This window comes from Bacillus sp. RO2 (assembly GCF_012911845.1).
Taxonomy (GTDB): Bacteria; Bacillota; Bacilli; order Bacillales; family Bacillaceae_I; genus Sutcliffiella_A.
In genome coordinates, this window is the sequence record NZ_JAAXCU010000019.1 from 1 (window position 1) to 57,671 (window position 57,671).

Genomic DNA, 57,671 nt, shown 5'->3' on the forward strand with positions numbered 1-57,671 from the left:
AGAGCGGATGAGATTTTGGAGTTAAGTGGATATGGAGTGGGTGAGTAGACAGAGCTGCGGGGTATTGCTGTTCTTTACGCCCAAAATGTTGAAATGAAAAGGAAAACGGTAAGAGAGAGAGGTTCTCTATGCCCGAAATGTTGAAATGAAAAGGAAAACGGTAAGAGAGAGAGGTTCTCTACGCACGAAACGATGTAATGAAAAGGAAAACGGTAAGAGAGAGGGCGTCTCTACGCCCGAAACGTTGTAATGAAAAGGAAAATGGTAAGAGAGAGAGGTTCTCTACGCCCGAAACGTTGTAATGAAAAGGAAAACGGTAAGAGAGAGAGGTTCTCTACGCCCGAAATGTTGCAATGAAAAGGAAAACGGTAAGAGAGAGGGCGTCTCTAGACCCGAAAAGATCAAATGTATGTCAATATGGTAATAGATGGAGTGGATTATAATGGGCGATTTAATTTTTCAACTAGTAGTTTTTGGACTTTTAATACTAGGTAGTCTTTCCTTCACACTTTTCATCAAAAGGCTGCTGGTTAATGCATCTTACAAGAATCAACGATTAAAAAATATAGAACAAAAGCTAGACACTATCATAGAGAAATTGGAGAAAGAACATTCATCTAATTGAACCATATCAAATGTTGTTTAAAGGAGAGCCACACTATGAAAATAAGACAACTCACATCTGCTGATGCGGAAGTCTATAGAACCATTAGATTAGAAGCATTGAAAAATAAACCAGAAGCATTCAGCTCAAGTTACGAAGACGAAGTAGAGTTTACTGTTGAAAAATATAGAGGTAGATTTGACAATGACCACACTTACACCTTTGGAGCTTTTGAGGGAAATAATTTGGTCGGTACGGTGACTTTGGTATGTGAAACGAAAAAGAAAATCAAACATAGAGCTACTATAGTAGCCATGTACGTCAAGCCTGATCAACGAAAATTAGGTGTAGGAAAAGCACTTATGAATGTAGCAATAAACAAGGCAAAAGTATTAAAGGATATTGAACAAATCTATCTCGCCGTGACAGCGATCAATGAACCTGCAAAGCGTTTATACACATCCTTAGGGTTTGTTACATATGGAGTAGATAGACACGGATTGAAGATAAATGATACCTATTTTGACGAGGAATTGATGATGCTGGGACTTTAACTTTTTTTAAAAGGGAATTTGATTGTGGGAGAAATAAGGGGGGAGCTAATGAGAGTTTTTCTTTTAATATGTCTGTTTGTTCTTTCAGGATGTGAAATTGAAACAGAAAAAGTGATAGTGGTAGAGGAAGAAGAATTAGTTCTGAAAAATGATGTCATTGATATTTTTACAGTCAATGGACAAGAGTTTAAAATCCACCCGTGGTATGGATACTATGTTGAATATTTGAAGGAGGACTTTAGCTCAGCTGACGCAAGAAGTGACCATTTCCAGAAGATTGTTGGAAACCCTTTGAGTAATGAAGTGTTGGGATATGATTATGGTTACCAAAATAACATATATTTGAAGCCCCCCTCATAATATCAACAAATTAAAAGACTATGTTCTGCAATTGGATGAACGTCATAAAGAAATATTGGAAATAATTAAAGAAGCTTTGACAGATTCAACCTCACTACTTCCAGGTGGTAATTATCAGATATATGTGGCTCCAGTTAATTCTGACGTGAATATGGAAGAGTTTCATGGGGTTACAGGATTTGCGGAAAAGAATGCAATGATTCTTATGCTGGATCCATATAATATGACAGAGAAAAGCATTAAAGAGCTTATTGCCCATGAATATCATCACTTAGTATACATGGAAATCTCTGAAGATTATAACACACGCACGGCTCATCTTTTAGAAAAAGTTGTTATGGAAGGGAAAGCCGAAACTTTCACCAAAATGCTCTATCCCGATTACGACGTTCACTGGATAGAGCCATTAAGTAATGATGAAAGAGATAGAGTGTGGAGCTACATGGATGAGAATAAATACTCCGTTAGGGAGGAGGATTACAGTGTGCTCTATAATGGTAGCATTTCCAAAGAGCTTCCTAGTTGGTCCAACTATAGAATGGGCCATCAAATAATGCAGGAGTATTTAAAGAAAAATCCTGATTTATCCATAGAAGAATGGACTGTTCTAAAAGCGGTAGAGATTATAGACGGATTAGAATTTGGGAGTAGAGAATACTAGAATAATAAAATTAATAGAACTTGTCTTACCAAGAGATAAGTTCTATTTTTATTTTAAATCAAAAATAATTTATTGATTATCAATAAATTATTTGATATCATACTGTTAATTAATGTAAAAGTAATGGGTGTAAAGGGGATGAGAAATTGAAAAAAGTATCATTGATCACCACAATTATGTTGTTAATTTTATCAGGATGTAATCAATACAAGAGTGCCGTTATTCCAGCTGAAGGGACTTTTCATTTGGATCTAATCAATAACACCGATATTGATATTTACGGGTATGAAGTCAGCTATTCACAAGATGGAACACACAGAGGGGGAAGTGGAGGCGGTGGGTATGCCGATAATTCAAAGATAAAGAAGGGGGATACGTTTACGTTCGACTTTAATCAGGTCAATTTTCTCCCGGACAAAGAGGTTAGCTTTGTGATCACTGTATTTACCGGAAAGCATCAAACGGAAAAAGTAACGTTAAATCCCCCTGTTTCGACCATGATTTCAAATTTAGAAAGTACCTACTATGTAGAGATTATTGGAGAAAATAAGGAAGAGTTAACAGTAAACTAAAAGATCATCGGATGTAGGAATTGGAAAATATTATGGAACTAAATCAGTATTCATTTCGTATAGGTATTGAATGTGATTTTTCAAAAGAAAGTAGATGGAAAAATGAACACTAATAAGAGATTTAGTTTCCGAAAATCAATTAAATATATATCCTTATCATTGGTTAGTTTGGTAGTTCTTTGGATTGCCTTTCATCAAGTTATGGTACTTTTCGAAAAGAACAAGTACGAAGCTACTGGGCACCTGGTGGAAGTGGATGGTAATAAGATGCATGTGCATGTGGAAGGCGAAGGGCCTAAAACTATCCTCCTACTTCCTGGATTGGGGACGTCAGCGCCAGTGCTGGATTTTGAGCCGCTAATGAATGAGTTGAGCAAGAGTAATAGAGTCGTAGTCGTGGATCCGTTTGGCTATGGATGGAGCGAGAAGACTGATAAAGATAGAACAGTAGAAAATGTGGTGGAAGAAGTTAGGGCGGCGTTGCAGGAAGCGGAAATCGAAGGCCCATATATTTTGATGCCACATTCTATTGGCGGAATTTACAGCATGTACTATGCAAATACATATCCAGGAGAAGTGGAGGCTATTGTTGGGATTGATCCAACACTTCCGGCTGCGGTTGATTATTTTGATGTGCCTGTTCCGACTATGCCACGTTTCTTCAGGGCTGTAGCTCCGAGTGGTATTGCCAGGATAGTGGTAGCGGCAAATGAAGAGAGTTTTTTACCTTTGGCAGATGAGGGGACATACTCAAATAATAATTTGGAGCTAACGAAAACTCTGACTGTCTGGAATGGCTATAACAAGAATATCATGATGGAAGCAAATGAAATTAGTAATAATATCGCCAAAACGATAAACCTGGCTTTTCCGGCTGATATCCCGGTAATGATTTTTACACCTAAGGACGAAAAAGTAAATCCTGCTGGAAGATCTACGATGACCTTTTATGAAGAGCAATTAGAAAATGTAGTAAAAAATAAAATTGTGCCACTTGAAGGCCATCATTATTTACATTGGACAAATGCGAAAGAGATGAGTGAACATGTTGGGGAATTTATTGGCGGAAGTTAAGGAAATGGGGGTTTTACCATGGCCCAACAGATAAAGTGGCTAGTAGTAGGATCAATAGCAATCGGCGTAGTATTCTCTCTTTATACTATTAATTTGTTTAAAGAAACCCGTGGATATGCTCAGTATCACTCTCAATCCTTGATGAATGATACTTCCAGGCTGATTGGGAGTTTTCAAAGGAAAGAAGAAGTCCTTCAGCAAATTCTCCAAACAAAAACTTTGAAACAAGCTCAAGTAGATCTAATTCGTGAAGACACTTATATTCTTATAAACTATTATGAAGACTATAATCGTTTGGCTATGAATTTGAATCGGTATGAAAATAAAGGATATTCCATCGTAGAGGCGGCCTTTGTAACGGAAGCAGTCTTTAACCGTAAGATAGCGGAAATTCAAGGGACAGATCAAGCGAAGATAAAACTGGACAATGAGTTTCTTGAAAAAGTAGAGTTTCTTGTTGCCTTCAATCAGCGCTGCTTGAAAACTTTGGGAAAACATGTAAGGGGATTCGTAATCCTAGATACTTCTATGGAAACTACGGATGAACGGGAAGAACTAAGCAAAACCGGGATAAAAGAAGACTTTTGGGTGGAAATCTTGAAACGCTTGGATAGGGAAGCTTTTGAAAAGCAAAGGGATTTAGAGATGTTGTTGTAATTAGAAATGGGAATTATTAAAACGTTTGGGAAGCAATTAGACCAAGCGTTTTTTGTCTACAAGTCTTTCCGTGAATAAAAGAGGAATCATCATTTTGCAACCTTTGACATAATTAAACGTCTTATGAAGTGGAGGTGTTGGAATGAAAAGGTATTTGATTGTTCTTTTTATATTTATCTTAGTAATTTTTGTAGGCTGCTCTAGTAATATAAGTGGTGACGAAAACTTAGCGGAAGAAACGTACGCTATGAGTGGGGAAAGCAATGAAGATACAACAAAAGGAAATGACCAAAAGCAAGTAAATGTGGAGAAACGAACAGAAGCTGGCTACATAACGATAAATGTATTGGAAACACGAGAGGAAATTGAAAAATTGGAATCATTTTTTGAAGATAAACAATGGGCTGAGGATATAGAGGTGCAAATGGCGACTCCGCCTGAATACCGATTTACGTTGAATGGTTCTACTTTTGCCGTTTGGATTACGCCTTTAGGCGACGAGCTTGAACTTATTCGTGAAGGGGAAGCTGTGTATATAAAACTGGGAAATCAACACTCATCAATTTTGTTTGAATTATTAACAGGGGAAGTGTTTATTAGTGAATGATATGTATCAAGAACTAACAAAACGCGTTGTATAAGTACTTTTACCCATATATTTCCGTCTGTTAATTGTCTGCAGCTATTGAAAGAGAGGAGTTTGTCCTTATTTACAGATAATTCTATAAACTTTATTCTATTTATGTAGGGTCACTAAATATCTGAAATGAGGAGGAAATTATGATGAAGATCAATAAAACGGTACTAGCGTTATCTTTAACAGGAGTTATGACAATCGGGACGTTAACAACAGGAACGCTTCCAACAAGTGCGGTCGGAAATGGTCCTAACTATAACGGCAATGAGTCTATCCAAACCTCCATCCTTACTACATATGATGAGTTGGTAGAATACTTACTAAAACAAGAAGCAAGACAACAGGCGATGGAGCTTGAGGTTATTGGGGAAACAGTGAAAGGCCGAGATATTTACATGGCCAAATACATTAAAAACGAGGACAATCCAACCATTCTGTTTTTAACACAGCAGCATGGAAATGAGCAGTTGACAACAGAGGGTGCGATGGAATTCATCAAACATCTTGGCACCGGGAAAAATCAATCGGTACTAGATCATGTCAATATCCTGGTTATACCGATGCTGAATGCAGACGGTGCGATGGGTGATGTGAACTTTTCTACAGATAATTACATTGCAGACGGTGACCGTCATTTGACGCGGGCAAATGCTAATAACTTTGATTTAAATCGTGAGCATGACAAAGCCGTAGATGCGATGCAGCCTGAAGCACGGGCACTTCATACAAATGTGTTGGAGAAGTATGAGATTGATTACTTGATTGATTTACATCATCAAGGGACACAAAGTGAACGTGATGGGAAGCTTGTTTCCGGGTCTATTTTACACCCGACAAGCCCTAATGTTGACCCGGCTGTAGTGGAGCAGTCCAAGCAGTTGGGTGCAGTGGTGTTCCATGAGATTGAGTCAAAAGGTTGGGGGCATCTTGGCAAGTATTATGGTGGAAATACAGACAATATTGGTCGAAATGGGATTGCTTCGAGATATGATATCGCGACTTTATTGTTTGAAATGAGAGGAATGTCCGACCACACGAATCCAACAGCGATTCTTGGACAAAAGAGTAATGGATACTTGATCAAACAGACGGTAAATACGCTTGATTCCACAGTTCAAGCCATTGCTGATGGCTCTATTAATACTGTTGATACTAGCTTTTGGGAGACTCTGCCTTTCCAGAACAGTAGACAAGGTGAGGAAAGCGACGAATAAAAAAAGGAAAAGCCCGGGGCAATTTGTAGATGTGCTCCGAGCTTTCTTTTTTACAACCCCGCCGAAAGATGAATCTCCCCTTCAGGCAATTCATTCCCACTCTGAGGTTCCAATGTAATCGCGATGGTATCCCAATCTTCCGTTGTCGTCTCTGCAATGTTATGGAACACATACCCTTTTCCTTGATCATCTATGGTGAAGTCTCCTGCCGGTATTGGTGCGCCGTCCTTCAATAGCCACACCTGATACACTTCGTTCCCGGTGAGTTCAGGTAAGTCCTGTGTCTGAATCATGACATATAGTGCCTGATCCTGTTGGAAAAGTGCTGCGAACCCGCTGCCTACAGCATCTGATGGCTGCAAAGTTACTACGTTATCAGGTTGTTTCAGTTCTTCAGCAGCCAAGTCACTGTCTTCACCGTTTTGCATCATCAAGTAGCCGTTTCCAATTAATGAAAGCAACAACGATGCGGCAAGCAACGTGGTTAGCCAAGGTTTTTTGGAAGCTGTATTTTTAATAAGAGGTGTTTCAATGACTTCTTTTTTGGAAGCAATCGGAGTAACAATGGCTTTATCTGGTTTAACGTCTGCTGCAAATACATTATCCAAAATTCGCTTCTTCATTTCCGGCGGGGGTGAGGCCTGCTCTGACACAAGGGCAACATCTCCTAACAGATCTTGAAGTTCCATTAATTCTTCCTGACATTCGGGACAGGTAGCTAAGTGCTGTTCAAACTCTTCTTTTTCTGTCTGTGCTAGGTGACCATTGAAATAGTCCAACACTAACTCACATTTCTGACTCATATACTCCCCCTCCTATCTGCAAGCAACGGTTTCAACTTCTTAAGAGCCAACCTAATCCTTCCTTTTACTGTCCCAAGCGGTATGCCGGTCAACTCAGCTATTTTCTGTTGGGTATAGCCTTTGAAATACATATAATGAACCATCTTCCTTTGGTCATCTGATAAAGTGGAGACCGCTTCTCTGATGACTATTTGTTCTTCTTTCCACTCTGTCTCTTTTTCGGTGGAGTCGTTAGATTGTAAGAATGGCTCCACATCTTCTAACGGGGCGCTTTGCGTTCGTTGCTGCTTGCGAATAATATCTAAGGCTTTATTACGGGCGATGGTGAACAGCCAAGATCGAAACTTTCCTTTTGACTCGTCGTAGATCCCTGTACCTTGCCATATTTTAATAAATACATCCTGCATTGCTTCTTCAGCTATTTCATGGTCATTCGTTATTTTCAATAAAAAAGAATACAAGATCTTTTCGTACCTGTCGTACAGTTCTTCCAGAGCGGTTTTATCTTTTTTCCTTATCCGCTCATACAGAAGAGAGTCCTTATTCTGCATAGGTTTTCTCCTTTTTTATGTGGTTATTTTTATTATATCTTTTTTTGTCTGATTAAAAGAAGAAATAAGGCTTTCCTATTTTCCTAACGTTGAAAAATGGAGTTTGGATCAGTGATTTACAGTAAAGAACCATTTGGAAAATTTGCTCGCTTGACTCTACCTCTTTCGTATCGTACTTTAGTATATATTGCAGTTTTAGATACACCGGAGGAATGGCTAAATGCGTGTGAAGAAAGTCTTGAATAACAATGTGTTGATTGCTGCCCACCCCGAGTACAATGAAGTGATTCTGACCGGGAAGGGAATCGGTTTTGGGAAACGTACTGGAGAAGATATTTCCGTTGAGAGTGCGGAGAAGTTCTTTGTGCTTCGTGACCAGGAAGAACAGCAACAATACAAGCAGCTACTTAATTATGTTGATGAGTCGTTCATCGGTTTGATGAATGAATGTATAGAGCGAATTGAAAAACGTTTTGAAGTCCGGTTGAATGAACATATCCATGTCGGATTAACAGACCATCTTTATTTTGCCGTGAAAAGAATTCAACAGGGGCTTGATATAAAAAATCCATTTTTGACGGAGACAGAGCTTGCCTACCCAAAAGAATATACAGTAGCACTTGAAATTGTGGAGTGGTTGAATGAAAAGCTTGGAATCTCGGTTCCAGTGGGAGAGGTAGGTTTCATTACTTTACACATTCACAGTGCCTTGACCAACCGGGAATTGTCTGAGATCAACAAGCATACCCAGCTGATTAGCAGAATGGTGGATGTCATTGAAGAATCTTTAAAAATCTCCGTTGACCGGACCGATGTGAACTATTTGAGGCTTATTCGTCATTTTCATGCGTCCATTGAAAGGGTGCAAAAAGACGAGAACCGTCCAGAAAATCAAGAAGCGCTCGCAAAAGTGTTGCAAGCTGAATATCCAGTATGCTACAATCTAGCATGGAAATTGATTAAAATTATGCAGCAGAACTTACACAAGCCAGTCCCAGATGCTGAGGCAGTATACTTGACCCTACATTTGCAAAGGCTTGCAAAACAATAAATAATCTAGAACACTTTTTTCACGTGTTACTGGTCATGCAGGCATGAGCGAAAGAAAGCGTAAACGAAGAAAACGGTAGAAGTCTATCTACCTTTCCTTCGTATACCTTTTCTTTTCACTCATGCCTTTTTGTTGTGTACGTGGATTTCCCCTGTTGATTGAAGTGCAGGATGTGAGACTCCTTAGGAGATAGCGGTAGCTTGAGACCCCACAGGCGAAGCCGAGGAGGCTCAAGCACCGCCCCTAGGAAAGCGAACATCCGGAACGAAAATCAACAGGGAGTTAACAGAAATCCTTGGGTTTTAAAATGCATATAAAAATATCTAGGAGGAACACATATGTTCAAGAAATCATTCGGTTTACTGCAACGTATCGGGAAAGCCCTCATGCTTCCTGTCGCATTGCTTCCAGCAGCAGGAATCCTGCTCGCGTTCGGTAATGCCATGCAAAATCCAAACTTAACAAGTCGTCTTGGCTTTCTAGAGGCAGACTCACTCGTGCTACTGGCACAAATCATGGAACAGGCGGGAAGTATCGTATTCTCTAACCTGCCACTGCTCTTTGCTATCGGGGTAGCCATTGGACTTGCTGGAGGAGACGGTGTTGCCGGTCTTGCAGCAATGATCGGTTACTTAATTATGAACGTTACGATGAGTGTAATCAGTGGAGTAACTGCTGAGCAGGTCGGATCTGACCCTGCACTTGCCAATGTTTTAGGGATCCCAACCCTTCAAACCGGTGTATTCGGGGGTATCATAGCAGGGGTGCTCGGTGCCTATATGTACAATAAGTTTTACAATATCGAATTGCCATCTTACTTAGGATTCTTTGCTGGTAAGCGTTTCGTTCCGATTGTAACGGCAGCTTCCGCACTTGTACTAGGGGTAGTTATGAACTTCGTATGGCCATTCGCGCAAGAGGGACTAAATACCTTCTCTTACTTTATGACAGAATCAAATCGTACGTTGGCAGCATTTATTTTCGGTGTCATTGAACGTGGACTGATTCCATTTGGCTTGCATCATATTTTCTATTCTCCATTCTGGTTCGAGTTTGGTTCTTACACGAACGCGGCAGGAGAATTGGTTCGTGGGGACCAACGCATTTTCATGGAGCAGGTAAAAGACGGTGCCGAGCTTACAGCAGGAACGTTCATGACAGGTAAATTCCCATTCATGATGTTTGGTCTTCCAGCAGCTGCTCTAGCAATCTATCACTGTGCACGTCCTGAAAACAAGAAATTTGTTGCAGGTATCATGGGTTCCGCTGCATTGACATCTTTCTTAACAGGTATCACAGAACCGCTTGAGTTCAGTTTCCTATTCGTAGCACCAGTATTATTCGCAATTCACGCAGTGTTTGCAGGACTTTCTTTCATGGTCATGCATATTTTAGATGTGAAAATCGGGATGACGTTCTCTGGTGGTGTCATTGACTATATTCTATTTGGTATCCTTCCAAATGCGACGGCATGGTGGTTGGTGATTCCTGTTGGTCTAGTATTCTCGGTTATCTATTACTTCGGATTCCGTTTTGCAATCAAGAAGTTTAACTTAATGACTCCAGGTCGTGAGGAAAAAACAGAGGAAACGGAAGCTGGTTCTGGTTCCGTTGATGAACTGCCATTAGGTGTACTAGAAGCACTTGGCGGAAGAGAAAACCTTACAAACCTGGACGCATGTATCACTCGTCTTCGTGTAAGTGTGAAAGATGTAGAACAAGTAGATAAAGAGCGACTGAAAAAATTAGGTGCAGCAGGCGTTATGCAAATCGACCGCAACATTCAAGCAATTTTCGGACCTCGTTCTGAAACAATCAAAGGACAGATTCAAGATATCTTGAGCGGGAAAACGCCAGTGAAGCAGGAAGTGGCGGCAACTTCTGAAGATAATTCCGTAGATGCTGTTGCAGTATCTACTTCAGAAAAGTTTGAGGTTGTAATGCCGATGACAGGTAAACTACTACCTATTTCTGAAGTTCCTGATAAGATTTTCTCACAAAAGATGATGGGTGACGGTTTTGCCATCGAACCAACTGAGGGTAAAGTGGTATCACCTGTTGCAGGGAAGATCGTAAACTTGTTCCCGACAAAACATGCAATCGGAATTGAAACGGCTGATGGCCGCGAAGTGCTTGTGCATGTCGGAATCGACACAGTCAACCTAAAAGGAAAAGGCTTTGAAAGTTTAGTAGAACAAGGCGACACAGTTGAGCAAGGACAAGCGTTACTGAACGTAGACCTTCGCATTGTTTCAGAAGAAGCGACATCCATTATTACACCGATCATTTTTACGAACTTGGCTGCTGGAGAAGCAGTTGAGATTAAGAATGGTAATGTAAGAGTTGGAGAAAAGGGTCGCGTAGAGATTCGATAGGAGTTAAAAGAAAACCGCCTGGCGTGTGAGTACGCTTGGCGGTTTTTCTATATCTTGAAGTGGTCTCGGGGCATAACCCTTAGAAAAGTTACTATAACCATGGAAATTGTCATAATACCTCATTTATAGCGAACTTTTCCTAAACTTTAAATAAATTAAATCTTACTCAACCATCCATTTTCCATGGCTATCTTCAAAGCTTCTGCACGAGATTCAACATTAAGTTTGACGAATAATTTAGAAAGGTAGTTTTCTACAGTACGCTGTGTGACAGATAGTTCTACTGCAATGGCTTTGTTCGTACAGCCTTGAGCAATAAGACTTAGGATCACTTTTTCTTTATCGCTTAATGTCTGCTGTCTGTCTTGCAGTGAATGATGCATTTGGGATTGGACGAAATCAAGAAAATCGTTAGGTAGAAGGATCTCCCTACGAAGAACTGCATGAATTGTCTGAATGACTTGTTCTTTTGTTGCGGTTTTGGATAAGATGCCATCTATTTTTCTTTTCAAAATCAGCTCATAGTAATCAGCTAGTTCATAACCTGTATATAGAATCACCAGCGCTTCGGGTTCTCGCTGTTTAATAGATTCTGCAAGTTGTATGCCATTTACCTGTTTCATATTAATGTCTATCAAAAAGAGATGAAAGGAATCATTTTCGAGTCTTTTTTCCACAACTATCGGATCTTGTTCTGTTTCTATATGAAGGTTTTCGAGCTCTTGCAAAAGCGTCATCGTGCCGTCAAGGACGACTGGATGATCGTCCACAATCAGTAGTTTAATCACTGGTATCACTGCTTTCTATCATTCGAATCTTTATTCGCATACCTTGCCCGGGGGCGGAATTTATATTCATTTCTCCGTTGAATGCCCTTACTCGTTCCCTCATTCCACTGATGCCCATTGAATCAGTAGACTTAAAAACCTCGTTTGGTTCGCAACCTGCTCCATTATCTAGATAAATTAATTCAAAGCCCTTTTCTCCGACAGGATGTATACGAAGTTCTACTTCAGAGGCTTTTGCATGCTTGATAGCATTGTTTAACAGCTCTTGTATCAGACGATAAATCATCAGATAGAGCATAGGATCTTTGAATTGCGGAATATCAAGATGAGCATTCAACATGAAGTCAGCCCGCATTTTTATTTTCTGGAGAAACTTTTTGAGTGCTGCCTGTAGTCCAAAAGTATCTAAAAGAGGCGGGCTGAGATTCTCGCAATATTCCCGCAGGTCCATAGAAGCATCAAGTAACTGCTGCCTGATGGTGGCCAATTTCTCGACCTCTACTTCCATTCGGCTAGTAATGAGTAAGTCTAGTTCTCTTGCCAGGTGCAGCTGTTCTTGCAGAATGGTATCATGAAGTTCTTGTGCCAAGATGGCCTTTTCCTTTTCGAGAATCTGCCAAAGTAGCTTGTCAAGCCATGGGAGCCGGTGGCTGTTTGCTGACTTCATCAGTTGTAGCTCCTCCACGAGCTCTTCAACTAATTTAAGATTACTATAAAAGCTATGGAAATAAAGTGACAGTAATTCCAGCCACAACAGCTCTTCTTTTCTTAATAAAACACTCTGTAATCCATTACCGATTGTCAGGACAATCTTTTCAACTGCTGTTTCATGGAGCAACATTTGATATTTTTTTCCGTACCTTCTGATTTCTCCAAGGGTATACTTGTTGTATCCATCACTGTTCTTATCAGAGGGAAACACTTTTATATCGAGGAATGACACTTCCAGCTTTTCGACTATTTTTCTTTCATATTTTTGAAAGAGTTCCTGCTGGTTTCTTGCCTGGCCAAGGTCATGGATGGACAAATATAGTCCGTGGATATAATCACCATTAGTCGAAAACAAAATCTTACGTTGTCTGAAATCAATCTGTTCTTTCAGATAGAATACAGCAATTAATATAATTACCAGAAACACAAATATGCGGGCACAGTCTATGAAAGTTAAATGGTCACCATTCCAAATATAGTAGATTCCTGCTGTAATTACGACACCTGTACCAAGTGATAGCATAGAATAATATCGAAACCGAGTCATATGGTACTGAATATCAAACAGCCTGTCTGCTAAATGGATGTATATAAAAGAAAACGGAATGAACAGTAGAAAAAGGGCGCTGATATCTGCTGACAGTATATGTTGTTCAGTAAAAATTTCCGGTAAAGCATATAAAAGAATAAAGGGGAGTATTGGTAGAATGAGCCCCCATAATATAAATAGAAGTTTAGGTGATTTTGATTTCAAATATCCCTTGATTAAAACATAAAAAACATTTAGGGAAAGGATTAGAAAGAAGCTTAAAATAATATCAGATGTTAACTTGAAATAATAAGAATTAAAACTCGTCATCATACTTAAAAGAAAAACAATAAAAGGTAATACGTACAATACAATAATTTTCCTCCCCCATTCCCACTCCATTCTTAAATAAGCAAAGTACTCTTTTAAGAAGTGAAGGAGAAATATGAGGCATAAGACAAGGAAAGTTCCATTTACATATAACCCGATCGTGTCCAATCGGCTTGAGGCTCCAGCACTGATATAAGCCAAAGAGACAGAGAGCAGAAACAGTATTAGCAGGATATTCAAACTGTTTGATTGTTGCTTCAAGGAAAGGTACAAGGCAAGTCCAAGTGACAGGATGAAGTAAAGGGAAGGAAGCAAAATGTGCGTTATCAATTGCTCAGGCAGATCCATGTGTGAAACTTCCACATTATTAACACCACCACTTGGTTTCAACAGACTTATATTGTTTGCAGCCCTAATACTCTTATCTTCTTTAATACTGGATGATTCATCTATTGGGTTATTGTCTATTCCCAGGATGATATCTCCTGATTCAATGTTATGTGCTTTCGCCCACTCCTTATATAAAGGATCATCAACAACCCAATATTCACCTGCTTTTTGAATCTCCATGCTGATAAATGGAGTACTTACTGCTACATAAAGCAAATAGATTCCTAGGATGCTATACAAAAAGATAAAAAGTATTAAATATTTGCTTGTATTCGATTTCATCTCCAGTAGCGGTTTTCCAATACGACAGCTTCTTCATAGGCACGAAGGATTGCTCGCTCTTGTTCCGTGTCGATTCCTACTAAACAAAGTTTACGTTCTTTCAATAACTCCACAATGTACTTATTCTGTTCTAAAAAAGCGATCATTTTTATCATGTTATTTCCTCATTTCATTATCGATAATAGTTTGGTTTTCAATTCATAAGTTAATGGAACGCGGTTCATAGTTTGTTCTGCTTTTCTCTGATAATCATGTATGAAAAATAGGGCATATCGTATGGAGCCGCTTTCTGTGAGTGCATGTTGAACCTTGTCTCTATCTAAGGAGATGGAGTTCTCTTTTTCATAGAATTGCCTAATTTGTCTAGATATTTCATTTTCTAATGCTAAGAGAAAAATGACTGGCAGGGTAAATTTTCTGTTTAGTATATCATTTTTCTTTCCCCAGCACTTTAGGTCGGAAATGTCATTTTTTAGTTGATGAATGACACCGATACACCGCCCATAGCGCTCCACAGGTGCAATTGATTTTCCTGTAGCCAAGGCCGCTCCAATAAGGCAACTCATAGCGGTAAGGGACCCGGATTTTCTTTCAATCATTTGAAGATAGGAAGATTCATCAACAGCAAGGTTCAGTAAATCCCTCTGCTGTCCATCAATACTTTGTAAAGCGTGTTTTTCCATTATTCTCCCTGCTAGATTTGAATGTGTAAACGAGCTCTCCCGAATTATTTTCGTAGACACTATCAACATGGCCAAAGCGCTATTGATTCCTAATGCAGGGTATGTTGCCCAGCTATGGCTACTGTCCCCGTCTTGAATATCATCGATCATATCAAAACATAACACCAACAACTCGATAGCTGCTGCTACCTTGAATATCTCTTCATCAAAATCTCCGGCGAATGCTTCATAATGAAGGATACAAAGCTCTGCAAACGGAAGGGTATCGTCTTCTTTTTCCTTAATAAAGGAAAGCATCATACTGCTAAAATCATCGTCGATCTCTTTTTCGCTTTTCAATAATGCAACGAGCGCTTGTTTAACATTAGTAACTACATGATTCAATTATGGTCACTTCCCATTATTCGACAATTCCTTTACATAACTTATTATCTATGAAACTGTGCAAATATGGAAGTCCGAAAAATTCTTTTCGGTTCTACGGCTTTTAGTTTTCGGAAAACCGAAATGGAAATTTCGGGAAAGTAAGTGGTACGATAGATTTACTCGAGGAAAGCCATCACAATATTGTGAGATTACTTAGGAGGATATAATGAAAAAAGCACTTTTATCTATTGCTTTATGCGGCGGACTTCTTGGTATGTCTGCGGTGGCTCCTGCTTTAACGGCAGATGCAGCTACTAAATCAGCAACCGGAACGAGTTTTACAAAGGCTTGGTCAAAAAGCGTAAATACCGGTGACGGTGCAGGGGTATTAACGTATGGATATAACACAGCATGGATCAATGAAGACTTTGCTCATGCGTACCATGCATCTAAAACTCATTTTGCTTCCATTTCCAACGGAAACGGTTCTCATGTGAGCTCAAGTGTTGGTTCAGGTAAAACGGCGAAAGTGGAAGTAAGACATGCTGGTTCTACCGTAACATATACTATCCACTATTAATCTTTCATTACCAATTATTTTAAAGAACACCTATAGTCGACATATAGGTGTTTTTTAAAATGAATGGACATTATATATAAATAGACACAGGGGGTAAATAAATGAAAAAGAAAGCTATAGTTATATTCTCTATTCTGGCAGGTATAGTTATTTTTTATAGTTTGGCATGGTATATAAATAATGAAATGGTGTTCAATAAATACGAAGAAGGGTTTGAGGAAATTCCACTTAGTCATACAAAAGTAAAAATGCTTGATGAACATACATTGTCAGTGAAAAAAGCAGATTTTGGAACATTCACTGGTAATCTCAGCATAACGAATAAGGATGATACGGTATCTATTATCATTTGGCCATCTCTTTTTGGAATGGAAAGTGGAATCATGATTACAGAAGAAGGGACGTCCTATCAGATTCTTGTTGATGAGGACTTCCAGATTATCGATGAAACAGATGTAACTGGTAGAGAGCTTATGGAAAGACATAAAGAAGAATTAGAGAAGCAACAGGAAATCGCGAATCAGACGTGGGATATTTTTTAAGGGAATGGCAGAATCATGAAAAAAATAAAATATTTGATGGCGTTTTTATTTTTATCAATTGCCAGTATTTTTGTTGGTGAATTCTATATTTACTATTTAGATAACTTTGAAGAGGATTTCTATCATACTGAATTCTACAAGCCTTTTGATAGTAGTAATGAGGAGATGACAGAAGAACTCCTGAATGCCGCTGAAGAAAATGAGATTATGCTTTTTACAGTGGAAAGGAATGTCATCTCGACAATAAAGAGCGAGATGACCATTTACGGGGTGGAGTCAGTCAAAGAGGAGCTCGAGAACCGCGGAATTCAGTTTAGGAATAATCAAAGCCTTCTCTTAGGTGACATGAATGTCAGCTATAGGGACTTCTCCTCTTTTTACCACAAGGAAAGTGGGCATGTCTACTATCTAGAAGGTGAAAAAGAAAATATTGTTTTATTCAAGCAGCAGCTGGTCGATCAATACGGCGGAGGGTTCCCAAGAATGGGGGCATCAACCAATGCAGAAGGAATCGTATTTGTATTCTTTAGCATCTGCCTTCTGCTGATTCTATTCTTGAGTTATTATGAGATTCAATTATTGAAAAAAGAGTTTTCCGTTCGTGTGTTGATGGGAGCTGATAGTACAAGTCTGATAGGTAAGCTGGTTATGGCGGATCTATTGATCATCACGTTCCTCTACTTCATCAGTTTCAGGCTGACGAGCGAGCTTCATCACTCTTTATTTCATGGTAATGTTCAAATCGCAGGATTGTGTCTTTTCTTGGTGTTCAACAGTTTATTATATGCAATCCTGTGGAAGGGAAACTTCAGAAAGACACTCTCATCTGCTGGAGGAAAAAGTGTACTTGCAATCAACTATGGTTTAAAGATTGTCATGAGTGTCCTGTGTATCTTGTCCATTACCGCCATGGCTACATTTATTGACCAGGGGCTCAATTATTACAAGCAAAAAGGGCTCATTTCCACTTTTGAAGATTACTCTTACGTTCAATTGAATTACCGGGATGTAAGTAAATTTGAGGAAAGTGCTGCAATCCGGGAGGAATTTCATGAGATATTTGCCGAAAAGTCTGCAGATATGACGAATCTTCAAGGGTCTGTGATAGGCCAGACGGACTTCAACTATCCTGTTCTACGAATAAATGAAGGTGCCCTTAAACAGCTACCTGAAGCTTTTATCAAGAATTTAGAGGAGGATTTCGTCCACTTTTTGATTCCAGTTGATTTAAAGGACAGGAACGTTCCGATTGATGGAATTAAAGGTGTGTACAGTTTGTACGAACCTTCTCATCCACCATTTAAAATAACGTACTATGAGGATGATTTAAAGGTTCTTAGTGCAAAGGATATGTTTTATCCTTTCAAAACAAGGCTGGAATCTAACCCGATTATGCTAGTAAACAGTGCTACATCTGCGGAGGATGTTAGTAATGAATATGCGCAAATCAGGACATATGTTGCCTATGACGTTATGTATAATATCACAGACAAAGAGTACAAAAAGTTCCTTGCTGACAACGAAATGGAAGACGAGCTTGTAGTAAAGACCAATGTTAAGGATCTGTATGAGTACAATTGGAAAATTATTGAACGCGGCATGTATATATCATTCATTCTTCTTGGATTGGTACTTGCAATGAACATATTTATTGTGGCAACGATTCTCAAGGTCGAATACACATTTAACGCGAAAGAGTTATTATTAATGAAAATATTCGGAAGATCTCTATTTGAGCGCAACAGAAAGATTATTATTCTATCCATAGGGACAAGCGTCATAAGCGCATTAATAGCGATTGTCATCAGCTTTTATATTAATACTTCTCTTACAGGCTACTTGATTATGGGCAGTGTCCTTATTATACTGCTGGATTGCATGATATTGTACATTAATATCACCCGTCTGGACCAAAAGAGCCTTGTAAAAGTTTTGAAAGGCGGGATTGTATGATTCAAGTAAAGCAACTTACAAAAAGATTTGGCAGCCGCACCCTGTTTCATAACTTAACCTTTACCGTGGAGAAAGGTGAATTTGCCATCATATCTGGTAAAAGTGGGTGTGGAAAGACTACTTTATTAAACATCATCGGGGGAATAGAAGAAGCAGACGAAGGAAGCGTATTGGTTAATGATATAGAAATAACCAAGAAGTTTGATAAAAAAAGCTATTACGGCGAAACGGTGTCTTTCATCTTTCAAAATTTTGCCCTGATTGAAAATAAAACCGTCAAACAAAATTTTGATATCATCGGTAAGAAAAACAGATCAGGTATTAGCTATGATGAGGCGCTTGCTAAGGTAGGTCTACCGGATAAATTAAACGAAAGAATATATACTCTTTCAGGTGGCGAGCAACAGCGCATTGCCCTAGCCAGAACCTACTTGAAAAAAGCTGATATAATTTTAGCTGATGAACCAACAGGTTCTTTGGACAGGGGGAATGCTAATCGAATTATGAACATTTTGAAGGATTTAAATGAAGACGGAAAAACAGTTATCATCGTGACACATGACGAGATGATAAAAGAGCAAGCACCGAGATTAATTGAGATACGATAGCTGGTTATGGATAAAGAGACAGATGCCTGTGCTCCTACTTAAGATTCATAGGCATCTTTTTTATATCTTTAACAGACGGAAACTGGACATTTGCTTTAATAGATTTCATAATTCCGTCTCTTTAAATTAAATGTATTTTCCTATTTGGGTGGGCAAACTAACTCTCTTTCTTGCAGTCAGAGCTTTTGCCTAAATATTTCTTTCAGAATCACTATTCTCTAAAATATTTAAAAACAAAAAACCTGCCTCCGCAATAGAAGTCAGGCCTTAATTCTTTCAAGTTCAAGAACAACTATCTCATCATGATCCATGCTCTTCACATCATCTTGAAAAATCAGTCGCGTGTGGAAACGATAGCTTATATGTTCAGTTGAAGGTTCTAATGGAATTGGAAGCTGATAGCAAAATGGATACTCTGCTTTATCATTTGCATCCATGCTTTTGGACATGAGAATCGTCGTAACAGCATCCACTGTTTCAACTGTATCCCCTTGAAATTCCTTTACAAGGTCACATTCTAATCTTTTTATGTGTTGCCTAGCCCAACCGCCTTCAACGTAAAAGGTGCCAGTCACACTTTCACCAGGATTTAACTCCATATTATTCAAAACTAAATCTACATGGGGAGAACCTATATTTAAGTAGCTCATTACTTTTTTTATCATATAACTTTAACCTCCGGAAAGAGTAATAACTTAATGTTCGTATATTTAAAGATACGAACAGCTAGAACAAAAGGTTTCACCTATTTTTTCTTATGTAAAAAATACATACCCATTTTACACAATCAAAAGCCCTCATCCATACAAAGAATGAGGGCTTCCAATATATCAAAATAACCAAAGTCCAACTAATGTCGCTACAATCAGTCCTATTATCACTGGCAAAAAGCTCCGTCTCACAAGCTCCATTACAGGAACCTTTGCAAAACCGGCAACAGCTACAAGGGAAGACCAGGCAATCAATGTTCCTCCGCCAACCCAGACAGAACCCATCTGTCCTATTGCTGCAAGTGTGGCAGCTTCCACTCCAACACTTTCACCAAGGGCTCCAGAAAGCGCTCCAACAAGAGGAAGTCCCGAGAAGCCAGAACCATCTAACCCTGTTATCATTCCGATCAGCAGTATTACAAATCCTGCGATAAATGAACTTTCAGGGATATATGACTGACCGGCAAGTATGAGGTCAAACAGGAAGGAGGGTGTCTCCTCAGAAGGAGTGCCCAGGATTCTAGAAGCAAGTTCCCCACTACCAATAAAGAAGAATCCAGCAATCGGAATAACTGGCCCCATCGCCTTAAAGGCAAACAAGAAACCTTTGACCATATTGTCACTGACAGTTTGAAGGGAGGTACGGGCGTTAAGGAAGAATGACGCTCCAATTAATAGAATGAGCGAAGCCCCACCTATAAGGGCCGCGCCAGCTCCACCCTCTAGAGAAGGAATGACATCGGAAAACTTGGCCAGAACCATATAGATGATGATAGCCAGAAACGTTCCTGGAACTAAGACAGCAAACAGTGTGCTATATTTGCTTGTTGTCACAGGTCCGCTTTCTGTCACACCCTCCGTGTCACCACTCTGGTTATCTACATTGTTCCATTTTATTAAATGCTCATTTGCCGGTCGTACAATAAGCTTGCGTATAGAAATATAAGCAAGTGTGATAGCAACTGCTCCTGTAACAAGGGATAAGATGAAACCGCGATCGGCAACCGTAGCAATATCCACAGTAGCAGCGGTGGCTGTTAAGGCTGGGGCAATTTGAATAATGTAGTCCGATGATAACGCCATGCCTTGACCGGCAAGGGAAATGGCGATTGCTGCCCCAATGGGTGGAAGCCCCGCTCTAATGGCAACAGGAATTAAGAGTGCACCCACAAGGGGTACCGCTGGAGTAGGCCAGAAAAATAGGGAAATCGCATAGGTAACAAACACAATGACCCAAAACGAGACATGCCCGTTTTTCATCACCCGCTGAAAAGGAGTAATCATTTGTTCATCAGTACCTAATGATTTAAGGGAAAGTAAAAGTGCCGTCATGATGGCAATAATCAGGAAGATATTAAAAAGCTCTCCTGCTGCAACCAAGCTGGCGTTAAATATGGTTTGAAGACCGAAAATGAATGACCCACTGAAAATCCACCCCACTAAAAAAGTTACCAGGATGGCAGGAACCACTACATTTTTCCTGAACAACATTGTAACGATGATAATTAGTGTACCAAGTAAATACATCCAATGTGCTGCAGTCAATTCCATCTGTACCAAACTCCCCTCCAAGGCGAACAAGCCCAAGATGTAAAATATAAATTTCTGTATGGTAGCCTATGTTAAAAGGTGGTCTTTGGTGAAGATCGTGAAAACTACATTATCAACATGGGATTTTTTTGATTACTAGACAGAGGTTTATTCACCTACATTGAGGAATAGAGTATAGAGAGGTGATAACGTTGAAGAGGGATGAATATAAAAAGTATGACGGACTAGGACTGGCAGAATTGGTGAAAAACAAGGAAGTCAAGCCTACTGAACTGTTAGAAATGGCGGTCAGTGAAATTGAGACACAAAATCCCCAGCTGAATGCGGTTATCCATACGATGTACGAACAGGCAAGGACTGCCGCGGGGAAGGCAGTTACAGGGCAGTTTGCAGGGGTTCCAATCTTATTAAAAGATATAGGTCAGGAAATAAAAGGTGAACCAAAAACGCTAGGATCTAAAGCTCTATACAAGTATAGGGCCAAGAAGGACTCTGAATATGTAAGTCGGCTCAGGAAAAGCGGCTTTCTGTTTTTAGGACAAACAAATGTCCCAGAGTTTGGCTTGATGGCAATAACAGAACCTGTTGTATACGGTCCTGCAAAAAATCCATGGAAACTAACTCATACTCCTGGAGGTTCAAGTGGCGGTTCGGCAGCAGCAGTGGCCTCAGGCATGGTTCCAATCGCAGGAGCAAATGATGGGGGAGGTTCCATTCGTATTCCTGCTGCATACTGTGGACTGTTTGGGATAAAACCTACAAGGGGAAGAACGCCGGTAGGTCCGCAGCTTGGTCGGTTCTGGCAGGGAGCGGCAGTTGAACATGTGTTGACCCGGACTGTAAGAGATAGCGCAGCAGCCTTGGATGAATTAAAGGGAGCTGAAAAAGGAGCGGCATTTTCCATCCCAGATTATAATGGAAGTTTCTTGGATATCATTAAACAACCTATAGAGAAAAAGCTCCGTATTGCTTATTCTACTAAATCGCCAATTGGTACTGAAGTTCATCCTGACTGTGTAGAGGCAGTCACAAAAACGTTAAGATATCTAGAGTCAGAAGGTCATAGTCTTGAAGAGAAAGATGCACCGATAGATGGGAAGAAAGTTGCAACAAGTTATCTTTCCCTCTACTTTGGAGAAGTTAGCGCGATGGTTTCTTCCCTAGAGGAGATACTTGGACGGAAAGCTACTTTAAATGATGTCGAACCTGCAACCTGGCTGCTTGCCCTCATTGGTAAATCCATGTCTGCGCAAGAATTCGTCCTCAATATGAGGGAATGGGATGTTGCAGCTTATGCTATGGAAGAATTTCATGAAACCTATGATTTATATATAACACCTGCGACTGCCTTTCCTCCCGCGAAAATTGGAGATCATAAACTAAAGCCGCTTGAGAGTATTGCACTGCAAGTGACGGGGAAACTGGGATCTGCTGCAATCCTCAAGAAAATGGGTATCGTGGAACAACTTGTACAAGAAAGCTTAAAAAGAGTTCCTTTTACGCAGCTTGCAAACTTGACTGGGCAGCCGGCTATGTCGTTACCTGTCCATGTGACAAAGGAGGGTCTCCCAGTTGGTGTCCAGTTTATGGCAGGGCGGGGGAAGGAAGACTTACTACTTCAAATGGCAAGGATGATAGAAGAAACAAAACTATGGATAGGGATGGAAGAGTTGCTTTCCACAGCTACCAAATAGGAAAAAAAGTTGGAGAACCCGTCTGAAATTTATATGGACGGGTTCTCTTTTAACTAGTTCTGTCTTACAAATTATCTAATTTTCCACTTGAATCCTTTTCTCTGAAACGATGTCACAGACGTTTTCATACATCATCTCCACACCTTTGTTGGTAGCTTCAAAGTTAAATGCTTGATTCTCCTGAATACCTAAGCTTTCCGCTTCCTTTGCAACGTCTATATTCGCTCCCATGAAGATGAACTGCCAACTGTATTTGTCTTCTTGGTGACGGATTAACTCTTTTACTCTAGGATACGTGAACTCTACGCTTGAATTTTCCATGCCGTCCGTGGTGATGACAAAGATTACATTACCAGGTCGTTCAATTTCCTCAATCCGAGACAAGCGGTTTCCTACATCTAGTATGGTTCTACCGATTGCGTCCAAAAGGGAAGTAGTGCCTCTAACGTGATAGTCTTCTCTTGTTAACGTAACATTCTTCGCATTCACACCGTTCCATAAAGTTTCCACTTCATCGTCGAATAGGACGGCGGTGACAAGGGTCTCTCCTTCATGTCTACATTGTCTTTCCAAGAATGCGTTAAACCCTCCAATTGTATCCTTTTCGAGGCCTCCCATTGACCCGCTTCTGTCCAATAGAAAAATAATCTCTGTTAAGTTTTTATTCATTTTCATCTTCCTCCTTCATGCTATAATAATAACTAACAATATCCATAAAATGGTCGCCTTCAAAGCGACATTTGGAGGTAGGGGAATGATAGATAAAAAGTTTTTGGAGGAGCTCGAAGAATTTATTTGGCAGCATCAAATTCACGATGTACTTGAGGAATATGAATACAGCTGCTACAAAGAATCACCTATTCTTCATGAAAATAATGATGTATTTGAAATTGAAGAGTTCATAAAAAATAATAAGAAGCCCACGCTGCAACAGGTTTTGTTTCAGTATATGGACCGCAATGGGGGAACAGATGCGGAGATATATAAAAAAGCCGGTTTGGACCGAAAACACTTTTCTAAAATACGAACCAACCCAGAGTATCGCCCTAAAAAATCAACGATTGTGGCATTGGCTTTTGCCTTGGGACTTAATGAAGAAGAAACAGAAGACCTGCTTGGTGCTGCAGGGTATTCTTTGTCGGGAAACGATATACCTGACCTCGTAGTCAAATTCTTTCTAATGAAAGGAATTTATGACCTTGTAAGATTGAACGAAGCGGTTGATGATATGAAATTAAAGAGTATAAGAAGTATATAGTAAAGCGGAGACACAGCTTGCCAGACTAGGGGGCTGTGCTTCTTATTGTGTGTTACAATCTACTTTAGAAAGTCGAAATCCACCCTGAAAGGAGAACACCACATGAACATAAAAGTAGATAAAAAACTCATCCAAGAACGATGTGGTACAGTTTCCTTAAAAAGCGGGGAGGCCTTTCGCAGAGCGGATAAAGTGAAAATAGAAGAATGGAATAACGATAGGTGTGTTGCTATCGTAACGACCACCGAGGATTTCCGTGTTGTTGTATCGGCGGATAGATCGGGTGATTTTCATACAAGCTGTACTTGTCCAAAACTAGCTTCTGTAAAAATAGAATGTCAGCATGTTGCAGCTGTGCTTTTGACGATTTATGAAAACAATTTATCACAACATGACCTGTCAGAAGAAGTGTTCCGTCTATTCCAAGCAGATAAGAAACCTACAAGTGGCAGTCAGCTTCATTTCGAAAAAAGAGAAGTGGTAGACGTAGCTTTCGCCATGAAACCGGTATTAAAAGATAAGGGGAATTTTCTTGGAATAGAGCTTTCGTTGAACCAGAGCGTTGTACAAGATCCGCGTAAACTATTACATGCTATAAAGAATGGAAAGAGTAGGGACTTGTTTGACCCTAAGATTCAATGCTTTAACAAAGAAGCGGATGCTGTTATTCAACATATGATAGACATTCTAGATGATGAAAAAACATTTACGGAGGACATGGAGATATTGCCACAAGCACTAATTCTTCCACCTTCCTCCTTTAAAAAAATTGCACCGCTTTTACAGCAGGTAAGTGTGAAAATACATCTTCATAAACAAGCATACGAAGGCTTTAAGTTAATAAAAGAGCCCCTTTCCCTTCATTTTTCTTTTACAGAAGATAACGCAAATGGGGTTCTGCTGAAGGTTGATGGGTTAAATAGTTTATTGGTCTTCAGATCATATAATGCAGTTTTTAAGGATGGATACTTTATTTCCTTGGAGACAGATGACTGCCGTCGACTTGCAGAGTTGAAAAGAATGTTAGATGCATCAAGGACAAATTCCATCCCCATTGCTCTTAATCAGGTACAGATGTTTGTGGAGAAGGTAGTGCCGGGCTTAAGGAAACTCGGAAAAGTGGAACTTGATGAAACGGTCGCCAAGCGTTTTACAAAAACCCCGTTAGTAGCGAAACTCTATCTGGACAGAGTGAAAAACCGGCTTTTAGCAAGTATAGAGTTCCAATATGAACAGGTGATCATTAATCCTCTAGATCCAAGAGAACACAGGATGAACACCATGATTATCCGCGATTATGATAAGGAGCAAATGATTCTTGATTTAATGGAGGACAGTGAATTCGGAAGTACAGATGAAGGGTACTTTCTGCACAACGAAGAGCTGGAGTATCAATTCCTCTATCATATGCTGCCTGCGTTGCAACGTTTTGTTCAAGTGTATGCAACGACTGCTATTAGAAATCGAATTTTTAGGGAAAGTGCCAAACCCCAAATACGGATCAGGGTAAAAAAAGAGCGGACCAATTGGCTTGAATTTAAATTTGAAATGGACGGCATACCGGAATCTCAAATCAGGGAGCTTTTAAGTGCATTAGAGGAAAAAAGAAAATATTATCGTTTAAAAAATGGTTCATTGCTTTCATTGGAAACAAGGGAATTTGAAGAGATTCAACGTTTCTTGCAAGCCAACCCAGTGCAAAATGAGGATTTAGAACAGGGCTTGAATGTGCCCATTATTAAAGGATTCAAGATGATGGATTCCGTAACAGATGAGGGTGTGTTTTCCTTAGAAGAAAGTTTCCGACAGTTTCTGGAGGAAATCAGAAATCCAAGTGGTGACAATATTCAGGTTCCAAATCAAGTGGATAAAATCTTAAGAGATTACCAAGTACAAGGCTTCAGATGGATGAAAACATTGGCTCACTACGGTTTTGGTGGAATTTTGGCAGATGATATGGGGCTTGGGAAAACCTTGCAGAGTATCACATTTATCCTCTCGGAGCTACCTGATATCCGCTATAAAAAATGTCCGGTTTTAATTGTTACCCCTTCCTCACTAACCTATAACTGGCTTAGTGAAATTGGGAAGTTTGCGCCAGAAATTAAGACTCTCATTATGGATGGAACACGAAAGGAACGCGAGCAGAGTTTTTCACAGATAAAGGAAGTGGATGTCATCATCACTTCATACCCTTTGTTGAGACGTGATGTTAACCTATATGCTACTAACCTGTTCCATACGGTGTTTTTTGATGAAGCACAGGCCTTTAAAAACCCAGTTACTCAAACGTTTCGAGCAGTGAAAAGAGTGGAAGCCGATTATAAATTTGCTTTATCAGGTACTCCTGTCGAAAATTCTCTAGAAGAGCTGTGGTCTATTTTTCATATAGTTTTCCCGGAGTTGTTTATGGGATTGAAGGAATACAGCAATTTGACTAGAAAAACCATTGCGCGTAGGATCCGGCCATTTATGCTGCGACGCGTGAAAGAGGATGTACTGGCGGAGTTGCCGGAGAAACTTGAAAGCTTGGAATTCGTAGAGCTATTACCAGAGCAAAAGAAGCTTTATGCGGCTTATCTTGCAAAACTTCGACATGATACATTGAAGCATTTGAACAAGGATACATTGAGAAAAAATAAGATCCGGATACTGGCAGGATTAACAAGGCTCCGTCAGATTTGTTGCCATCCCACGCTTTTTGTTAACGGATATAAGGGAAGGTCTGCGAAGTTTGACATGCTGTTACAATTAATTGAAGAATCTCAGCGTTCAGGAAGAAGGGTGCTTATTTTTTCTCAGTTTACTAAAATGCTCGAGCTGATAGGAAGAGAGCTTGCCCATCAAGGACTGCCCTACTTTTACCTTGACGGCCAAACTCCATCAGAAGAAAGGGTGGAACGTTGTGAGAGGTTCAATTCTGGGGAAAGAGACTTTTTCTTAATTTCGCTAAAGGCAGGAGGGACTGGTCTTAACCTGACAGGTGCTGATACTGTTATCTTATATGATCTTTGGTGGAATCCCGCAGTGGAAGAGCAGGCGGCTGACCGTGCCCATCGTATGGGCCAAACGCAAACGGTTCAGGTGATAAAGCTTGTAACAAGGGGAACAATCGAAGAAAAAATGAACGAACTGCAAGATAAAAAGAGACATCTAATAGAAGAAATTATAGACCCTGACGAAAGAGTGTCAAAAGCATTAACGGAGGAGGACATCCGGGAGATTCTTTCCATTTAGGGGAGGTTGGTGTGTAAGCATGACAGAAAAGAAAAAAATGTATGAAGTAGATTTGTATAAGCCTATTCAAAAGCATTTTGTCAAAGAAGGGTATGAGGTGTACGGGGAAGTGAATGACTGCGATATTGCGATGGTGAAAGGTGAAGTGGTGGTTGTTGTAGAGCTAAAGCTGAATTTAAATGTTCAGCTGCTCATTCAGGCGACAAAGCGGCAAAAGCTTACGGACCTTGTTTATATAGCGATACCAAAGCCATCTTTTAGCAGGCGTTCAAAACGTTGGACAGATCTGTGTCATTTAATTAAGCGGCTTGAACTGGGCTTGATTGTCGTGTCATTCAGCGGAAGAGGGAAACGTGTGGAGGTTATGTTTGATCCAGTTCCGTTTGATCGAGCAAAAAGCCTGCGTAAAAATAAACGGAAGCGTGATGCATTGGTCAAAGAGATGGACGGTCGTTCATCTGATGTCAATCTCGGCGGAAGCAACCGAGTAAAGATAAGAACTGCTTATAAAGAGAACTGCGTTCAAATTGCGTGCTATCTGGATAGGTTCGGACCTTTGTCGCCAAAGGCTTTGCGAGATTTAGGAACTGGCGAGAAAACCTCTTCCATTTTAACAAAGAACTATTACCGCTGGTTTGAACGGGTAAAGCGCGGGACATATGTGATCAGTGAGAAAGGGAAGAAGGAACTTTGTGATCATAGCGAGCTTGTGGAGCACTTTTTGAAGAAAATTGATTAAGTTGGAGACTCTTCTGCACTTTTAAGTGGGAGGGTCTTTTTACATGGATGGAGAAGGCTAGAAGCAGATACTACCTTAGGAAGTGGATCTGAATCTGAATATACCTACAGGTGGTATTCGAATTGAAAATCGGGCGAAAATTCAAGGTAATCGGGCGAAAATAGCAAGGAATCAGGCGAAAATTTCATTTTACGGGCGATTATTACGATTATCGGGCGATTTACAAGTACAATCGGGCGATTCGTACTATCCACTCCAAAAAAACATAGAAACATATTTGGATTTTCCGATCATACCCCCACCCCCGGGTCCCCAGTCACTAACAATCAGGACTTTTGCACCTAAACAGAACAAATGTTTTCCTGTAGAATAGCTAAAACGTGATGTTGTATAACCAAAGGTTTCGGAAATAACAACACACGATCAACTCAGAACATCAGACAGGGGTGAAACAAAACATGAATGGAACTCCACATGCAGCCATAGGGGCAGCAACAGGTTTCGCAGTAGCAAACACGTTGCACACAACCCCGACTACCACTCTTATTTTAGTCAGCTTGGGAACCATATCAGGCCTTGTGCCAGATCTTGATATTGACGGGAAACTTCGCGGAAGAATAACGCTATCCCACAAAGTGACGAGATTGATTGCCCAAATCATTGGAACAATGATGATCCTATACAGTTTATATGAAGGAACCCTAGAGGAAAAGTTGAGGGGAATCGGAATTGGAGCGCTTATGATTCTTATTTCTTCCTTCATAAAACAGAAACATATGCTGACCATCACTGCTGCGGGGGTTATTCTCGGAGGGGTTTCCCTGCAACAAATGTGGGTGATACTTTTTGGGATCTATATCATAGTAGCTTCCTTAGTGTCCCACAGAAGTTATACCCACTCCCTACTTGGTGTGGCATTTTTCGCTTACATAGCTTTACAACTTGAACAATCACTATCTATCACTGGAGTATTTTTAACATGCACCATCTCCTATATCAGCCACCTAATCGCTGATATGAAAATCTTGCCGTTTAATAAAAGAGGAATTAAGTTGTTCCTCCCAGTGTCATCAAAGGAGATATGAAGAAGAAAGGGCCAACTCCAAGAATAAATGGACTTAGCCCTTTTTTACTAAAAAAACTTCCGTTGATTCGAACACCCAAACTCGACCATCATTTCCTCTTACTGGTATAATCAGTCTAGATAGTTGTGCACGTTTTCAGCATCATAAACCAATGAAAGTGGGAGTTGCGGTGAGCTTTAAGAAAAAACAATTTGTTGGTCTTGGAATTACAGTGATTTCGCTTGTTTTGCTATTGTCTGTAATTTTATTTATGGCCAATTCCATGAAGACAAATATGCTGGAAATAGTAGAGGACAGGTATTTCAAAGTCAACAAAGCTACTGATATTAGGCAATTGTTCTATGAAACAGACAGGCAGCTGTTGTTTGTTATTAATCGGGACGATGCGGAAGATATTACTGACAATCTAGCAAATATTGCTGAAAATAGGGAAGCTGCCAGAACCAACATCATAGAATTGGAAGCAGTTCTAGAGCGAAGCGAAACAAAAGCGTTAATACGTAGTATTCAAGAACGTTACGATTCGTACTGGGTTATGGAACAACAAATCGTTTCCGAAATTAATAATGGTGCTTCTAACGAAGACTTGCAAGAAATCTATGTTTCTCAACTTGATACAAGATCAGCACTTCTCCAAGACATATCTGATTTTAAAGATATGCAGGAATCGTTTATGCAAGATACCTTGGCAAACGCTAATGAAACCTATCAAACTCTAATAATTATTATGGTTACTGCCGTCATCCTATCATTAATGGTAATTGTCTTGACCACTCTTTGGGTAATTCGAAGTACCAACAGACGTCTAGATGAAGTGAAGAATGGAATTAAAGATATTAACTATACCGACCTATCTGTTTTACCTAGATTAAGTACAGACATAAAGGATGAAATCGGAGAAATATCGGTAGCTTTTAATACGATGGCTTCGTCTATTGAAACCTATCATAAGAAAGAAAAGCAGTTTACAGTAGAAATTGGTAGACAAAACTGGGTGCAAAAAAACTCTGCAGATATTATAAACCTCTATCATCGCAATGTTTCTACGGACTCGCTTGCAGAAAAATTTATTGCAACCTTAACACCTCTCATGGATGCAAAGCTTGGTGCTTTTTATCTGTTAGATGGAGAAGGAAAAGAATCCTCATATAGAAAAATTGCGACCTATGCCGACGGTGCAGAAGATGTTGGTGGAGAAGCATATAAGCTTCGTGAAGGCTTGGTAGGGCAATGTGCCTGGGACAAGAAGGAAATCCTTCTGCAGGATGTCCCAGAAGGCTATTCCGTCATTACGACAGGAATTGGTCATATTAAACCGAAGAGCATCATTATTGCACCTGTCATCGTAAAAGACGAAGTGATTGCCGTCATTGAAGTGGCGACATTGACAGAATTTACAAAGACGCACCGCCAGCTTTTAAATAAAGTGCTTGAAACACTTGGTATTGCTATCACGAACATTTTAGGAAGAATGGAAGTCGAGCGCTTACTGCTTGAATCACAAGCGCAGACAGAAGAGCTCCAATCTCAATCGGAAGAACTGCAGGCTCAGTCTGAAGAGCTTCAAACCCAATCAGAAGAGCTGCGAATGATTAATGAGCAGCTTGAAGAACGGTCCCGTGATGCGGAACAGAAATCTGCAGACCTTCAAACTGCGAAAACGGAGCTGGAAGAAAAAGCGAAACAGCTTCAACTTAGCTCTAAATATAAATCGGAGTTCTTGGCTAATATGTCCCACGAACTGAGAACACCGTTGAATAGTATCTTACTTCTATCAGAAATGCTGGCGGAAGATCCAGAAGACCAATTGACAGATGAACAAAGAGAGTTCTCCCGTGTCATCAATTCTTCCGGTCAGGATTTGTTGAATCTGATAAATGATATTCTGGATCTTTCCAAGGTGGAAGTGAAAAAGTTAGAAGTGATGTTTGGGGAAGTGAACGTAGAAGAGTTCATTAACCGACTGGAGCTTCAGTTCACCCATATTGCCAAGCACAAAAAGCTGGATTACGAGATTGTTCGTGGAAATCAGCTACCAGATGTAATTTTCACGGACGAACAGCGTCTTCAACAGATTGTAAAAAATCTGTTATCGAACGCTTTTAAGTTTACAGAACAAGGGAAAGTATCCGTGAAAATTGAAAAAGCACTAAAAAGAGACCTTCTAAGAGCGAAAGTAAATGTAAACGCGGATACTTGGTTGAAGATATCTGTGGAAGATACCGGAATTGGCATTTCCAAGGACAAGCAGTCCCTTATTTTTGAAGCCTTCCATCAAGGTGATGGAGCGACTATGAGAAAGTATGGCGGAACTGGACTTGGCCTTTCCATCTCCAAGGAATTCTCTAATCTTTTGGGGGGCAGTGTGTTTGTAGAGAGCGAAGAAGGCGAAGGAAGTATCTTCACTCTGTTAATTCCTAGTCTGCCAAATGGAATGCCTCAATTAAAAGAAGTAGAGGCAGCGTGGCAGGAAGTAGCATCCACATCTGAAGCCGATTTGTTGGAAGAGGAAAACATGGTTCTAGACATGGCGAGGAAAGAAGAAATACGTAGTGAATCGCAAACATTAGTGGAAGATAATGATATTTCTAATATCCTAAAAGGAAAGACGGTTGTCGTTGTAGATGATGACCATCGAAACGTCTATGCCTTGAATAATGCTTTGAACAAAGAGGATATGAACATCTTAACTGCAGAGAACGGTTTGCAGTGTCTTGATATCCTCCATGAAACAGAACATGTTGATATCATCTTGATGGATATTATGATGCCGGTCATGGATGGATATAAAGCTATTAAAACGATACGTAATCTAGAAAAACATAAAGACGTTCCAATCATTGCCCTTACAGCAAAAGCGATGAAAGGTGATCGAGAAAAATGTCTGGAAGTGGGAGCTTCGGATTATATCAGCAAACCACTTAAACTTGATCAACTATTATCTGCGATGCGAGTTTGGGTAGCAAAAAATTAGGTTATAGACAAAAGGAACGGTTACGGTTCGTTGGATTGCGAGTAACCGTTCCTTTTTATAAGATTTGAGTTTTTGGAGGCAGGATTAGAAGTGGACAAGCAAGACTTGGAATTAGAATTATTCTTAACCGCAGTTTATCGGCTTTCAGGGTTCGATTTTCGGAAATACATGGAGTCTTCCATTATGAGAAGAGTGGAAAATAGATTAAGGTTAGAAGGGTTAAAAAATATAACGGAGCTGACAGAACGAGTAATACATCAAGAAGTGTTCTTAAAGAAAATTTTAGATGATTTTTCTATTAATGTTACGGAGATGTTCCGTGATCCTTCTTTTTTCTTGTCCTTCCGAGAAAAGGTGATTCCTCTTTTAAGAGAATTACCGGAAATTCGTGTATGGCACGCAGGCTGTTCTTCTGGAGAGGAAGCCTACTCTATGGCCATTCTTTTAGAAGAAGAGGGAGTCGGTCATAAGTCGAAAATCTATGCAACTGACATGAATGAGAAGATTTTGGAGAAGGCACAAAAAGGAGTCATCCCCCTTTCGAAAATGAAAACATATACGAAGAATTATATGCAAGCCGGTGGCAAAACGGCCTTTTCTGAATATTATCAATCGGATCATCAGTTTGCCTATATAAAGGAAAATCTGTTGAACAGAATAGTGTTTGCTCAGCATAACCTTGTGACAGACCGTTCGTTTAATGAGTTTCATATCATTGTTTGCCGTAATGTATTAATTTATTTTAATTTAGAGCTGCAATTTAATGTGATTCAATTGTTTCAGGAGAGTCTTGGGGCTGAGGGGTTCCTTGGGCTTGGGAGCAAAGAGGCGTTACGTCTTGATGCCCATCCTAGTTTTGAAGAGTTTGATGTATATGATAAGATTTATCGCAAAAAAAAGGAGAGCAAGGGTTAATCGGCTCTCCTTTTTTATGAAATTATCTCGCTTGTACCATTACGACGCACATGTCGTCTGAAGCTTGTTGTTGCATGTCAGCAGGTAAGACTAGGTTAATAGGTTCGGGGATGTTTGGTAGATCCCAGAGTTTTGAGGCGGATTTAATGAACTGAGGGTATTGATTCATACCCACCTTCTCCATTGTTTCTACAACACCATCTGTATAAAGCATAATTTGAACGGATTCCTTATAAGTTATCTTCGTCTTCCTAACATCCACGGTCTCGAAGAACCCAAGGGCACATGTTCGATTAGAAAGCTCTACTACCTCATCTTCATCAACGAACGCAAAACCAGCGGGATGACCAGCATTCACATATTCCATTGATTTTTCATTTGTATCGATGACAAGGTAAATAGCCGTAAAATAATATGGAATTTGCTGATTACGTAAATTGAGGGCATGCATCCAGCGATTTAATTCACTAATAACGAATTCAGGATCGGCGCAGCCTCTGATGGAGTCTCGCAATACAGAGGAGATGAACATGCATACTAAGGAAGCAGAAATTCCGTGCCCCATCATATCTAGCAGTATGACAGCATATCTCGAATCGTCGACCTTATACCAATAATACATGTCGCCTGCGAGCTTATAAGCAGGAATGTAAGATGCTTTTACAGTGAATTTGTCTTCTGTGATTGGCTCGCTTAACAGACTATTCTGTACTTGCTGGGAAAGGTCCAATTGATTTTTGATCTTTTCCGCCTGCTTTTTATTCTTATCCTTCTCTTGTTTAAGTCGAAGAACCACTCGGATACGAGCCAATAGTTCCGTCTTATTGATTGGCTTCATGACATAGTCCAATCCACCTGCATCCAGTGCTTCTGCTACCTTATTAGAGTCTTCTAGTGCTGTGACAAAAATGACAGGGATATCTTTCAGGTGTGGAATGGTTTGAAGAGTTCTACACGCTTCAATTCCATCAATTTCAGGCATCATGATATCCATTAAGATGATATCGACGGGCATTTGAGGTGAAGCGGAATTATTATTATGTAAGTATGTAAACATTTCGCTGGCAGATGTGAAGGATAAGTAATCTTTGTATCCCGCTCTTTTTAAGATATTTTCTATAACGAATAAATTTACTTGGTTATCATCGACAATTAGTATGCCCATATTCTTTTTTTCTCCTCTATCTATCTAGAATAGTAAACACCCCACATCTTAATACCCTTTTCCTAAATAGATAAAACCTTTTCCCAGAATAAATTTTGCTTGAATGCTTGGCTATGTTTTGCATGGCAGGTTTAAGGGTAGTTTGCTTGTTAGAAAGGATGCTTTAACTACTAACTCTAGAGGTGATGTAATGGAAACCGCAGTTCGTTCCACAAAAGGTAAGTTGCTGACAAAGGAAGAAATGACAAATGAGAAAATTGTACCCAAATGGGTTGTGCAAGAATATAGGAATTTTCGGGATGTTGTAACAAATAAAACATTTCCTTGTTATTTTGGAATGAGTGCAGAAAAGAAAGGAGAACTTCGTTATTCCTATATTAGTCATGATAATTGGAGGCATTTGCCAGATACTTTAAAGGAATTTAACGCCTTGTTTGATCCGAAAAAACCACTTGTACGACATGGTCTCTTTCTTTTTGTCGAGCCAGAGAAAGAAGAAAAAACTATTCCGTACTATCGGGAATATTTTTGGGATATTTTGAAGTTTTTACATTTGAAAGATGATCAACCTTGGCCTAAAGATTATCCTACAGATCCAGATCACCACCTGTGGGCGTTTTCTTTTGCAGAAGAGCCGTATTTCGTCTTTGGGAATGCCCCCGCCTACAAGCAGAGAAAGACAAGAGATTTAGGGAACAGTCTAATCTTAGGATTCCAGCCAAGAAGAATATTTGAAGGACTGGAAGGTACGTCAAAGGGTGGAATCATGTCCCGTGAGAAGGTAAGGGAGCGTGTGGAAAAATGGGATCAGTTCCCAACACATCCAAATATCAGTCACTACGGAGATCCAGACCACCGAGAATGGAAACAATATTTTATTGGAGATGATGTAAAACCTATCGAAGGTAAATGCCCTTTCTCCATGACGAAAAAATAAGGAGAAAAGTATTCATTTAACGGTATTAATGTTCAGAATTTTTTATCTTCTACTGAAATTTTCTGGTATGATAGAAATAGATTATTCGAAAATAACGTAGAAGGTGGCTGGCAAGTATGGATGCTGCTCAGAAACTCATTTTGTTTTTAGAAGAAAATCATGATCAATTTATCCGGAATTGGAGAAGCAGGAGCGTAATTTCGGAAGATGATATATATAAAGAAGAGGTAGTGCGTAATGGCTGGCAAATGTATCAGTTAATTAAAAAGGCCATTAAAGATCCATTGACTGAAGATGAAATCATTAAGCTCGCTAACAAGACGGCCCATGAACGAGTCCAAGCCAATGTTAACATCAGTGAGTTTGTATTCAATGTGAATACGGGAAGAAGTGAAGTTGTTAAGTGGGTTTGGAATTCCGGAATTCCATCTGAGGAACTTCAACCTTTCATCGACCAAATCAATGCCCTTTTTGACAAGTTTTCTTACCTGGCTGTTAGAAAATACACAGAGATCAAAGAAAAACAGTTGGAAGAAAAAGAGGTATATATCAATCAAACCCATAAAGAGCGTCTTACCATTCTTGGGCAGATGAGCTCAAGTTTTGTCCATGAATTCAGAAACCCCCTAACTTCTGTCATCGGGTTCACAAGGCTCTTGCAGTACGAACTCCCTGATCATCCATATTTGGAGATAATGCGTCATGAATTGGATCAGCTTAATTATCGCATTTCTCAATTTTTACATGTCTCTAGAAAAGAATTGATTGAGAGTAAGCGAGAAGAAGTGAATCTATCCTTCCTTTTACAGGAATTGGTAGAATTCTTGTATCCGAGTTTACTAGATGGAGATGTAGTTATTCAATTGGACATTGATCCTTCCATCAACATGATTGCCAATAAAGATGAATTAAGACAGGTTTTTTTGAATCTGATCATTAATTCCATAGATGCCTTACAACAGGAAAAGGGTGGCTCTCGTACTATTCAAGTGGTTTGTGTGGAGAAGGGGGATTTTACCCAGCTATCGATTTCCAATAACGGACCGAAAATTGAAGAAGACGCCATCCACGCTATTTTTGAACCGTTCTTTACTACTAAGGATTTAGGTACAGGAATAGGGCTGTATATCTGCAAAAAATTGATTGAAAAGCACGATGGTAAAATATTTTGTCAATCCAATGATGAAAAAACCAGCTTTGTTATTCGATTGCCTAACTCACTAAAACATGTGAAATCCTCCTAAGCAAAACGAGGCACTGAAAAACTAATAACCTAAAGTTTTTAATAATTCCTAGCTGTTGATTGGAGCAAAAGGCGAAGACTCCTCGAAAATGCTACGCAATTTCTTCGTGCGATGAATCGCTGCCGAAGCCTTTCTTGTCCTGAGGGAGATAGCGCTAGGTGGAGACCCTGCAGGCGTAGACGAGGAGGCTCTCGTCAGTCCCTAGGAAAGCGAAGCCATTTGCGGAAATCAACAGCGGTGTCTTTAACAACATCTAAAATCAAAGAATTTTTTTAATGTCCTCAGCAAAACGCAGGAGGATTTTTTTTGTTGACAAGCGTTAAAATATATATTATCTTAATAACAACACTTTAACACCTAAAAGCGTTTAAGCGTTTAAGTGTGTTAGCGAAACTTAGCCGAGTTGAGTTTAGTAAATAAATAGGTTGGTAGCTATGTATAAAAGTAGTTTTCCTTATTGCAGCAAAAAGAGACTGGATGGTTGGTGAAAATCCAGGCGTGATGGAAGATGAAGTACAATACATATTTTGAACGGCTATCATAGCAGATGAGTGGGCAATTTACATGTTGCCAATTAGGGTGGTACCGCGGAGCTTCTTCGTCCCTTACTTTAGGGATGAGGAAGCTTTTTTGGTGCAAATTAACAGGTAGGCAAACTTACTTTTTTTGGAGGGAACATCATGGAGCAGCAAATACAAAAAGAAAAAATAAACATTAGCGGCCTTGCAGCTCTTAGTTTGATTAGCAGCATCATCGCAATCATTTCTATATCATTATTTATTTTTAAGGCAGAGCCTCATATACCGATTTTTGCGAGTATCATGGTATTAATTTTATTTTCCTTAATTAAAGGACATTCTTGGGACTTTATTGAAACTGGATTAAAAAATGGTTTAAAAGAAGGTCTTACGCCGATTTTATTATTTATTCTCATTGGAATTTTAATTGGGGTGTGGATGCTGGCTGGTACAATACCAACATTCATCTACTATGGAGGTCAGCTCATTTCCGCACAATTTTTCCTTCCTAGTGTGTTTATCATTACCGCAATCATCGGGATTAGCATTGGTAGCTCTTTTACTACGGCTGCAACGGTGGGAGTTGCGTTTATCGCGCTTGGGACAGGCATGGGATTTAACCCGGCTATAGTGGCAGGAGCCATTATTTCAGGGGCTCTATTAGGGGATAAAATGTCTCCTCTTTCAGATACCACGAATATTGCTTCTGCGGTATGCAAGGTCGATTTGTTTGATCATATCCGCCATATGTTATGGACAACCATTCCTGCAACGATTTTTTGCTTGGTGGTATTTGGACTTTTCTCAACTGGTACCGGTGGTGGGCAGATAGGGGATTTTGCAGAGTTGCCTAAGGTATTAAAAGAAGAAGGCATGGTCAGCATTTGGGCATTAATACCGGCTGTTGTCATGTTTGGAGTGGCCCTTAAACGTGTACCTGCAATTTTTGTCATGATGGTCGGCATTATCGTTGGTGCAGTGATGGCATTCGTTCTTCAACCTGGCGTTCAAGTTGGCCAACTTATGGATGTTATGCAAAATGGATATACCGGAGCAACAGGCGACGAAGCGATAGACAGCATATTGACAAAAGGTGGAATCCAAAGCATGATGTGGTCGGTATCCCTTGTGTTACTTACCTTAAGCATGGGTGGATTGATTCAACAGCTGCGAGTGATGGAACGATTACTAGTTATGATCCAATCATTTGTATCGTCCACAGGAAAGCTGATTTTCGCTACGGTTGCAACAGCAATTGGAGTAAATGTAACGGTTGGTGAACAGTATATGTCCATCATATTAACCGGCCAAGCATTTGAAAAGGAATACGAAAAACAGGGAATTGCTCCTAAAAACTTGGCGAGAGTGTTAGAGGATGCGGGAACTGTTATCAATCCGTTAATTCCATATGGAGTAAGTGGTGTGTTCATGGCAGGGGTGCTTGAAGTGCCTGTGCTGGATTACTTACCGTTTGCCCTGTTTTGCTTAGTCAGTCCGGTATTAAGTCTGTTTTATGGGTTTACCGGAATTAGTATTAGGAAAAGAGAACAAGTTAAAGGGTAAGGTGATAAAAGAGCTAGCAGTCAACAGGACTGCTAGCTCTTTCTCTTAAATGATATAAAATTATATAATACGGTTGATTTCCGTTCCAGGCGCTTCGCTTGCCTGCGGGCGGTCCGTGAGCCTCCTCGGCTTGCGCCTGCGGGGTCTCACCAGTCCCTTCCTCCCGCGGGCGTCTGCGCGCCTTGCACTCCAATCAAACGGAAATTCCATTCAATGTACGATTAATAAAAAAGCACTCTCAATTAGTTAACTGTAAAACATAAAGAGTAAGTATTTATACTTTCCAGCTGAGGATTGGAGCAAAAGGCGAAGACTCCTCGAAAATGCTACGCATTTTCTTCGTGCGATGCATCGCTGCCGAAGCCTTCCTTGTCCTGAGGGAGATAGCGGTAGCTTGAGACCCCTCAAGCGTTGCGAGGAGGCACAAGCATCACCCCTAGGAAAGCGAAGCCATTTGCGGAAAGGAACAGCGGCGATTGAAGAATCGTCAAAAGTTTTTAACTTTAAAAGGAAAAGACGTATTTGCCCGATTATTCTTTTAATCGTCAATATTGCAACCGATCGATTTCTGCAAATAAGGGTTTATTTTTATTATAAAGCTCACGGTAGAGGTGGTAATATTCTTCATACATGGCCACATTACGAACAGTAGGCAATACCTCATGTTTAATTGGAATATATGATTTAATGGCTTCAAGGGACTCAACTTCTCCAAGTGCAAACATGCCAAACCAGGCAGCACCCCACGCAGTAGCATGGGTACTTTCCGGTAAGATGACCGTTTTGCGAAAAATATCTGCTGTCATCTGCACCCATAGAGGCGATTGAGCATAGCTACCACTAACCACCAGTTTTTTTGTAGGATGTGTGTTTTCGTGAAGTTTTTCATGAATCTCATACATGTTGAAGATAACACTTTCCATCACACTTCGAATCATGTCTGCACTAGTGTGCGAAAGGGTGAGCCCCATCCACCCTCCCTTTGCTTTAGCGTTCCATTTTGGTGCACGTTCTCCATTCAGATATGGCAGGAAAAATAGCCCGTTAGCTCCTGCGCTTGAAGTTGCAGCAAGTGCTTCAAGATCAGACACTTCTACCGTTTCCTTTTTTGTTAAGGAAGAGAATTGTCTTGCCAGCCATTGCATGAGAATCGTACCATTGTTGGTTGCACCGCCGACGATACGACTTTCTTTCGTAAACGCATATTGAAAGGTACGTTGTTCCACATCAATCGTTTTTTGGGTGGTGAATCTTCGAATAGCCCCACTGCTACCAATCGTTAATGCGGTTTCTCCTTCTTCCGTAGCTCCAACCCCAATATTTGCAAGCACACCGCCACTTGCCCCAATAATAATGGGGGTAGATGTATGTAGTAACATTTCTTGTGCGATATCAGCGGTAAGAGGGCCCGCTTGTGTGGTACAGGGAACCACTTTTGAGAGCTGAGACTCATTTACTCCAGCTATGGCAAGTGCTTCTTCATCCCAACGGAGTGTATGTATGTTGAATAGTCCGGTTGCAGAGGCGATAGAATAATCTACTTGCCACGTCTTGCACCATTTATATAAGATATATTCTTTTATAGAAACAAAGCGAGTTGCTTCATAGTACGGTGTATATTGATTCTCTTTCATCCAAACAAGCTTCACAAAAGGTGACATGGGATGAATAGGCGTACCAGTTTGCTCATATAAGTCTTGGCCATAAGACTCCTTCATAATGGCAGCCTGTGGATAGCTTCTGCCGTCAGCCCAAGTTATCATGGGGGAAATTGGTTCGTTATTATCACCGATACAGATCAAACTATGCATAGGAGCAGAAATACTGAGACCAATAATATCGTGGGGTGCGATTCTTAATTTCCTCATAGAAGTGGAGATGGCCAGACGTGCAGCACTCTCTATCTCCATGGGATTTTGTTCCGAATAACTAGGTTTTGGACGGTAGGTAGAATAGGCATGTTCTGACTCAGAGATCACCTCTCCATTTCTATTGAAAATGACAGATCTGGTTGTAGAGGTGCCAATATCTAATCCAATCATATAGTTACTCATTATGTGCCACACCCCGCTTTCTAATAGTACCTTTATTTTAATCGTTAGAGTACTTGATATCAATCAAATATAATTAGGTTGGAAAAGATTAGAATTATTTTAATATAGGTATTGGGTAATATAATTCTTAATGTTTTATGGTTCTAAAGTCATATTTATTTTCAGTTGTGCACAGTTGATTTCCTTGATAGACGGGATATACACATAGTTATCCACATTATCAACAACATTCTGAAAATTTATCCACATAAAATTATTCGGAATTTAGCGATTAATTTATATTAATATAAATTATAAAACCGGGCATGATCTTTTTGATCAAACCCGGCAAAATGGTGGAACTATCTAAAGGTATCTTTTTTACTGTTCCGTTTAATTCCAGCTGCTGATGCGCGAGCTTGTGCTTCTAGGATCTCATTGTCCGCATGTTGCTCGTTCGCGAATTCTGCATCTTGTGCAGCTTTTTTCATGTTCTTAGGTACTTGTGGAAGTGAAGATTTATTTTTTCCACCTGATTGATGTCCGCGTGAACGTCCCATTCGAAACCCTCCTAAGAATATGCGATAGACATAAGGTGCATGTGTCTGTTGCTCCTTTATGTCTTCTTAAATAGGTTAACCTGAGAAGAGGGCGGTGATGTGAGGGAGATGTTGGAGAGGAAGATGGTGGTGGTTCCGGAGGGAGATTAAAGTTTTATTAGGAAGTGGGATTTAGGGGGGATTTCACGAATCGCCCGTAATTTTGAAAAGTCGCCTGAAAAGTTTCGAAAATCGCCCGTATTTCTAAATAATCGCCCGTAAAAATTAATTTTCGCCCGTAAATTCAAAATATCGCCCGAAAACGTCCCATAATCGCCCGATTAAGTAAAACATAAAAAAACGTGCCTTCATCAAGATGCAAAGATGCAAGATGAATGAAGGCACGTTCGCTGTCAGACATATTTTCTAATTAGAACTATCGTCGTCTCTCCGTATATCCGCCAACTCGATCTGCCATTTTAAACTCACGAGAGTAGGTAACTTCCTGTGTTTTACTTAATGTTGTCTTTGCCTTTTCACGACGTTTTTTATCACTCATCAAGAACCCCTCCTTCACATTTGCATACCATCAGTTTTAACTAGAAAGTGGGAAAATATACTAAAAAACGCCTACCCCAAAACATTGGGCAGGCGTAAATTTATTATGCTTCCTTCAACTGATGCTCTTCATGCAGCACTTCGTGACCGGTGCGCAGTTTGTATAGAGTATATTGGTCGCGGGAGATTTCATAAAGATTGTAGATATCTTCTCCGCCGTTGATTTCATCCAGCAGGCTTTTGCGCGTTTCATTTGCCAAAACGACATAAGGTAGTTTCTCCGCTGCTTTCGTGGAACGAACATTTACTTTGCGGATGCGCATGAAAATGGATTTAATATCGAGTTCGTAAAACAGTTCCTCGAAGAATTGATCCTTTGCAGGCTGGTTGTAGCCTTTGCCATGGTATGGTTTGCCGAGCCAAGTGCCGAGAAATCCTGCTCCGTCTTGCACATCGAAGAGATTGATTGTTCCAATTGGAGTGCCCCACTCATCAAGAATGGTACGTGAAATCAATTCTCCGCGTTCTTCCGCTTCGATGGTTTGTTTTGTAAGGAAAAGAAACTCATCGTAGGAATACGCTTTATGACGCACAAAAGGGAAGACTTCAGGGTGCACCATTAACTCATAAAGAGTTTGAGATTCTTGGAAATCACGTTTTTTGAGCATGTCTAACCCTCCAATTGAGGGCAGAACTGTCACGTTCACGTGAAGACTGGCCCACCCTCGAAATTTTTTAAATTACAAAAAATTTCGGGGTGGGAATCGAACCCACTAGAACCAGATTAACTGGTGGCGCACCATTTGCCTTCCCTAACATTTAAACACAATTGTTAGTTGATTTAATTTTTGTTTACCTACGTATCATACTCGATTTCATTTAAAAAAGAAACAACTTTTTTGTTAATTTTTTTGGTAAATTATTTCACCTTCAACCATTGTCATGACAGGCTTTGCGAGGAATTGGAATGGGTGATGAGACCATAGTACCAAGTCGGCATCTTTCCCAGTTTCTATACTCCCCACCCGGTCAGAAACACTAAGGTTTTTAGCCGCGGTTATGGTTATTCCCTCTAGTGCTTTTTGTTCATCTAACCCTTCCCTCACTGCCAAAGCCGCACACATATTTAAGTATTGAACAGGGGTATATGGATGGTCTGTTGTGATGGAAACCTCCACGCCTGCTTCTGATAATGCCTGATAGGTTTTCCAGTTTTTGTTTTTTAATTCAATCTTTGATCTCCTTGTCATCGTTGGACCGACACAAACTTTCATGTTTCTGCCTCGCAACTCATTTGCAATAAGATGTCCTTCTGTACAATGCTCGATTGTAAATCGCAAATTGAATTCTTCTGCAAAACGGATGCCTGACATGATATCATCTGCCCTGTGAGCGTGGATGCGAACTGGAATCTTTTGCTCAAGAGCCATGATAATAGGCTTTACCCGCAGGTTTTCCGGGTTATCGTAATATTTTGCCTGATAAAAGGCTTCGCGAAGCATCCCCATAATGCCCATTCGGGTAATGGAATCCTTATTTCCCTGACTGTGAATTCGTTTAGGATTTTCACCAAAAGCGACCTTCAACCCAGCAGTTTCTTGAATAATCATTTTGGAAATGTTCACACCATGTGTTTTGATTACAGACGTTGTTCCTCCAATTACATTCGCGCTTCCTGGCATAACGTGAACAGTCGTGATTCCATACTGAATAGCATCCTGGAATCCAGGGTCAAAAGGATGGACCCCGTCTAGTGCACGTATATGGGGAGTTAATGGTTCAACTGTCTCATTAGCATCATTGCCTGCCCAACCAGTTCCTTCATCATATAAGCCAAGGTGGGTGTGCACATCGATAAATCCAGGAAATAAATATTTTTCGTTACATTCTATCACTTTCCCGTTTTCCGGTGCGGCTAATCCTTTGCCAATCGTCTTTATTTTTCCATTTTCAGTTATCACATCCGCATTATTTATCGGAGCTGATGTGATGGGATAAACTGTAGCGTTTCGGAACATTACTATACCCATAGAAGACTCCTAATTTTCTGTCATTACTTTGATTGTAATATGTCGGACAGAGCGTCATCAAGATGGGAAAATAAAAAATTATAGCCTTTATCTTCTAATTTTATCGGCAGCACCTTTTGGCCCTCCAACACGAGGACACTCATTTCTCCAAGGGCCGCCTTCAAAGCAAAACCAGGTGTCGGGAACCAGTGTGGTCGGCTCATTATTTTTCCAAGCGTTTTACCGAAGTCTTTCATTTGTTTCGGATGCGGTGCGACTACATTCACTGGTCCTTCTACCACTTTATTTTCCAAGCTAAAAGCAATAGCGCCAACTACATCTTTAATGTGCACCCAAGACATCCACTGTTCACCGGAGCCAATTTTTCCGCCAACGAACATTTTGTAAGGAAGCATCATTCTAGGTAGTGCACCTTCTTCTTTATCTAAAATAATCCCGAAACGTGTAAGCACCGTACGGACCCCTTCTGTCTTTACTTGCTCCGCTTCCTTTTCCCAAGCATAGACAGTAGAAGCAAGAAAATCAGATCCAGGAGTTGTGTCCGCCTCGGTGAATGTTTGAGCCTCTGAAGTCCCGTAAAAGCCAATGGCACTTGCATTCACCAACACTTCCGGTTTATTTTCCAACGAACCGATAATTCTATTAATTTCATTTGTTGAAGATATGCGACTCTCCACTATTTTCTTTTTCTGCTCTTCCGTCCAGCGACCGCTGTTGATGGACTCTCCGGCTAAATTTACGAACGCATCCATGCCATCTAAACTTGTTTCCGGAGTGGAAGATTCTTTTAGCCACTCTACATAGGTGACATTTTCTTTTTCCTTTTTATTCGAAGTATTTCGCGTTAAAATAAAGATGGAATGTCCTTTATCAATTAAATGGTCTGTCAGAGCTTGACCAACAAGCCCCGTACCGCCTGCAATGGCAATCTTCATCTATATCACCCTCCATAGAGAATATCTTACATACTATATTAGTTCTTTTCCCTAATTATCCTTTATTTAATACGGCGCAATGTGCTATGAAACGGAGTGAGAGCAATAATGGCTAAAATAACAAAAATATCGGTACAGCAAAAAAACAAGGAAAGATTCAATATCTTCTTGGATGAGGAATATGCGTTTGCTGTGTACGAAGCGACGCTATTGAAATTCCAGCTAGTAAAAGGAAGGGAACTAGATGAGCTGGATATAGAAGAAATTCTCTACAGCGATCAAATCAACAAAGCATATAATGCTGCGGTCCACTATCTATCTTTTCGAATGAGAACCGAAAAAGAAATAGAAGAGTATTTGAAGGAAAAAGAATATGAATTGTTCATTATTAAAGAAATAGTCGTAAGACTGCGGGAGCAGGGGTACTTGAATGACAGGGAATTCGCAAATGCATTTGTGAGGACTCAGGTGAACACTACCTTGAAGGGCCGGGGCGTCATGGAACAGGAATTGCTTGAAAAGGGTGTGAGTAAGGATATTATTGTAGAGGTGCTTGAATTGGAATATAGCCAAGAGAGAGAGCTTGAGCATGCGGTGAAGCTAGTGTTGAAATATGCACCAAAATATAAAAAAGACTCATTTAAAATCATGATTCAAAAAGTGGAGCAAGCTTTAGTGAGAAAGGGATATGCTTTTTCCGTCATCCAAACAGCTGTAGAAGAGGCGGAACTTGAGGAAGATACATCTGAAGAGTGGGAAGCAATTGTAAAACAAGCGGAAAAATACCACCGCAAGTACGCAGGTCTTGAGGGATACGAATATAAGATGAAGATGAAGGGCGCATTGTATAGAAAGGGATTTGGGATGGATCTTATAGACCGGTGGCTGGAGGAGAATGAGGCGAATTAATTTTAATCAAAGGATAAAAACAGCAAAATGGTAGAACATTCTTACTTAAGTGTACAAGTTTACTCGGGAAATGTATAAGAAAACCCGGGAAATGTAGAAGGTCTATTCAAAGAGGTAGAACAATTAACTCTAGAGATAGAAGTTACTATTCAATAAAAAAGCAGCCGCTTGGGACAGACTTCGTTCCTAGCGGCTGCTTTTTAGTCATATCTGTATCTCCAACTGATTATCCTGAGCAACAATCATCTCAGCTACTTCTCTAGGAGATTTCAACCTAGCCTTGTCCTTAATATGATCACTTTCATCCCAAAAAGGAGTGTCCATGCCGCCCATGTAGGTTGCAATCACATGCACTTTTCCTTCTAATTCTTTTTGCAGGCTTTCGGTAAAACCGCGGACTGCAAATTTACTTGCAACATAGACGCTTTCATTCACTTTTCCTTTTTGACCGGCAGTGGAGATAATGTTCATGATTTTGCTATTCTCCTGCTTTAACAAATGAGGAAGCAATTCTTTTGTCAAAATAATGGTCCCAAGTACGTTGGTCTGAATGGCTGTTTCAATCTCTCCATAATCTAAATTTGTTAACGGACCAAAGCAGCCTGCACCAGCATTGTTCAATAAGTAGTCGACAGTATGTTCGGAAATAATCTTACTTACCGTCTGTTTAACATTTTCTAAACTGCTAATATCCAACTGGTAGACGAAGGCCTGTGCTCCAAAAGTTAAAATTTCTTCTTTTACAGCTTCCAAGGGATCTAACCTTCTGCCAGTCAATATTATCGTGTGACCCTTTTTAGCGTATGAAAGTGCCAATTCCTTTCCGAGGCCTGTTCCGGCACCTGTGATCAGTATTGTTTTCATTCAAATCACCTTTTCATAATAGCTTTTTGTAATGTCAGAATCGTGCTATTCTTATTTTATATAGATTTTTTAGGGGGAAAGCAAGTGGAACAGGAAAAACGCTACAGTCAGATGACACCTCATGAGTTGCATCAGGAAATCGCCATGTTAAAAGAAAAGGCGCGAAAGGCGGAACAACTTGGTATTGTAAATGAGTTTGCAGTATTGGAACGCAAGATCACGATGGCAAAAGCTTATATGTTAGATCCAGAGGACTTCAAACCAGGAGATGTGTATGAAATTGAAGGTGATCCTGGTGTTCATTTTAAAGTAACCTATATGAACGGTGTTTTTGCATGGGGACATAGAATTCACGGCGATACTACTAGCAAGGAAGAAGAAGGATTGCCAATTTCCATGCTCATGAACGAAAAAAGCAAAGAAGCTTAAGGCTTCTTTGCTTTTTTGCGAGCTTTAAGATCTTTTTCTTGTTTGCACTTCTAAGATCTGGATATTCTGAGCTTGTTGCGTCTCACCGTTTACTTGACGGAACGAGTGCTTAGAATGGGCATTAGGCTGCGGAAACGGGTGGTCATTTAACGTAAAAGGATTACTGCGTGATGGCTTGTGATTTTGTTTTGCCATGATAACAACCTCCTATTAGTTAGGGTTTCGACATTCATAGCGGTAGATAACGCTATAACTACGAAAAAACCTTATTCACAAAGTTTAGAATGTATCTTCTTCTCTGGCACCAGAAGCACGCATGCGCTCCTGTGGATGCGTATTAATCGTTCCATTCGCACGCTTTGAAGCATATTCAGACTTTGCACGACCTTCCCCTTCAAACTTGTTGTCGTTGGGGTTTGGAAAGTTTCTCGCTTTGTTCCTCATGCGACTCGCCTCCTCGGTAAGTGGATGTTGGCTGAGTAGCCTAACATCTATCTTTAATATTGGATTTTAGATGTGATTATATGTAATGATAAGCATAGTGAAATTAAACCAAAACCGAACGGAGTGTTTTTATGGAGCAATATTTTGAACGACTGGCTGATCGTCTTATGGAAAAGAATTCTGCTTTACCTTATGATAAGGCGAGAACTTGGGTGGAACTTTTATGGGAAGATTTTGAGAGCTCCTATGCTAAGGCTGGATATGAATATAAGGGGAAGGACATGACAGAGAGAATGGTCATGCAAATCATTGACCGTCATGGAGATCGTCTTCATGAATTTTTTTCGAATAATCCCAAGTACAAGCATCTCTTGAATTCCGATGATCATTTGACACACTAAAAGACCGCTCGCCCATCGTTTGGGCGAGCGGTTTAGTCTATATTCGGAATGATGTCTAGTTTTGTTCGCAGCTTTTCTTCGCTGAAAATCCATCCTGTATACGAGCTAATAATATTCAGATTGTGATCAAGCTGTACAATGGCCACAAAAGGATAATAATCTTTGCTTCGGTATCTAAGGTCAATGAAACGGACCTCATAATGGTCATCGTATTCTTCCATCTCCCACCGGTATACAGGAGAGAAGGAAAGAAATGCGGAAACATTGTCGTCGAATTTTGCCGCTTCTATAATCGCGTTTTCAGGGAGCGGGACTTTTTCAAACGTATCGTGAATAAAGATTTGATACTTGACTGCCCTGGCGACGTAAAAATTATCTTTAGTAGTAATAGCTAAATGCCATTGGTTCCAATATAGTGTCGGTGAAATGATGGTTTGTTTCACACTTGGAATGATTTCTCGAACTTGTTGCAACACTTTTTGCTGCATTCGATATCGCAACACATAATAGGCAATTAATATGCCGTATATCGCCAGAAATGTGTATCCTGGGTGAAATCCAGCTCCCCATAGGACAAGTCCGGCAATATGAAAGCCGAATATTATGGGGTCAAAGGTATTAATAATTCCAAGTGCCACCCATCTTTTTGTAAAAGGACGGAGAGCCTGTGTCCCATAAGCGTTGAAAATGTCGACAAAAACATGAAGGATTACGGCAATAAATGTCCAAATCCATAAATATAGAAAATTAGCTTCTGGTATAAACAAATAAATCGCCGGTGCTATAAGAAGCGGCCAGAGGCACACTGCTGGAATGGAATGAGTAATCCCACGGTGATTTCTTATATATGTCGCATTATTTCTGAATTTCAAAATGGTGTCCGTGTCCGGAGCCTGTGAACCAATTACTGCTCCCATCATGATGGCTGTTGCTGTTTCAGGGCTACTAGCTACAAATGGATCAATGGTAGCCATGGATCCAATCGCTATACCCATTACAACATGTGTTCCAGTATCCAATGGTAGGCCTCCTTTCCGGCTTGTTAGAAAAACTGGCTCAATCTATTTTTATTTAGTCTGATGCAAAAGGGGTGTTTTCAAACATGATAACAAAACAGTTGCATATTTTCATTCAATATCCTATAAAGGAAACAGTGACTCTTCAATACGAAGAAACGATGCAGCGCGTTCTGCAAGCAATGAACCAAATGGGAGCAAATGAGTATCATTGGACAAAAGCTGGTTCTGAAAAAGGTGCCGCTTATTATCGTGAATCTTTTTTACTTCCTACTGAATCGCATTATTTTGCCATGAAAGCTTTGCGTGGTTCACAACAAAGCAATGTTTTTCATGAACTGTCCTCATATATTGATACTGAGGCAGGAACGGTTGAATATATAGGCTTGAAAATTTCTAGCTAATCACATGGAGGTTTATTTTGAAAAAAGAAAGTACTCATCACGAACGACTAGATGACTTTGATATATATGGTTTTCAAAATGATTTAATAACTTGGTTTGAACGGGAGCAACGAGATTTGCCATGGCGTAAGGATCAGGATCCCTATAAAGTATGGGTGTCAGAGATCATGCTCCAACAGACAAAAGTGGACACAGTTATCCCTTATTTTAATTCCTTTATTGAACAATTCCCAAACATCCAAAGCTTGGCTGAAGCAGAAGAGGACAGGGTGTTAAAGGCTTGGGAAGGTCTTGGTTACTACTCTCGTGCAAGAAATTTGCAAAGCGCGGTTAGGGAGGTCCATGAAAGCCATGGGGGCATTGTCCCGAATACGCCTAAGGAAATCGCCACATTAAAAGGAGTGGGGCCGTACACAACGGGAGCGATTCTTAGTATTGCGTATGGTGTTCCTGAACCTGCCGTGGACGGTAATGTTATGAGGGTATTATCTCGAATACTTTTGATAAAAGATGATATTGCCAAGCCTAAAACACGTAAAGTTTTTGAAGAAGTCATTCGGGATCTCATTTCAAAAGAGAACTCGTCCTTTTTTAATCAAGGATTGATGGAACTTGGTGCAATGGTCTGCACACCAACCTCACCATCTTGTTTGTTATGTCCGGTCCGCGAACATTGCCGTGCTTTTGCAGAGGGAGTTCAGCGGGAGCTTCCTGTAAAAACAAAAAAGAAGTCAACAAAGCAGGTAGCGCTAGTTGCAGGAATTCTCAAAGATAATGACGGACGTTTTCTAATTCATAAGAGGCCAAGCGAAGGTTTATTGGCAAACCTGTGGGAGTTCCCTAATTTTGTAAAAGTTGATGAGCTTGGAACGGCGAAGCAGCAGTTACAGCAACTGATGAAAACGGAATATGGTTTAAATATTACACCTGGCGAATATGTTTGCGATATTAAACACGTCTTCTCTCATTTAGTATGGGATGTAAATGTTTACGTTGGAAGCTGGGAAGGAGAGCTTCCAGTAGGAAGTGATCTTGTTGCAGTTACTGCAGAAGAAATGAAGGAGTATGCTTTTCCTGTTTCCCATCAGAACATGTGGAAGGAATACATTAAAACTGTAGATTGAAAAAATAAAGGATCAACCTTTATCGGTTGATCCTTTTGCGTGTTCAGTCATAACTTATTCTGGTTCCATGTGTCCAATCAGCTTCATGACGTTGAAATCCGCCACGCGCTTCAATTTCTTTCACAATCTCCATGTGAATGCTCTGACCCTCTGCATTTAAATAAGGGACCATTTGTTGCAAGGAATGGTGAAAGTAAGCCAGTTCGCTGTCTTTCCATTCTTTTTTGGAATGCATCGATAGTTCAGTCATATCCCGTCCAACGTACATAGCTTCTGCCTCCTTTATGGCATTGTTTATGCTGTTATTGTTTGATGAATCAATAAGGCTTATACTGAAAGATATTATATATAGTTTCCATACATAAAGGAGTAGAGAAAATGACAAACAAAGTGGCATTAGTAACGGGAAGCAGCCGTGGTATCGGAAAGAAAATTGCATTGGAATTGGCTAAAGACGGTTATAACATTGTCATCAACTATAATCGCAGTAAATCAGCGGCACAAGAAACAGCCGCCGAAATCGAAGCGCTAGGTGTAAAAGCACTGACTGTTAAAGCCAATGTTGGACAGCCGGAAAAGATTAAAGAGATGTTTGTGAAAATTGACGAAGAGTTTGGCCGTCTTGATCTATTGGTGAGTAACGCCGCATCAGGTGTACTGCGCCACGTGATGGAACTTGAAGAGTCTCATTGGGATTGGACGATGAATATTAACTCCAAGGCGTTGTTGTTTTTAGCGCAGGAGGCTGCAAAAAGAATGGAGAAGGTAGGCGGCGGTAAGATTGTAAGTATCAGCTCCCTAGGCTCCATCCGTTATTTGAAAAATTACACAACAGTTGGAGTGTCCAAGGCTGCTATTGAAGCATTGACACGTTATCTAGCAGTTGAGCTTGCAGATAAGAATATTGTGGTGAATGCAGTGTCAGGTGGGGCAGTGGATACGGATGCGTTGAAGCACTTCCCAAATAGAGAAGAGTTGCTTGAGGATGCAAAGAATAATACACCTGCTGGACGTATGGTGGAACCAGATGATCTTGTTAATTCGGTGTTATTCTTATTATCTGATAAGGCGAGCATGATTCGAGGACAAACAATTATCGTAGATGGTGGCAGGTCTTTACTCGTCTAAAATATACAGAAAATAATTTTTTATTTTTTTGTCATAGTTTCCTTCCGAAATGGTTATGTTAAATTTCGTGGAGGTGATAAACAATGGCAAACAACAACCAACAAAACCAAGCAGCTAAAACAGCTTCTGGTACAAGCATTCAACACGTGAAACAACAAAATGCTCAACAAAACCAACAACAACAATATGGTGCTGAGTATGCGAGCGAAACTAGCGCGCAACACGTGAAACAACAAAACGCTCAAGCTGCAGCGAAAAAGAACCAACAAAACCAACAACAACAATAATTAAGCAATAACACGAAGCACTCCTTATCAAACCGATAGGGAGTGCTTCTTCTTTGTGGAGAAAGAAATTCCTTCTGGGGTCTGACCCCTTTTTGTTCGTCAAAATTAGACAAATTCTTCAGTGGTAGATAGCCTTCGACGTTAGGGGTGATTTTCCTGTGGGGGTCTGACCCCTTTTGCAAATTTTTTTCCTCGACAAAACTTCCCTTAGCTCAACATATGTAGTCAAAGGGATTGGGAGGTGGGGGAAGAATGTTATGAGTAGAGGGTATGGTATTTGGTAAGGAGGAGGATTTTGTGGTGGATAGGTTTGATGTGGCGGTGGCGGAGCAGTTGAAGACGATGGATAGATTGTTGTTACTTCAGGGAAAGATTGAGCAAAATGAAAAGGTGATAGAACAGCTGGAGCAATTAAAGGAAGAAGCCGAAAAACTAAGAAAATTAAAAGATGACATAGCGAAGATGAAGGAAGAATTAGCAGAAATTCAATCCATTTTTGAAACGCAAACAGAAGAGGCAATTAAATCTTTTCACTTGCAGGAGTCTTTCTAATCGGTTAATTTCGGATGAAATCAGAGTTTTTTTAGAGCGGTGGAGCTATCTTCTTTTCATAAAGATGGCTCTTTTGTTTTAAAATCTCACGGGAACCGTTATAATAGTAGAAAATGGTTTGCTTTTAACTGAGAAGTGCGGGCATAAAATAGAAAGAAGGGGAAGAGGAATGGGTTGTCCCAAAGAAGGTGAAACAATACAAATACATAGCTATAAGCACAATGGAAACATTCACAGAGTGTGGGATGAAACGACTGTGCTTAAGGGGACGCAAAACCTTGTTATTGGTGGAAACGACAAAACCATTGTGACAGAGTCGGACGGTAGAACCTGGGTCACAAGAGAACCAGCAATTTGTTATTTTCATGGAAAGCATTGGTTCAATATCATCGGCATGATCAGAGAGGATGGGGTGTACTATTATTGCAATATCAGTTCACCATTTATAGCGGATGATGAAGCGTTGAAATACATAGATTATGACCTAGATATAAAAGTGTTTCCTGATATGACGTTTATTTTGCTTGATGAAGATGAGTACGAGAAACACCGTAAAGAAATGAACTACCCAGAGGTAATTGATAAAATCCTAAAGAGTAATGTCCAAACGTTGATTTCTTGGATCAGGCAGCGAAAAGGTCCGTTTGCTCCGGACTTTATTGATTTGTGGTACGAGCGCTACCTCACATACAGAGGATAGTTTCATGCAAAAGGCAACTGGTAACTTGATATGCCAGGCCTTTTTTGTTTTCTAGCTAATTATTGAGTGTTTCCAAGCTGCTTATTGTAGCACAGTGCGAAGACTCCTGAGGGAGATAGAGGTAGCTTGAGACCCCTGATGCGTTGGAAGCCACTGAATAACTGATAACGTGATTTTTTTATTGTTTCCAAGCTGGTGATTGTAGCAAATGGCGAAGACTCCTGAGGGAGTTAGCACTAAGTGGAGACCCCGCAGGCGTAGCCGAGGAGGCTCCAGCAGTGCCCCTAGGAAAGCGAAGCCATTTGCGGAGATCAACAGCGGGGTTTATAAGAAACATACATGTTTCAAATTGAAAAGCGGAAGCTAAAAAGAGAAGATAGCAGTCATCATTTGGGAGGAAGTCAATTGGATAGTATAAAACGGTACATGCAATTTGTGAAACCGTATCGGTGGCAAATTGTTGGTACCATACTTATAGGAATGCTGAAATTTGGGTTGCCATTATTAATTCCTTTATTATTGAAATACGTAGTCGATGACATATTGCTTGTAGACGGCCGCTCAGCAGAGGAGAAAACAAACGAGCTGCTTTTAATCATGGTCGCAATTTTTATAACCTTTTTGGTGTTAAGACCGCCGATTGAATACTACAGACAATATTTTGCACAATGGACAGGCAGCAAGGTCTTATATGATTTAAGGGATAAGTTGTTCGATCATATTCAAAGGCTGAGCTTGCGTTTTTATGCGAATAACCGGGCAGGGGAAGTTATTTCGAGGGTCATTCATGACGTGGAACAGACTAAAAATTTTGTTATCACCGGTTTGATGAACTTTTGGCTTGACCTTGCGACAATTTTGATAGTCATCGTAATTATGTTCCAAGTCGACATTACGTTGACACTTGTATCCATTATATTGTTCCCGTTTTATGGCTTCTCGATTAAATATTTCTACAGTCGTCTGCGTCACCTTACAAGGGTGCGTTCACAGGCGCTTGCAGAGGTACAAGGCCACTTGCATGAACGGGTACAAGGTATGCCTGTCATCCAAAGTATGGCGATTGAGGACTACGAGCAGGAGCAATTTAAAAAACAGAACACAAATTTTCTGCAAAAAGCATTGGATCATACTAGCTGGAATGCAAAAACTTTTGCAGTAGTTAATACCATTACGGATATTGCACCGCTTTTAGTAATCGGGTACGCGGGTTATCAGGTTATAAATCAGGGGCTGACAGTAGGGGAGATGGTCATGTTTGTAGCCTATATTGACCGCCTATACAACCCTTTGCGCCGATTGATTAACTCTTCGACAACCTTGACGCAATCTATTGCATCTATGGACCGGGTGTTTGAATTTGTAGATGAGAAATATGACATTACGGATAAGCCGAATGCCGTGGAATGTAAGACCGCACGCGGTGAAGTCAGCTTTGAAAATGTTTCTTTTAAATATGAAGAAAATGAAGAGTACGTTTTGAAGAATTTGTCGTTGCAAGTAATGGAGGGAGAAACCATTGCCCTAGTTGGGATGAGCGGTGGCGGGAAATCCACCTTGGTAAGCTTGTTGCCACGGTTCTATGATGTCACCGAAGGTAAAATCAAGCTTGATGGTGTGGACATTCGCGATGTCACCGTTCAGTCGTTACGGAAACAAATTGGGATTGTATTGCAGGACAGCATTTTGTTCAGTGATACCGTTCGCGAAAATATTGCTCTTGGGAAACCGGATGCAACCATGGATGAGATTATCGAAGCGGCCAAAGCGGCCAATGCGCATGATTTTATCTCAAGCTTGCCTGGTGGCTACGAAACGAAAGTGGGAGAGCGCGGTGTGAAGCTTTCTGGTGGCCAAAAACAGCGTGTCGCCATCGCGCGTGTATTCTTGAAGAATCCGCCAATCCTTGTTATGGATGAAGCAACATCTGCACTTGATCTTGAGAGTGAACATTTGATTCAAGAGTCACTGGAACGTTTGGCGGCCAACCGGACAACATTTGTTGTCGCTCACCGTCTATCTACGATTACGCATGCGAGCCGTATTGTGCTGCTTGAGCATGGTGAGATTGTAGAAGTCGGTTCCCATGAAGAATTAATGAGGAAAAAAGGTCACTATTATAATTTGTTTACGATACAAGAAATAAGTTAATTTATTGTGAGCCAACCTTTAGCGGAGGAACGTTTCTTTTTCTGCTGGAGGTTGGCTTTTTATGTTTGGGGGAGTTCTAGGGGGCTGAGCTGGATATCTAGCGATTGCGATTATTTATGGTTCTACCGTTTAGAGGTGACCTTCTACCATTTTTGGGAGAAGTTCTACAGTTTAGAGCCGACCTTCTACATTTCCCAAGCCACCTTCTACATTTAAGCGATTTTCCCCATAAAAAAAACACCTCCCCGCCTTTAGAAAAAGCAGGAAAGTGTGTTATTCTTCTTCATTTGCTCCAATTTCGAACTCATTATCATCCACATGATATTTCTGGAAGCTGTCAATCAATTTGTCCAAATGTTCCAATTGGTCGCTATAATCAATGATCTTAGAAACGAGCGGGAACAGGTGATACCAGACTTCGACGTCACCTTCGTATTCGCACCAGTTGTCTTTATGAGCCATAAATTCGTCAATAAATTGCTGTTTGTTAAAGCGTTCTTCTTCGTACATTTCTGAGGTGTTGTGCTGTTTTATTTTGCCGACGAATTTTAACAAGATCTGCTCGTGCAGGTTAACCAAGTGATCCAATTCTGCTTTAATATAATGCTGGTATTCTACTGGCATGTGGTGCAGTTCGTTTTCTAACCGGTGCAGCATTTTTAACGTATACAAAGCCCGATTACTTGTAACAATCAGCTGTCTGAAAATGACAAGCTTTCGTGCTTTGGAGCTTGAATTTTTCAATGTAGGGAAGTATGTCCGCTCTTCCTTATAGAGCATGAAAAGTTGCTCAAGTTTCAGCACTCGTTGATGTAGCATTTCAATATCTGTTTTCAAAAGATGATGTTCCGTACCGTGACGCATATTGATTCGAATCCACTTTATGATGTCTTCTGTCGTTAATTTTACCTTGTAATAAAGCCTTGTTTCATATTTTGGTGGTAGGAAGATCAGGTTGACTAGAAATGCACAAAGGATACCGATCATGACGGTTGAGAAACGTATTAGTGCAAATTCAAAAAAGTTTTCCCCAGGGCTTTCCATAATCGCGATAACGGTCACAAGAGCTAGTGGAATGGTATTTTCAATTTTTAGTTTTAAGTTGATTCCAATGACAAAAATGGCAGTCAAACCGATGATAAAAGGGTCATGTCCGAATAGTAAGGAGAAGATGATGGCTAAGATTGCCCCAATCAGGTTGGCCTGAACGTGTTCAATAATAGATTGATACGATTTATAGATGGATGGTTGGATAGCAAAGATCGCGGCGATTCCTGCAAAGAAGGGCGTGGGGACGTTAAGCCACTGTGCCACAAACAAAGCAAGGGTGATCGCAATACCGGTCTTGACTATACGGGCACCAAGTTTCATTTTAAAATAAGTCCTTTCTTGTCTTTCCGATTTTAATAGCCTATTATCTTGAAAGTTAAACACTTAATAGTATATGTCGGAAGTGTGGTAATCATGTTATTCGATATTGTACTATACACCGTTTCCTTAAGTAGCGCAAGCGGAAATTTGACAGAAAAAAGCCCGCAAATTGAAGTTTGCGGGATGTAGTAAAGAGAAAAATCATTCTGTGGATACTGCTGGGTCTGCCTGTTCTTTAACAGGATTAACTTGGAGGAAGAAGTCTGCAGGGTTGTCGAGCATTTGCTTGATTTCTGCGGCTTCTTCTAGTTGGTGCTGATCTAGCAGTGATTGATGATAGATGGAGAGTAACTCCACAACATCCTTCAAACCAGCTGTATTAAGTGGTTCAATATTCACTTTAGCACCTTTTGCGATACGGCGTTGAAGTGCTTCTTTCGTCAAGCCCATTTCCGGCTGGTGACGAAGGTAAACAGCACCACCTGTCATACCTGCGCAGATCCATGGACCAGGGTCACCAAGGACAAGGCCGCGGCCGTTTGTCATGTACTCAAATGCAAAGCCTTTAATATTGGCATTGACTCCAAGGTTTCCATGTTCAATAGCTGGGATAGGAGTGGTAACTTTCCCGCCGATGATTATGTCTGCTCCGGAAAGACGAATACCTGCACGAGCGTCGGCGTTTCCTTGTACAACAAGCGCTCCTTTTTGTGCGCCGTAACCAAAGCCTTTTCCGACAGAACCGTTATAGAATTTGCCGTCTTTACCTTTATATTTGAAGACAAAGATGCTTCCGCCGAATGCGGTTTTACCGATGCCGTCCTGTGCGCCACCCTCAACCTTGATGTTGATGCCGGTGGAGTTATAAGCACCAAGTCCATTACCTGGGATGGAGCCTTTGTTGTAGCGCAGTTCTACTTCAGGAAGATCAAGGTAAGAGCCGTCTAAGCGACCGCGTACACGGTGGCAAGAAACGCGGCTTCCAAGGACACGTTGTTCTGCTGTAACCGCATCAAATTGACGAGATTCATGCAAATCGCTTTCTTGGTAATCCAGATATTCCGCACCGGCTGCTACAAGAAGTTTTTCTTTCTCCATGCTTGCTGCTACTTCTTTTTGTGCAAGCTGAGGCACGTCTAATGTATGAAGCAAGTTAGAAAGGTCCAGCGATTCCAAGCCGCGAGTCTGTTCAAGAAGATCTGAGCGGCCAACAATTTCCTGAAGGTTGTCAAAACCTAGAGAAGCGGTTAATGCTTTCAGTTCATCGCCAAAAGCAGTGAACAGGTTCATCAAGCCTTGTACGGCAAGATCTGATTGTCTAGGAACAAAAC

General features: G+C 40.4%; 58 protein-coding genes (1 of these 58 running past the window's edge). 35 read left to right on the forward strand and 23 right to left on the reverse strand.

All coding sequences use genetic code 11. The features are described from left to right. The first annotated feature begins 442 nt into the window (after nucleotides 1-442). From HF078_RS02790 to HF078_RS02830, 9 genes are all read left to right on the forward strand, one after another. Entirely contained in the window at nucleotides 443-625 is a 183-nt protein-coding gene (locus HF078_RS02790; protein ID WP_169289733.1) for a DUF4083 domain-containing protein, read from the forward strand. A gap of 35 nt (nucleotides 626-660) precedes the next feature. After that, on the forward strand, nucleotides 661-1,158 hold the full coding sequence (locus tag HF078_RS02795) for a GNAT family N-acetyltransferase (RefSeq protein ID WP_169289734.1): 498 nt from the start codon (nucleotides 661-663) through the stop codon (nucleotides 1,156-1,158). A gap of 48 nt (nucleotides 1,159-1,206) precedes the next feature. Then, nucleotides 1,207-1,518 (forward strand): hypothetical protein, encoded by a 312-nt coding sequence (locus HF078_RS02800; RefSeq protein ID WP_169289735.1) that lies wholly within the window; start codon nucleotides 1,207-1,209, stop codon nucleotides 1,516-1,518. 31 nt (nucleotides 1,519-1,549) lie between these two features. Next, the gene (locus HF078_RS02805; protein ID WP_169289736.1) at nucleotides 1,550-2,179 is read left to right on the forward strand and encodes a DUF2268 domain-containing putative Zn-dependent protease; all 630 of its coding nucleotides are present in this window, start codon (nucleotides 1,550-1,552) and stop codon (nucleotides 2,177-2,179) included. Nucleotides 2,180-2,325: 146 nt separating this feature from the next. Further along, on the forward strand, nucleotides 2,326-2,751 hold the full coding sequence (locus HF078_RS02810; protein WP_169289737.1) for a hypothetical protein: 426 nt from the start codon (nucleotides 2,326-2,328) through the stop codon (nucleotides 2,749-2,751). A gap of 102 nt (nucleotides 2,752-2,853) precedes the next feature. After that, nucleotides 2,854-3,825, forward strand: coding sequence for an alpha/beta fold hydrolase (locus tag HF078_RS02815; RefSeq protein ID WP_169289738.1), 972 nt, complete (start codon nucleotides 2,854-2,856; stop codon nucleotides 3,823-3,825). A gap of 18 nt (nucleotides 3,826-3,843) precedes the next feature. Further along, nucleotides 3,844-4,482: a hypothetical protein gene (locus tag HF078_RS02820; protein ID WP_169289739.1), complete on the forward strand. Its 639-nt coding sequence runs from the start codon at nucleotides 3,844-3,846 to the stop codon at nucleotides 4,480-4,482. 142 nt (nucleotides 4,483-4,624) lie between these two features. Further along, nucleotides 4,625-5,089, forward strand: a complete 465-nt coding sequence (locus HF078_RS02825; protein WP_169289740.1) for a hypothetical protein — start codon at nucleotides 4,625-4,627, stop codon at nucleotides 5,087-5,089. Between the two features lie 173 nt (nucleotides 5,090-5,262). Next, complete coding sequence (locus HF078_RS02830; RefSeq protein WP_205831506.1) at nucleotides 5,263-6,333, forward strand: M14 family zinc carboxypeptidase; 1,071 nt, start codon at nucleotides 5,263-5,265, stop codon at nucleotides 6,331-6,333. Nucleotides 6,334-6,383: 50 nt separating this feature from the next. On the opposite strand, the gene HF078_RS02835 is transcribed toward HF078_RS02830, so the two are convergent. After that, the gene (locus HF078_RS02835) at nucleotides 6,384-7,136 is read right to left on the reverse strand and encodes an anti-sigma factor (protein ID WP_169289794.1); all 753 of its coding nucleotides are present in this window, start codon (nucleotides 7,134-7,136) and stop codon (nucleotides 6,384-6,386) included. After that, nucleotides 7,133-7,687, reverse strand: a complete 555-nt coding sequence (locus HF078_RS02840; RefSeq protein WP_169289741.1) for an RNA polymerase sigma factor — start codon at nucleotides 7,685-7,687, stop codon at nucleotides 7,133-7,135. The genes HF078_RS02835 and HF078_RS02840 overlap by 4 nt, the downstream gene beginning before the upstream one ends. A gap of 220 nt (nucleotides 7,688-7,907) precedes the next feature. On the opposite strand from HF078_RS02840, the gene glcT reads away from it, so the two are divergent. After that, nucleotides 7,908-8,738 carry a glucose PTS transporter transcription antiterminator GlcT gene (gene glcT, locus HF078_RS02845; RefSeq protein ID WP_169289742.1) on the forward strand — a complete coding sequence of 277 codons (831 nt, stop codon included), beginning with the start codon at nucleotides 7,908-7,910 and terminating at the stop codon, nucleotides 8,736-8,738. 338 nt (nucleotides 8,739-9,076) lie between these two features. Further along, nucleotides 9,077-11,113 carry a glucose-specific PTS transporter subunit IIBC gene (gene ptsG, locus HF078_RS02850; protein ID WP_169289743.1) on the forward strand — a complete coding sequence of 679 codons (2,037 nt, stop codon included), beginning with the start codon at nucleotides 9,077-9,079 and terminating at the stop codon, nucleotides 11,111-11,113. Nucleotides 11,114-11,268: 155 nt separating this feature from the next. Here ptsG and HF078_RS02855 read toward each other — a convergent pair whose 3' ends face one another. The 4 genes from HF078_RS02855 to HF078_RS02870 form a co-directional block, all read right to left on the reverse strand. Then, nucleotides 11,269-11,901, reverse strand: a complete 633-nt coding sequence (locus HF078_RS02855) for a response regulator (RefSeq protein ID WP_169289744.1) — start codon at nucleotides 11,899-11,901, stop codon at nucleotides 11,269-11,271. Further along, entirely contained in the window at nucleotides 11,894-14,077 is a 2,184-nt protein-coding gene (locus HF078_RS02860; RefSeq protein WP_169289745.1) for an ATP-binding protein, read from the reverse strand. The genes HF078_RS02855 and HF078_RS02860 overlap by 8 nt, the downstream gene beginning before the upstream one ends. 62 nt (nucleotides 14,078-14,139) lie before the next feature. Further along, nucleotides 14,140-14,298, reverse strand: coding sequence for a competence protein ComX (locus HF078_RS02865; RefSeq protein WP_169289746.1), 159 nt, complete (start codon nucleotides 14,296-14,298; stop codon nucleotides 14,140-14,142). 9 nt (nucleotides 14,299-14,307) lie between these two features. After that, entirely contained in the window at nucleotides 14,308-15,210 is a 903-nt protein-coding gene (locus HF078_RS02870) for a polyprenyl synthetase family protein (protein WP_169289747.1), read from the reverse strand. A gap of 208 nt (nucleotides 15,211-15,418) precedes the next feature. Between HF078_RS02870 and HF078_RS02875 the strand changes: the two genes are divergently transcribed. The 4 genes from HF078_RS02875 (at nucleotide 15,419) to HF078_RS02890 (ending at nucleotide 18,875) form a co-directional block, all read left to right on the forward strand. Then, nucleotides 15,419-15,772 (forward strand): mediterrocin family bacteriocin, encoded by a 354-nt coding sequence (locus HF078_RS02875; RefSeq protein ID WP_169289748.1) that lies wholly within the window; start codon nucleotides 15,419-15,421, stop codon nucleotides 15,770-15,772. A gap of 101 nt (nucleotides 15,773-15,873) precedes the next feature. Continuing rightward, entirely contained in the window at nucleotides 15,874-16,314 is a 441-nt protein-coding gene (locus HF078_RS02880; RefSeq protein ID WP_169289749.1) for a hypothetical protein, read from the forward strand. Between the two features lie 15 nt (nucleotides 16,315-16,329). After that, the gene (locus tag HF078_RS02885; RefSeq protein ID WP_169289750.1) at nucleotides 16,330-18,267 is read left to right on the forward strand and encodes a DUF1430 domain-containing protein; all 1,938 of its coding nucleotides are present in this window, start codon (nucleotides 16,330-16,332) and stop codon (nucleotides 18,265-18,267) included. Then, on the forward strand, nucleotides 18,264-18,875 hold the full coding sequence (locus HF078_RS02890; protein WP_169289751.1) for an ABC transporter ATP-binding protein: 612 nt from the start codon (nucleotides 18,264-18,266) through the stop codon (nucleotides 18,873-18,875). Before HF078_RS02885 ends, HF078_RS02890 begins: the two co-directional genes overlap by 4 nt. A gap of 260 nt (nucleotides 18,876-19,135) precedes the next feature. Here the strand turns inward: HF078_RS02890 and HF078_RS02895 are convergent, their stop codons facing one another. Together HF078_RS02895 and HF078_RS02900 are read right to left on the reverse strand one after the other, a co-directional pair. Further along, nucleotides 19,136-19,540: a sporulation protein gene (locus HF078_RS02895; RefSeq protein ID WP_169289752.1), complete on the reverse strand. Its 405-nt coding sequence runs from the start codon at nucleotides 19,538-19,540 to the stop codon at nucleotides 19,136-19,138. A 165-nt stretch (nucleotides 19,541-19,705) separates the two neighbouring features. Then, nucleotides 19,706-21,136: a hypothetical protein gene (locus HF078_RS02900; protein ID WP_169289753.1), complete on the reverse strand. Its 1,431-nt coding sequence runs from the start codon at nucleotides 21,134-21,136 to the stop codon at nucleotides 19,706-19,708. A gap of 191 nt (nucleotides 21,137-21,327) precedes the next feature. Between HF078_RS02900 and HF078_RS02905 the strand changes: the two genes are divergently transcribed. Beyond that, entirely contained in the window at nucleotides 21,328-22,830 is a 1,503-nt protein-coding gene (locus HF078_RS02905) for an amidase family protein (RefSeq protein ID WP_169289754.1), read from the forward strand. Nucleotides 22,831-22,905: 75 nt separating this feature from the next. On the opposite strand, the gene HF078_RS02910 is transcribed toward HF078_RS02905, so the two are convergent. Beyond that, nucleotides 22,906-23,499 (reverse strand): vWA domain-containing protein, encoded by a 594-nt coding sequence (locus tag HF078_RS02910; protein WP_169289755.1) that lies wholly within the window; start codon nucleotides 23,497-23,499, stop codon nucleotides 22,906-22,908. Nucleotides 23,500-23,584: 85 nt separating this feature from the next. Between HF078_RS02910 and HF078_RS02915 the strand changes: the two genes are divergently transcribed. The 6 genes from HF078_RS02915 (at nucleotide 23,585) to HF078_RS02940 (ending at nucleotide 33,038) form a co-directional block, all read left to right on the forward strand. Beyond that, nucleotides 23,585-24,088: a hypothetical protein gene (locus HF078_RS02915; protein WP_169289756.1), complete on the forward strand. Its 504-nt coding sequence runs from the start codon at nucleotides 23,585-23,587 to the stop codon at nucleotides 24,086-24,088. Between the two features lie 102 nt (nucleotides 24,089-24,190). Further along, nucleotides 24,191-27,325, forward strand: a complete 3,135-nt coding sequence (locus HF078_RS02920) for a DEAD/DEAH box helicase (protein ID WP_169289757.1) — start codon at nucleotides 24,191-24,193, stop codon at nucleotides 27,323-27,325. Between the two features lie 19 nt (nucleotides 27,326-27,344). Next, a complete protein-coding gene (locus HF078_RS02925) occupies nucleotides 27,345-28,064 on the forward strand; it encodes a DUF2161 family putative PD-(D/E)XK-type phosphodiesterase (protein ID WP_169289758.1) in 720 nt (239 codons plus the stop codon). A 458-nt stretch (nucleotides 28,065-28,522) separates the two neighbouring features. Then, nucleotides 28,523-29,149 (forward strand): metal-dependent hydrolase, encoded by a 627-nt coding sequence (locus HF078_RS02930; RefSeq protein ID WP_169289759.1) that lies wholly within the window; start codon nucleotides 28,523-28,525, stop codon nucleotides 29,147-29,149. A gap of 169 nt (nucleotides 29,150-29,318) precedes the next feature. After that, a complete protein-coding gene (locus tag HF078_RS02935) occupies nucleotides 29,319-32,123 on the forward strand; it encodes a response regulator (protein ID WP_169289760.1) in 2,805 nt (934 codons plus the stop codon). 72 nt (nucleotides 32,124-32,195) lie between these two features. After that, the gene (locus HF078_RS02940) at nucleotides 32,196-33,038 is read left to right on the forward strand and encodes a CheR family methyltransferase (RefSeq protein WP_205831508.1); all 843 of its coding nucleotides are present in this window, start codon (nucleotides 32,196-32,198) and stop codon (nucleotides 33,036-33,038) included. 22 nt (nucleotides 33,039-33,060) lie between these two features. On the opposite strand, the gene HF078_RS02945 is transcribed toward HF078_RS02940, so the two are convergent. Beyond that, the gene (locus HF078_RS02945; protein WP_169289762.1) at nucleotides 33,061-34,203 is read right to left on the reverse strand and encodes a SpoIIE family protein phosphatase; all 1,143 of its coding nucleotides are present in this window, start codon (nucleotides 34,201-34,203) and stop codon (nucleotides 33,061-33,063) included. 190 nt (nucleotides 34,204-34,393) lie between these two features. Here HF078_RS02945 and HF078_RS02950 point away from each other — a divergent pair, with 190 nt between their 5' ends. The 3 genes from HF078_RS02950 (at nucleotide 34,394) to nhaC (ending at nucleotide 38,465) form a co-directional block, all read left to right on the forward strand. Then, on the forward strand, nucleotides 34,394-35,140 hold the full coding sequence (locus HF078_RS02950) for a YqcI/YcgG family protein (RefSeq protein WP_169289763.1): 747 nt from the start codon (nucleotides 34,394-34,396) through the stop codon (nucleotides 35,138-35,140). A gap of 116 nt (nucleotides 35,141-35,256) precedes the next feature. After that, nucleotides 35,257-36,384, forward strand: coding sequence for a sensor histidine kinase (locus HF078_RS02955; protein WP_169289764.1), 1,128 nt, complete (start codon nucleotides 35,257-35,259; stop codon nucleotides 36,382-36,384). A gap of 680 nt (nucleotides 36,385-37,064) precedes the next feature. Continuing rightward, entirely contained in the window at nucleotides 37,065-38,465 is a 1,401-nt protein-coding gene (nhaC, locus tag HF078_RS02960; protein ID WP_169289765.1) for a Na+/H+ antiporter NhaC, read from the forward strand. 545 nt (nucleotides 38,466-39,010) lie between these two features. Here the strand turns inward: nhaC and HF078_RS02965 are convergent. The 6 genes from HF078_RS02965 to HF078_RS02990 all read right to left on the reverse strand — a co-directional run bounded on the left by HF078_RS02965 (nucleotide 39,011) and on the right by HF078_RS02990 (nucleotide 44,560). Continuing rightward, nucleotides 39,011-40,519, reverse strand: coding sequence for a gluconokinase (locus HF078_RS02965; protein WP_169289766.1), 1,509 nt, complete (start codon nucleotides 40,517-40,519; stop codon nucleotides 39,011-39,013). A 341-nt stretch (nucleotides 40,520-40,860) separates the two neighbouring features. Then, a complete protein-coding gene (locus HF078_RS02970) occupies nucleotides 40,861-41,058 on the reverse strand; it encodes a YfhD family protein (RefSeq protein ID WP_088017384.1) in 198 nt (65 codons plus the stop codon). Between the two features lie 415 nt (nucleotides 41,059-41,473). Beyond that, nucleotides 41,474-41,596 (reverse strand): YfhE family protein, encoded by a 123-nt coding sequence (locus HF078_RS02975; protein WP_168863390.1) that lies wholly within the window; start codon nucleotides 41,594-41,596, stop codon nucleotides 41,474-41,476. A gap of 103 nt (nucleotides 41,597-41,699) precedes the next feature. Next, complete coding sequence (locus HF078_RS02980; protein WP_060666546.1) at nucleotides 41,700-42,263, reverse strand: GNAT family N-acetyltransferase; 564 nt, start codon at nucleotides 42,261-42,263, stop codon at nucleotides 41,700-41,702. 234 nt (nucleotides 42,264-42,497) lie between these two features. After that, nucleotides 42,498-43,625: an amidohydrolase gene (locus HF078_RS02985; protein ID WP_169289767.1), complete on the reverse strand. Its 1,128-nt coding sequence runs from the start codon at nucleotides 43,623-43,625 to the stop codon at nucleotides 42,498-42,500. Between the two features lie 23 nt (nucleotides 43,626-43,648). Then, nucleotides 43,649-44,560, reverse strand: a complete 912-nt coding sequence (locus HF078_RS02990) for a TIGR01777 family oxidoreductase (protein WP_169289768.1) — start codon at nucleotides 44,558-44,560, stop codon at nucleotides 43,649-43,651. Between the two features lie 108 nt (nucleotides 44,561-44,668). Here HF078_RS02990 and recX point away from each other — a divergent pair, with 108 nt between their 5' ends. Continuing rightward, entirely contained in the window at nucleotides 44,669-45,469 is an 801-nt protein-coding gene (recX, locus tag HF078_RS02995; RefSeq protein ID WP_169289769.1) for a recombination regulator RecX, read from the forward strand. Between the two features lie 204 nt (nucleotides 45,470-45,673). On the opposite strand, the gene HF078_RS03000 is transcribed toward recX, so the two are convergent. Next, nucleotides 45,674-46,333, reverse strand: coding sequence for an SDR family NAD(P)-dependent oxidoreductase (locus HF078_RS03000; protein ID WP_169289770.1), 660 nt, complete (start codon nucleotides 46,331-46,333; stop codon nucleotides 45,674-45,676). An 84-nt stretch (nucleotides 46,334-46,417) separates the two neighbouring features. Between HF078_RS03000 and HF078_RS03005 the strand changes: the two genes are divergently transcribed. Beyond that, nucleotides 46,418-46,762: a YfhH family protein gene (locus HF078_RS03005; protein WP_346775304.1), complete on the forward strand. Its 345-nt coding sequence runs from the start codon at nucleotides 46,418-46,420 to the stop codon at nucleotides 46,760-46,762. A gap of 24 nt (nucleotides 46,763-46,786) precedes the next feature. Here the strand turns inward: HF078_RS03005 and HF078_RS03010 are convergent, their stop codons facing one another. Both HF078_RS03010 and HF078_RS03015 read right to left on the reverse strand, forming a co-directional pair. Further along, nucleotides 46,787-46,957 (reverse strand): YpzG family protein, encoded by a 171-nt coding sequence (locus tag HF078_RS03010; RefSeq protein ID WP_010198993.1) that lies wholly within the window; start codon nucleotides 46,955-46,957, stop codon nucleotides 46,787-46,789. An 84-nt stretch (nucleotides 46,958-47,041) separates the two neighbouring features. Next, on the reverse strand, nucleotides 47,042-47,206 hold the full coding sequence (locus HF078_RS03015) for a small, acid-soluble spore protein K (protein WP_010198995.1): 165 nt from the start codon (nucleotides 47,204-47,206) through the stop codon (nucleotides 47,042-47,044). Between the two features lie 131 nt (nucleotides 47,207-47,337). Here HF078_RS03015 and HF078_RS03020 point away from each other — a divergent pair, with 131 nt between their 5' ends. Then, nucleotides 47,338-47,607, forward strand: a complete 270-nt coding sequence (locus HF078_RS03020; RefSeq protein WP_168863395.1) for a YfhJ family protein — start codon at nucleotides 47,338-47,340, stop codon at nucleotides 47,605-47,607. Between the two features lie 32 nt (nucleotides 47,608-47,639). On the opposite strand, the gene HF078_RS03025 is transcribed toward HF078_RS03020, so the two are convergent. Then, a complete protein-coding gene (locus tag HF078_RS03025) occupies nucleotides 47,640-48,626 on the reverse strand; it encodes a metal-dependent hydrolase (protein WP_169289771.1) in 987 nt (328 codons plus the stop codon). An 83-nt stretch (nucleotides 48,627-48,709) separates the two neighbouring features. On the opposite strand from HF078_RS03025, the gene HF078_RS03030 reads away from it, so the two are divergent. Both HF078_RS03030 and mutY read left to right on the forward strand, forming a co-directional pair. Next, on the forward strand, nucleotides 48,710-49,027 hold the full coding sequence (locus HF078_RS03030; RefSeq protein WP_169289772.1) for a hypothetical protein: 318 nt from the start codon (nucleotides 48,710-48,712) through the stop codon (nucleotides 49,025-49,027). A 17-nt stretch (nucleotides 49,028-49,044) separates the two neighbouring features. Further along, on the forward strand, nucleotides 49,045-50,151 hold the full coding sequence (mutY, locus tag HF078_RS03035) for an A/G-specific adenine glycosylase (RefSeq protein ID WP_169289773.1): 1,107 nt from the start codon (nucleotides 49,045-49,047) through the stop codon (nucleotides 50,149-50,151). Nucleotides 50,152-50,194: 43 nt separating this feature from the next. Here mutY and HF078_RS03040 read toward each other — a convergent pair whose 3' ends face one another. Continuing rightward, entirely contained in the window at nucleotides 50,195-50,419 is a 225-nt protein-coding gene (locus tag HF078_RS03040) for a hypothetical protein (protein WP_168863399.1), read from the reverse strand. A 110-nt stretch (nucleotides 50,420-50,529) separates the two neighbouring features. Between HF078_RS03040 and fabL the strand changes: the two genes are divergently transcribed. The 5 genes from fabL to HF078_RS03065 all read left to right on the forward strand — a co-directional run bounded on the left by fabL (nucleotide 50,530) and on the right by HF078_RS03065 (nucleotide 54,969). After that, nucleotides 50,530-51,279, forward strand: a complete 750-nt coding sequence (gene fabL / locus HF078_RS03045) for an enoyl-[acyl-carrier-protein] reductase FabL (protein WP_169289774.1) — start codon at nucleotides 50,530-50,532, stop codon at nucleotides 51,277-51,279. A gap of 83 nt (nucleotides 51,280-51,362) precedes the next feature. Then, a complete protein-coding gene (locus tag HF078_RS03050) occupies nucleotides 51,363-51,566 on the forward strand; it encodes a gamma-type small acid-soluble spore protein (RefSeq protein WP_169289775.1) in 204 nt (67 codons plus the stop codon). A gap of 300 nt (nucleotides 51,567-51,866) precedes the next feature. Continuing rightward, nucleotides 51,867-52,118 (forward strand): YgaB family protein, encoded by a 252-nt coding sequence (locus HF078_RS03055; RefSeq protein ID WP_169289776.1) that lies wholly within the window; start codon nucleotides 51,867-51,869, stop codon nucleotides 52,116-52,118. Nucleotides 52,119-52,287: 169 nt separating this feature from the next. Continuing rightward, nucleotides 52,288-52,818 (forward strand): nucleoside tri-diphosphate phosphatase, encoded by a 531-nt coding sequence (gene ntdP, locus HF078_RS03060; protein WP_169289777.1) that lies wholly within the window; start codon nucleotides 52,288-52,290, stop codon nucleotides 52,816-52,818. Between the two features lie 405 nt (nucleotides 52,819-53,223). After that, a complete protein-coding gene (locus HF078_RS03065; protein WP_169289778.1) occupies nucleotides 53,224-54,969 on the forward strand; it encodes an ABC transporter ATP-binding protein in 1,746 nt (581 codons plus the stop codon). 273 nt (nucleotides 54,970-55,242) lie between these two features. Here the strand turns inward: HF078_RS03065 and HF078_RS03070 are convergent, their stop codons facing one another. Next, nucleotides 55,243-56,340 (reverse strand): FUSC family protein, encoded by a 1,098-nt coding sequence (locus tag HF078_RS03070; protein ID WP_169289779.1) that lies wholly within the window; start codon nucleotides 56,338-56,340, stop codon nucleotides 55,243-55,245. Between the two features lie 201 nt (nucleotides 56,341-56,541). After that, on the reverse strand, nucleotides 56,542-57,671 hold the 3' portion of the coding sequence (locus HF078_RS03075) for a glutamate synthase-related protein (RefSeq protein ID WP_169289780.1). It continues 3,340 nt past the right edge of the window; 1,130 of the gene's 4,470 nt are visible here — the last part of the coding sequence; the start codon falls outside the window, past its right edge — the gene reads right to left on this strand; it ends in the stop codon at nucleotides 56,542-56,544.

Coding starts and splice junctions, on each gene's coding strand:
- HF078_RS02925 (WP_169289758.1), top strand. CDS start 27,345: ATGACAGAAAAGAAAAAAATGTATGAAGTAGATTTGTATAAGCCTATT.
- HF078_RS02820 (WP_169289739.1), top strand. CDS start 3,844: ATGGCCCAACAGATAAAGTGGCTAGTAGTAGGATCAATAGCAATCGGC.
- HF078_RS02950 (WP_169289763.1), top strand. CDS start 34,394: ATGGAAACCGCAGTTCGTTCCACAAAAGGTAAGTTGCTGACAAAGGAA.
- HF078_RS02915 (WP_169289756.1), top strand. CDS start 23,585: ATGATAGATAAAAAGTTTTTGGAGGAGCTCGAAGAATTTATTTGGCAG.
- HF078_RS02985 (WP_169289767.1), bottom strand. CDS start 43,625: ATGGGTATAGTAATGTTCCGAAACGCTACAGTTTATCCCATCACATCA.
- ptsG (WP_169289743.1), top strand. CDS start 9,077: ATGTTCAAGAAATCATTCGGTTTACTGCAACGTATCGGGAAAGCCCTC.
- HF078_RS02980 (WP_060666546.1), bottom strand. CDS start 42,263: ATGCTCAAAAAACGTGATTTCCAAGAATCTCAAACTCTTTATGAGTTA.
- HF078_RS02825 (WP_169289740.1), top strand. CDS start 4,625: ATGAAAAGGTATTTGATTGTTCTTTTTATATTTATCTTAGTAATTTTT.
- HF078_RS02945 (WP_169289762.1), bottom strand. CDS start 34,203: ATGGGCATACTAATTGTCGATGATAACCAAGTAAATTTATTCGTTATA.
- HF078_RS02830 (WP_205831506.1), top strand. CDS start 5,263: ATGATGAAGATCAATAAAACGGTACTAGCGTTATCTTTAACAGGAGTT.
- HF078_RS03000 (WP_169289770.1), bottom strand. CDS start 46,333: ATGAAAACAATACTGATCACAGGTGCCGGAACAGGCCTCGGAAAGGAA.
- HF078_RS02790 (WP_169289733.1), top strand. CDS start 443: ATGGGCGATTTAATTTTTCAACTAGTAGTTTTTGGACTTTTAATACTA.
- HF078_RS03050 (WP_169289775.1), top strand. CDS start 51,363: ATGGCAAACAACAACCAACAAAACCAAGCAGCTAAAACAGCTTCTGGT.
- HF078_RS02885 (WP_169289750.1), top strand. CDS start 16,330: ATGAAAAAAATAAAATATTTGATGGCGTTTTTATTTTTATCAATTGCC.
- HF078_RS02930 (WP_169289759.1), top strand. CDS start 28,523: ATGAATGGAACTCCACATGCAGCCATAGGGGCAGCAACAGGTTTCGCA.
- ntdP (WP_169289777.1), top strand. CDS start 52,288: ATGGGTTGTCCCAAAGAAGGTGAAACAATACAAATACATAGCTATAAG.
- HF078_RS02840 (WP_169289741.1), bottom strand. CDS start 7,687: ATGCAGAATAAGGACTCTCTTCTGTATGAGCGGATAAGGAAAAAAGAT.
- HF078_RS02965 (WP_169289766.1), bottom strand. CDS start 40,519: ATGAGTAACTATATGATTGGATTAGATATTGGCACCTCTACAACCAGA.
- HF078_RS02795 (WP_169289734.1), top strand. CDS start 661: ATGAAAATAAGACAACTCACATCTGCTGATGCGGAAGTCTATAGAACC.
- HF078_RS03030 (WP_169289772.1), top strand. CDS start 48,710: ATGATAACAAAACAGTTGCATATTTTCATTCAATATCCTATAAAGGAA.
- HF078_RS02880 (WP_169289749.1), top strand. CDS start 15,874: ATGAAAAAGAAAGCTATAGTTATATTCTCTATTCTGGCAGGTATAGTT.
- HF078_RS02865 (WP_169289746.1), bottom strand. CDS start 14,298: ATGATAAAAATGATCGCTTTTTTAGAACAGAATAAGTACATTGTGGAG.
- HF078_RS02835 (WP_169289794.1), bottom strand. CDS start 7,136: ATGAGTCAGAAATGTGAGTTAGTGTTGGACTATTTCAATGGTCACCTA.
- HF078_RS02910 (WP_169289755.1), bottom strand. CDS start 23,499: ATGAATAAAAACTTAACAGAGATTATTTTTCTATTGGACAGAAGCGGG.
- HF078_RS02875 (WP_169289748.1), top strand. CDS start 15,419: ATGAAAAAAGCACTTTTATCTATTGCTTTATGCGGCGGACTTCTTGGT.
- HF078_RS03020 (WP_168863395.1), top strand. CDS start 47,338: ATGGAGCAATATTTTGAACGACTGGCTGATCGTCTTATGGAAAAGAAT.
- HF078_RS02975 (WP_168863390.1), bottom strand. CDS start 41,596: ATGAGTGATAAAAAACGTCGTGAAAAGGCAAAGACAACATTAAGTAAA.
- HF078_RS03015 (WP_010198995.1), bottom strand. CDS start 47,206: ATGAGGAACAAAGCGAGAAACTTTCCAAACCCCAACGACAACAAGTTT.
- HF078_RS03010 (WP_010198993.1), bottom strand. CDS start 46,957: ATGGCAAAACAAAATCACAAGCCATCACGCAGTAATCCTTTTACGTTA.
- HF078_RS03070 (WP_169289779.1), bottom strand. CDS start 56,340: ATGAAACTTGGTGCCCGTATAGTCAAGACCGGTATTGCGATCACCCTT.
- HF078_RS03040 (WP_168863399.1), bottom strand. CDS start 50,419: ATGTACGTTGGACGGGATATGACTGAACTATCGATGCATTCCAAAAAA.
- recX (WP_169289769.1), top strand. CDS start 44,669: ATGGCTAAAATAACAAAAATATCGGTACAGCAAAAAAACAAGGAAAGA.
- HF078_RS02920 (WP_169289757.1), top strand. CDS start 24,191: ATGAACATAAAAGTAGATAAAAAACTCATCCAAGAACGATGTGGTACA.
- HF078_RS02800 (WP_169289735.1), top strand. CDS start 1,207: ATGAGAGTTTTTCTTTTAATATGTCTGTTTGTTCTTTCAGGATGTGAA.
- HF078_RS02895 (WP_169289752.1), bottom strand. CDS start 19,540: ATGATAAAAAAAGTAATGAGCTACTTAAATATAGGTTCTCCCCATGTA.
- HF078_RS02900 (WP_169289753.1), bottom strand. CDS start 21,136: ATGGAATTGACTGCAGCACATTGGATGTATTTACTTGGTACACTAATT.
- HF078_RS02890 (WP_169289751.1), top strand. CDS start 18,264: ATGATTCAAGTAAAGCAACTTACAAAAAGATTTGGCAGCCGCACCCTG.
- HF078_RS02970 (WP_088017384.1), bottom strand. CDS start 41,058: ATGGGACGTTCACGCGGACATCAATCAGGTGGAAAAAATAAATCTTCA.
- fabL (WP_169289774.1), top strand. CDS start 50,530: ATGACAAACAAAGTGGCATTAGTAACGGGAAGCAGCCGTGGTATCGGA.
- HF078_RS02955 (WP_169289764.1), top strand. CDS start 35,257: ATGGATGCTGCTCAGAAACTCATTTTGTTTTTAGAAGAAAATCATGAT.
- HF078_RS02815 (WP_169289738.1), top strand. CDS start 2,854: ATGAACACTAATAAGAGATTTAGTTTCCGAAAATCAATTAAATATATA.
- glcT (WP_169289742.1), top strand. CDS start 7,908: ATGCGTGTGAAGAAAGTCTTGAATAACAATGTGTTGATTGCTGCCCAC.
- HF078_RS02990 (WP_169289768.1), bottom strand. CDS start 44,560: ATGAAGATTGCCATTGCAGGCGGTACGGGGCTTGTTGGTCAAGCTCTG.
- nhaC (WP_169289765.1), top strand. CDS start 37,065: ATGGAGCAGCAAATACAAAAAGAAAAAATAAACATTAGCGGCCTTGCA.